This window comes from Streptomyces sp. NBC_00016 (genome assembly GCF_045040885.1).
GTDB classification, from domain to species: Bacteria; Actinomycetota; Actinomycetes; order Streptomycetales; family Streptomycetaceae; genus Streptomyces; species Streptomyces coriariae.
Map to the genome: position 1 here is coordinate 1,026,292 of NZ_CP108304.1, position 57,671 is coordinate 1,083,962.

45 protein-coding genes and 4 pseudogenes are annotated in these 57,671 nt (G+C 69.9%); 28 read left to right on the forward strand and 21 right to left on the reverse strand.

The window, feature by feature from the left end:
* Positions 1-18 precede the first annotated feature (18 nt).
* Positions 19-461, reverse strand: a pseudogene (locus OG933_RS04620) (DUF72 domain-containing protein); the annotation flags it as partial.
* Positions 462-586: 125 nt separating this feature from the next.
* On the opposite strand from OG933_RS04620, the gene OG933_RS04625 reads away from it, so the two are divergent.
* The 4 genes from OG933_RS04625 to OG933_RS04640 all read left to right on the forward strand — a co-directional run bounded on the left by OG933_RS04625 (position 587) and on the right by OG933_RS04640 (position 8,537).
* A complete protein-coding gene (locus OG933_RS04625; protein WP_362522060.1) occupies positions 587-3,193 on the forward strand; it encodes a SpoIIE family protein phosphatase in 2,607 nt (868 codons plus the stop codon).
* Between the two features lie 51 nt (positions 3,194-3,244).
* Positions 3,245-5,941: a SpoIIE family protein phosphatase gene (locus OG933_RS04630; RefSeq protein ID WP_362522062.1), complete on the forward strand. Its 2,697-nt coding sequence runs from the start codon at positions 3,245-3,247 to the stop codon at positions 5,939-5,941.
* 132 nt (positions 5,942-6,073) lie between these two features.
* A complete protein-coding gene (locus tag OG933_RS04635; RefSeq protein WP_020129625.1) occupies positions 6,074-7,438 on the forward strand; it encodes an FAD-dependent oxidoreductase in 1,365 nt (454 codons plus the stop codon).
* 133 nt (positions 7,439-7,571) lie between these two features.
* A complete protein-coding gene (locus OG933_RS04640) occupies positions 7,572-8,537 on the forward strand; it encodes a DUF1152 domain-containing protein (RefSeq protein WP_362522065.1) in 966 nt (321 codons plus the stop codon).
* Positions 8,538-8,734: 197 nt separating this feature from the next.
* Here the strand turns inward: OG933_RS04640 and OG933_RS04645 are convergent, their stop codons facing one another.
* The gene (locus tag OG933_RS04645; RefSeq protein WP_405633236.1) at positions 8,735-9,103 is read right to left on the reverse strand and encodes a PadR family transcriptional regulator; all 369 of its coding nucleotides are present in this window, start codon (positions 9,101-9,103) and stop codon (positions 8,735-8,737) included.
* Between the two features lie 110 nt (positions 9,104-9,213).
* On the opposite strand from OG933_RS04645, the gene OG933_RS04650 reads away from it, so the two are divergent.
* Positions 9,214-10,833, forward strand: a complete 1,620-nt coding sequence (locus OG933_RS04650) for a serine hydrolase (protein ID WP_405625512.1) — start codon at positions 9,214-9,216, stop codon at positions 10,831-10,833.
* Between the two features lie 29 nt (positions 10,834-10,862).
* Here the strand turns inward: OG933_RS04650 and OG933_RS04655 are convergent, their stop codons facing one another.
* A complete protein-coding gene (locus tag OG933_RS04655) occupies positions 10,863-12,506 on the reverse strand; it encodes a protein kinase domain-containing protein (protein WP_405625513.1) in 1,644 nt (547 codons plus the stop codon).
* Between the two features lie 242 nt (positions 12,507-12,748).
* Between OG933_RS04655 and OG933_RS04660 the strand changes: the two genes are divergently transcribed.
* On the forward strand, positions 12,749-13,309 hold the full coding sequence (locus OG933_RS04660; protein WP_362522070.1) for a hypothetical protein: 561 nt from the start codon (positions 12,749-12,751) through the stop codon (positions 13,307-13,309).
* Between the two features lie 69 nt (positions 13,310-13,378).
* Here OG933_RS04660 and OG933_RS04665 read toward each other — a convergent pair whose 3' ends face one another.
* From OG933_RS04665 to OG933_RS04680, 4 genes are all read right to left on the reverse strand, one after another.
* Positions 13,379-13,864, reverse strand: a complete 486-nt coding sequence (locus tag OG933_RS04665; protein WP_405625514.1) for a roadblock/LC7 domain-containing protein — start codon at positions 13,862-13,864, stop codon at positions 13,379-13,381.
* Positions 13,865-14,145: 281 nt separating this feature from the next.
* Positions 14,146-14,676 (reverse strand): cupin domain-containing protein, encoded by a 531-nt coding sequence (locus tag OG933_RS04670; protein ID WP_405625516.1) that lies wholly within the window; start codon positions 14,674-14,676, stop codon positions 14,146-14,148.
* 49 nt (positions 14,677-14,725) lie between these two features.
* Positions 14,726-15,805 (reverse strand): phosphotransferase family protein, encoded by a 1,080-nt coding sequence (locus OG933_RS04675; protein WP_405625518.1) that lies wholly within the window; start codon positions 15,803-15,805, stop codon positions 14,726-14,728.
* Positions 15,802-16,806, reverse strand: coding sequence for a C-terminal binding protein (locus tag OG933_RS04680; RefSeq protein ID WP_405625519.1), 1,005 nt, complete (start codon positions 16,804-16,806; stop codon positions 15,802-15,804). The genes OG933_RS04675 and OG933_RS04680 overlap by 4 nt, the downstream gene beginning before the upstream one ends.
* A 738-nt stretch (positions 16,807-17,544) precedes the next feature.
* Between OG933_RS04680 and OG933_RS04685 the strand changes: the two genes are divergently transcribed.
* Positions 17,545-18,813, forward strand: coding sequence for an MFS transporter (locus OG933_RS04685; RefSeq protein ID WP_405625521.1), 1,269 nt, complete (start codon positions 17,545-17,547; stop codon positions 18,811-18,813).
* 97 nt (positions 18,814-18,910) lie between these two features.
* Here OG933_RS04685 and OG933_RS04690 read toward each other — a convergent pair whose 3' ends face one another.
* Positions 18,911-19,690 carry a fumarylacetoacetate hydrolase family protein gene (locus OG933_RS04690; protein WP_362522080.1) on the reverse strand — a complete coding sequence of 260 codons (780 nt, stop codon included), beginning with the start codon at positions 19,688-19,690 and terminating at the stop codon, positions 18,911-18,913.
* A gap of 182 nt (positions 19,691-19,872) precedes the next feature.
* On the opposite strand from OG933_RS04690, the gene OG933_RS04695 reads away from it, so the two are divergent.
* The 7 genes from OG933_RS04695 to OG933_RS04725 all read left to right on the forward strand — a co-directional run bounded on the left by OG933_RS04695 (position 19,873) and on the right by OG933_RS04725 (position 27,842).
* Positions 19,873-20,904: a LacI family DNA-binding transcriptional regulator gene (locus OG933_RS04695; protein ID WP_405625523.1), complete on the forward strand. Its 1,032-nt coding sequence runs from the start codon at positions 19,873-19,875 to the stop codon at positions 20,902-20,904.
* A gap of 705 nt (positions 20,905-21,609) precedes the next feature.
* Positions 21,610-22,920 (forward strand): phosphopyruvate hydratase, encoded by a 1,311-nt coding sequence (gene eno / locus OG933_RS04700; RefSeq protein ID WP_405625525.1) that lies wholly within the window; start codon positions 21,610-21,612, stop codon positions 22,918-22,920.
* Positions 22,921-22,981: 61 nt separating this feature from the next.
* Positions 22,982-23,986: a VOC family protein gene (locus tag OG933_RS04705; protein ID WP_405625526.1), complete on the forward strand. Its 1,005-nt coding sequence runs from the start codon at positions 22,982-22,984 to the stop codon at positions 23,984-23,986.
* A gap of 24 nt (positions 23,987-24,010) precedes the next feature.
* On the forward strand, positions 24,011-24,562 hold the full coding sequence (locus OG933_RS04710) for a carboxymuconolactone decarboxylase family protein (RefSeq protein ID WP_405625528.1): 552 nt from the start codon (positions 24,011-24,013) through the stop codon (positions 24,560-24,562).
* 69 nt (positions 24,563-24,631) lie between these two features.
* Positions 24,632-25,729, forward strand: coding sequence for an alcohol dehydrogenase catalytic domain-containing protein (locus OG933_RS04715; protein ID WP_362522089.1), 1,098 nt, complete (start codon positions 24,632-24,634; stop codon positions 25,727-25,729).
* A 108-nt stretch (positions 25,730-25,837) separates the two neighbouring features.
* Positions 25,838-26,746, forward strand: coding sequence for a LysR substrate-binding domain-containing protein (locus OG933_RS04720; protein WP_362522090.1), 909 nt, complete (start codon positions 25,838-25,840; stop codon positions 26,744-26,746).
* A gap of 229 nt (positions 26,747-26,975) precedes the next feature.
* The gene (locus OG933_RS04725; RefSeq protein WP_405625530.1) at positions 26,976-27,842 is read left to right on the forward strand and encodes a 3-hydroxybutyryl-CoA dehydrogenase; all 867 of its coding nucleotides are present in this window, start codon (positions 26,976-26,978) and stop codon (positions 27,840-27,842) included.
* 98 nt (positions 27,843-27,940) lie between these two features.
* Here the strand turns inward: OG933_RS04725 and OG933_RS04730 are convergent.
* From OG933_RS04730 to OG933_RS04750, 5 genes and pseudogenes are all read right to left on the reverse strand, one after another.
* Positions 27,941-28,917: pseudogene (locus OG933_RS04730) on the reverse strand (hypothetical protein); the annotation flags it as partial.
* Between the two features lie 158 nt (positions 28,918-29,075).
* Positions 29,076-30,254 carry an acyl-CoA dehydrogenase family protein gene (locus OG933_RS04735; protein WP_362522093.1) on the reverse strand — a complete coding sequence of 393 codons (1,179 nt, stop codon included), beginning with the start codon at positions 30,252-30,254 and terminating at the stop codon, positions 29,076-29,078.
* Between the two features lie 55 nt (positions 30,255-30,309).
* Entirely contained in the window at positions 30,310-31,551 is a 1,242-nt protein-coding gene (locus tag OG933_RS04740) for a CoA transferase (RefSeq protein ID WP_362522095.1), read from the reverse strand.
* A 59-nt stretch (positions 31,552-31,610) separates the two neighbouring features.
* Positions 31,611-32,069, reverse strand: coding sequence for a zinc ribbon domain-containing protein (locus OG933_RS04745; RefSeq protein WP_362522096.1), 459 nt, complete (start codon positions 32,067-32,069; stop codon positions 31,611-31,613).
* A 200-nt stretch (positions 32,070-32,269) separates the two neighbouring features.
* Positions 32,270-33,751: an MFS transporter gene (locus tag OG933_RS04750; protein ID WP_405625534.1), complete on the reverse strand. Its 1,482-nt coding sequence runs from the start codon at positions 33,749-33,751 to the stop codon at positions 32,270-32,272.
* A 96-nt stretch (positions 33,752-33,847) separates the two neighbouring features.
* On the opposite strand from OG933_RS04750, the gene OG933_RS04755 reads away from it, so the two are divergent.
* Positions 33,848-34,366, forward strand: coding sequence for a MarR family winged helix-turn-helix transcriptional regulator (locus OG933_RS04755; RefSeq protein WP_405625535.1), 519 nt, complete (start codon positions 33,848-33,850; stop codon positions 34,364-34,366).
* Positions 34,367-34,545: 179 nt separating this feature from the next.
* Here the strand turns inward: OG933_RS04755 and OG933_RS04760 are convergent.
* Positions 34,546-34,704, reverse strand: a pseudogene (locus tag OG933_RS04760) (acetyltransferase); the annotation flags it as partial.
* 134 nt (positions 34,705-34,838) lie between these two features.
* Between OG933_RS04760 and OG933_RS04765 the strand changes: the two are divergent.
* From OG933_RS04765 to OG933_RS04785, 5 genes are all read left to right on the forward strand, one after another.
* Positions 34,839-35,855 carry a DNA-directed RNA polymerase subunit alpha gene (locus OG933_RS04765; protein WP_362522101.1) on the forward strand — a complete coding sequence of 339 codons (1,017 nt, stop codon included), beginning with the start codon at positions 34,839-34,841 and terminating at the stop codon, positions 35,853-35,855.
* A gap of 940 nt (positions 35,856-36,795) precedes the next feature.
* Positions 36,796-38,298 carry an MFS transporter gene (locus OG933_RS04770; protein ID WP_405625537.1) on the forward strand — a complete coding sequence of 501 codons (1,503 nt, stop codon included), beginning with the start codon at positions 36,796-36,798 and terminating at the stop codon, positions 38,296-38,298.
* Positions 38,295-40,283 (forward strand): alpha/beta hydrolase family protein, encoded by a 1,989-nt coding sequence (locus tag OG933_RS04775; RefSeq protein ID WP_405625538.1) that lies wholly within the window; start codon positions 38,295-38,297, stop codon positions 40,281-40,283. The genes OG933_RS04770 and OG933_RS04775 overlap by 4 nt, the downstream gene beginning before the upstream one ends.
* A gap of 282 nt (positions 40,284-40,565) precedes the next feature.
* Entirely contained in the window at positions 40,566-42,497 is a 1,932-nt protein-coding gene (locus OG933_RS04780; protein WP_405625539.1) for a RiPP maturation radical SAM C-methyltransferase, read from the forward strand.
* 106 nt (positions 42,498-42,603) lie between these two features.
* On the forward strand, positions 42,604-43,290 hold the full coding sequence (locus OG933_RS04785) for a DUF5825 family protein (protein ID WP_405625541.1): 687 nt from the start codon (positions 42,604-42,606) through the stop codon (positions 43,288-43,290).
* Positions 43,291-43,728: 438 nt separating this feature from the next.
* On the opposite strand, the pseudogene OG933_RS04790 reads toward OG933_RS04785, so the two are convergent.
* The 3 genes and pseudogenes from OG933_RS04790 to OG933_RS04800 all read right to left on the reverse strand — a co-directional run.
* Positions 43,729-44,247: pseudogene (locus tag OG933_RS04790) on the reverse strand (DNA polymerase beta superfamily protein); the annotation flags it as partial.
* Positions 44,248-44,435: 188 nt separating this feature from the next.
* Complete coding sequence (locus OG933_RS04795) at positions 44,436-44,813, reverse strand: DUF5958 family protein (RefSeq protein ID WP_405625544.1); 378 nt, start codon at positions 44,811-44,813, stop codon at positions 44,436-44,438.
* Positions 44,814-45,202: 389 nt separating this feature from the next.
* A complete protein-coding gene (locus tag OG933_RS04800; protein ID WP_405625546.1) occupies positions 45,203-45,802 on the reverse strand; it encodes a hypothetical protein in 600 nt (199 codons plus the stop codon).
* A 123-nt stretch (positions 45,803-45,925) separates the two neighbouring features.
* Between OG933_RS04800 and OG933_RS04805 the strand changes: the two genes are divergently transcribed.
* The 5 genes from OG933_RS04805 to OG933_RS04825 all read left to right on the forward strand — a co-directional run bounded on the left by OG933_RS04805 (position 45,926) and on the right by OG933_RS04825 (position 49,967).
* Entirely contained in the window at positions 45,926-46,183 is a 258-nt protein-coding gene (locus OG933_RS04805; RefSeq protein WP_405625548.1) for a hypothetical protein, read from the forward strand.
* A gap of 90 nt (positions 46,184-46,273) precedes the next feature.
* Positions 46,274-46,411, forward strand: a complete 138-nt coding sequence (locus OG933_RS04810) for a hypothetical protein (protein WP_405625549.1) — start codon at positions 46,274-46,276, stop codon at positions 46,409-46,411.
* 247 nt (positions 46,412-46,658) lie between these two features.
* Positions 46,659-46,898 (forward strand): hypothetical protein, encoded by a 240-nt coding sequence (locus tag OG933_RS04815; protein WP_405625550.1) that lies wholly within the window; start codon positions 46,659-46,661, stop codon positions 46,896-46,898.
* A 396-nt stretch (positions 46,899-47,294) separates the two neighbouring features.
* Positions 47,295-47,666, forward strand: a complete 372-nt coding sequence (locus tag OG933_RS04820) for a GIY-YIG nuclease family protein (RefSeq protein WP_405625552.1) — start codon at positions 47,295-47,297, stop codon at positions 47,664-47,666.
* A 393-nt stretch (positions 47,667-48,059) separates the two neighbouring features.
* On the forward strand, positions 48,060-49,967 hold the full coding sequence (locus tag OG933_RS04825) for a TerD family protein (protein ID WP_405625553.1): 1,908 nt from the start codon (positions 48,060-48,062) through the stop codon (positions 49,965-49,967).
* Between the two features lie 650 nt (positions 49,968-50,617).
* On the opposite strand, the gene OG933_RS04830 is transcribed toward OG933_RS04825, so the two are convergent.
* Entirely contained in the window at positions 50,618-51,124 is a 507-nt protein-coding gene (locus OG933_RS04830; RefSeq protein ID WP_405625554.1) for a hypothetical protein, read from the reverse strand.
* A 352-nt stretch (positions 51,125-51,476) separates the two neighbouring features.
* On the opposite strand from OG933_RS04830, the gene OG933_RS04835 reads away from it, so the two are divergent.
* Positions 51,477-51,602, forward strand: coding sequence for a hypothetical protein (locus tag OG933_RS04835; RefSeq protein ID WP_405625556.1), 126 nt, complete (start codon positions 51,477-51,479; stop codon positions 51,600-51,602).
* A 760-nt stretch (positions 51,603-52,362) separates the two neighbouring features.
* Here the strand turns inward: OG933_RS04835 and OG933_RS04840 are convergent.
* Entirely contained in the window at positions 52,363-53,487 is a 1,125-nt protein-coding gene (locus OG933_RS04840) for an endonuclease NucS domain-containing protein (protein ID WP_405625557.1), read from the reverse strand.
* Positions 53,488-53,906: 419 nt separating this feature from the next.
* On the opposite strand from OG933_RS04840, the gene OG933_RS04845 reads away from it, so the two are divergent.
* On the forward strand, positions 53,907-54,338 hold the full coding sequence (locus OG933_RS04845) for a hypothetical protein (RefSeq protein WP_362522118.1): 432 nt from the start codon (positions 53,907-53,909) through the stop codon (positions 54,336-54,338).
* Positions 54,339-54,491: 153 nt separating this feature from the next.
* Here the strand turns inward: OG933_RS04845 and OG933_RS04850 are convergent, their stop codons facing one another.
* The gene (locus OG933_RS04850; protein WP_405625559.1) at positions 54,492-55,250 is read right to left on the reverse strand and encodes a DUF6928 family protein; all 759 of its coding nucleotides are present in this window, start codon (positions 55,248-55,250) and stop codon (positions 54,492-54,494) included.
* Between the two features lie 511 nt (positions 55,251-55,761).
* On the reverse strand, positions 55,762-56,661 hold the full coding sequence (locus OG933_RS04855; RefSeq protein ID WP_405625560.1) for an alpha/beta fold hydrolase: 900 nt from the start codon (positions 56,659-56,661) through the stop codon (positions 55,762-55,764).
* A 57-nt stretch (positions 56,662-56,718) separates the two neighbouring features.
* Here OG933_RS04855 and OG933_RS04860 point away from each other — a divergent pair, with 57 nt between their 5' ends.
* Positions 56,719-57,327, forward strand: a complete 609-nt coding sequence (locus tag OG933_RS04860; RefSeq protein ID WP_405625561.1) for a TetR/AcrR family transcriptional regulator — start codon at positions 56,719-56,721, stop codon at positions 57,325-57,327.
* Positions 57,328-57,671: the final 344 nt, after the last annotated feature.

The following is a 57,671-nucleotide window of genomic DNA, read 5'->3' on the forward strand; positions in this document are numbered from 1 at the left end:
GGGCCGGGGGGTCGGTCGGGCCGGGCTGCGGCCGTGCAGGCGGACGACCGCCAGCCGCGCGCAGGTGACGGGCGTGACGGGCGGCACGGCGGACGGCAGGGACTGCTCCATGTCGACGGCGACGGTGGCGAAGCCGTACGACCGCAGCAGATCGGCCGTCGCGTGCTCCCGCCCGTCCCGCCACCAGTCCGGGTGCCGGAACTCGACACAGACCGGCCACCCGGCGGTGCGCTCGGCGCACTGGGCGAGGAACGCGTGGGCCCGTGCGCCGGGACGGAACCACGGCGGGAACTGGAAGAGGGCAGCGCCCAGTAGTAGGTCGCGTCGACCTCGACGACCGGGAAGCGTTCGGCGTAGTGGCGCAACCGTCCCTCCGCGTCGCGTCGCCCGGCCGGATACCAGCCGCTGGAGACCAGTGCCCGGTCCGTCCAGGAGCAGGCGCCCACCAGAATCTCGCTCATGGCGTGCCGGTTGCCCCGCCCGGAACCGTTCTCCCCGAGGTCGCGCAGCAGATGCACATCCGGCCAGGTGTGGCGCATTCTTACTGTGTCGCCCAAGCGGCGGCGCACGGACGAGGTAGGGCCGAATGACTGGGAGCGCCGGAAACGAGCGGAAGCCGTCCGGGCCACCGCCCGCGCTGCTGACCGGGGCCGTGGCGGACGCGCTGCGGGCGACGGGCGGCCACACCGGTGGCGTGTACCTGTGTTCGACCACCTCCCGGCTGCTGCGCCTCGCGGTCCTCGCGGGGCTGCCCGGTCCGCTGTTCCGCCCCTGGTGGCGGGTGCACATGGACCGGCCGTTCCCGGTGGCCGACGTGTACCGGACGGGCGTTCCGGTGGTGCTGGCCAACGCCACCGAGATGATGCGTCACTATGCGCAGCTCGCGGCGGGCCTGCCCTTCCAGTTCGGTTCGCTCTACGTGCCCGTCGTCGCGGACGGGCGGTCCTTCGGGGTGCTGGCCGTCCTGCGCCCGGCGGCGGCCGACGCGGCGGAGGTGCAGGCGGAGCGGGAGCGGCTGACGGCGGTGGCGGACGACCTGGGAGCGGCCCTGCTGCGGCTCGGGGCTGACGGCGGTGACGTCACCTGGGACGAGGAGCCGCTGTGCGTACGGCCGCCGGCCGCCGGACCGGCCCCGGGGCGCGTCGGGCGGTTCTCCTGGGACCCGGCGACCGACGTCGTCACACTCGACGAGCAGGCACGCACCCTGCTCGGTCTGCCCCCGGACGAGTTCCCGGGCACGCTGGAAGCCCTGGCCCGGGCCGTCGACCCGACGGACGCCCACCGGCTGCCGGGCCTGCTGCACCGGACGGCCCGGGGCCGGCCGCCGCCGCTGCCGCTCCAGGTGCGCACCACCGAGGGCGGACTGCGGCTCCTCGAACTGTGGGATGCGACGGGCGTGGCGACCGACCCGGGCGATGCCACCGCCGCGTCCTCCGCCCTGCCCCGCCCCATCGCCGGCGTCCTCCTCGATCCGGGCCCGGGCGCCCTGGCCGACGGAGCCGCCGACCTCCTCCCGGAGGGGGTGTTCTGTCTCGACCGGCTGGGGCTCGTCGTCTACGCCAACGCGCGGGCCGGGCACCTTTTGGGCGTGCCGCGGGACGGGCTGGTCGGCCGGTCGCTGTGGGAGGCCGTGCCGTGGCTGAACCAGCCCACGGTCGAGGAGCACCTGCGCGGCGCCCTGCTGTCGCCGGAGCCCGCGCACTTCCATGTGCGGCTTCCCGTCCCGACCGACCCCTCCTTCGTCCCGCGGCCGTACGAGGGGGACTGGCTGAGCATGTCCCTGTACCCGGGCGCGGATCTCGTCACCTGCAAGGCGGTCCCGGCGAACCGCGTGCCGAACGAGACGGCCCCCGAGCCCCCGGAGACGGACGCCCCCGCGTCCGGCACCGCCGCCTCGACCACCCCGCTCTACCGGCCCATCGTCCTGGCCATCGCGCTGACGGAGGCCGTGACCGCCCGCCAGGTGTCGGCGGTGGTGATGCAGGAGCTGCTGCCCGCGTTCGGCAGCCGTCGGCTGGCCATCTACCTGCTCCAGGAGAGGCATCTGTACCTGGCGTGGGAGTCCGGTTTCCCCGAAGGCTTCCTGGCCCCCTTCGAAGGGGTGGGCCTCGACACCCGGCTGCCCGGTGTGGAGACCCTCACCACGGGCCGGCCGCTCTTCTTCGACTCGATGCAGCAGCTGGCGGACGCCTATCCGGGCATCGACCTCGACGCGTCGGAGGGCGCGCGCGCCTTCCTCCCGCTGATCGCCTCGGGCCGCCCGGTCGGCTCGTGCATCCTCGGCTTCGACCGCTCACGCAGTTTCAGCTCCGAGGAACGCACGGTGCTGACCGCGCTCGCCGGGCTGATCGCCCACGCGATGGAGAAGGCGCAGCGCTACGACACCGAGGCCGCCCTCGCCCGAGGGCTCCAGCAGGCCCTGCTCCCCCGGCGGCTGTCGCAGCACGCGCGCGTGGAGACCGCGGGACGCTATCTGCCGGGTACCGAGGGCATGGACGTGGGCGGCGACTGGTACGACGTCGTGGAGGCCGGGGACGGGCTGGCCCTGGTCATCGGGGACGTGCAGGGGCACGGCGTGCAGGCGGCGGCCACCATGGGACAGCTGCGCAGCGCGGTGCGGGCGTTCGCGCTGGGCGACCGGCCGCCCGAGGAGGTCATGGGCGGCACGAACCACCTCCTCATCGACCTGGACCCCGGCCAGTTCGCCAGTTGCTGCTACGTCCGGCTCGACCCGGCCACCGGTCTGGCCCGGGCGGTCCGCGCCGGGCACCTGCCGCCGCTGCTGCGCCACCCCGACGGCCGAACCGAGGTCGTGGAACTGCCCGGCGGCGTGGTGCTCGGGGTGGACCCGCGCGCCCATTACCCGGTGACGGAGCTGCGACTGGAGCCGGGCGCGATCCTCGCCCTCTACACGGACGGGCTGGTCGAGCGGCCGGGCCACGACATCGACGACGGCATCACGGATCTGCGCCGGGCCCTGGCCGGGGCGGGGTCCAGGCGCCCTCCGGCCGAGACCGGCGCCGCCGGACCCGCGGCCGAGGCTCGTACCGGCCGTTCCCTCGCGGACGTCGCCGACCTGCTCACCGCGACGGCCCGGCAGGCCGCGGACAGGGCGGACGACATCGCGCTGCTGCTGGCCACCCGGCGGGCGGCCGAAGTCACTCACGGCAAGCGTGCGGGACACGGTCCGTGACCGTGCGTGACGACTCTCGCCTCGCGCGGCCCGGCAGTGTAGACATGGCACATGGTCCGACTCCTGGGGCGCTCGGATGCCCGGCCGGCCCGTCGTCCCCGGGGCCCACGGGTCCGGCGTACGCCTGAGTCCGCACTGGGCGGGCGCAGTCTCGCCGCGCAGGTGTTCGTCCTCCAAGTGGTCATCGTGCTGCTGCTGGTCGTGGCCGCCGTGGTGGCGCTGCTGCTCCAGGTGCGTCACGACACCACCCAGGAGGCCCGCAACCGCTCCGTCGCGGTCGCGCAGACCTTCGCCAACTCGCCGGGCATCGTCGAGGCGTTGAACGCCCCCGACCCGACGGCCGTGCTCCAGCCCAAGGCCGAGGCCGCCCGCGAGGCGTCCGACATGGACTTCCTCGTCGTCATGAACACCGAGGGCATCCGCTACACGCATCCCAAGCCGGACCGCATCGGCAAGAAGTTCGTCGGGAACATCCAGCCGGCGCTGGACGGCGGGATCGTGGTCGAGGAGGTCAACGGGACCATCGGCCGGCTGGTCCAGGCGGTGGTACCGGTGAAGACGGCCGACGGGACCGTGGTCGGGCTGGTGTCGTCCGGGATCACCACCGCGCACGTCGGCGGCAACGCCGACCGGCAGCTGCCGCTCGTCCTCGGCAGCGCCGCGGTCGCCCTCGCGCTGGCCACGGCGAGCACGGCGCTGGTCAGCCGCCGTCTGCTGCGCCAGACCCACGGCCTGGGACCGCGCGAGATGACCCGGATGTACGAGCACCACGACGCCGTCCTGCACTCCGTACGGGAAGGGGTGATCATCGTCGGCGGCGAGGGCGACCTGCTGCTCGCCAACGACGAGGCGCAACGCCTGCTCGACCTGCCCCCGGACGCCGAACGGCGCCAGGTCCTCGATCTGGGACTCGACCGGGACACCGCCGAACTGCTGGCCTCCGGACGGATGGTCACCGACGAGGTGCACCTGGTCGGGGAGCGGCTGCTGGCGATCAACCAGCGGCCCACCGACCTGGCGGGCGGACCGGCGGGCAGCGTCGCCACCCTGCGCGACTCCACGGAGCTGCGCGCCCTGTCGGGCCGGGCGGAGGCGACCCGCGAGCGCCTGGACATGCTGTACGCGGCCGGCGTGGCCATCGGGACCAGCCTGGACGTCACCAGGACCGCCGAGGAGCTGACGGAGCTGGCCGTGCCGCGGTTCGCGGACTTCGCGTCCGTGGATCTGTTCGACGCCGTCCTTCAGGGCGAGGAGCCGGGGGCCCGGGGCACGCTGCGCCGCACGGCGGTCAGCGCGATCCGCAAGGGCGCGCCGCTGTACGCGGTGGGCGAGCGGATCCGGTTCGTGGACTCCGCCCCGCAGGCCCACAGTCTCGGCGAGGCGCGGGCGGTCCTGGAGGCCCGTCTCGCCGAGGCGCCGGGCTGGCGCGCCCAGGACCTCGAACGGACCGAGCAGGTCGTGGAGTTCGGCATCCACTCACTGATCACCGTGCCCGTGCGGGCGGGGTCCCTGATTCTGGGCGTGGTCAGTTTCTGGCGTTCGGAACGGCCGGATCCGTTCGACCCGGACGAGGTGGTGCTCGCGGAGGAGCTGGTGGCGCGGGCCGCGATCTCCATCGACAACGCGCGCCGGTTCACCCGCGAGCACGGCATGGCGGTCACCCTCCAGCGCAGCCTGCTGCCGCGCACCCTGCCGGAACAGAACGCCCTGGACATCGCCTACCGCTATCTGCCGGCGCAGGCGGGTGTGGGCGGCGACTGGTTCGACGTGCTGCCCCTGTCCGGGGCCCGGGTCGCCCTCGTCGTCGGTGACGTGGTGGGCCACGGGCTGCACGCGGCGGCCACCATGGGCCGGCTGCGGACCGCGGTGCACAACTTCTCCGCCCTGGATCTGGCCCCGGAGGAACTCCTCGGTCTGCTGGACGAGCTGGTGGCCCGTATCGACCAGGACGAGGCGGACGACGGCACCGACGCGGCCGTCTCCGGGGCGACCTGTCTGTACGCCATCTACGACCCGGTCTCCCGGCGCTGCACGATCGCCCGGGCCGGCCATCCGCCGCCGGCGCTGGTGCACCCCGACGGCCGGGTCGAGTACCTCGAGGTGCCCGCCGGACTGCCGCTCGGACTGGGCGGGCTGCCGTTCGAGACGGTCGAGCTGGAGCTGGCCGAGGGCAGCTCGCTGGTGCTGTACACCGACGGGCTGGTGGAGGACCGGGAACGGGACATCGACACCGGTCTGGAGCTGCTGCGCACCGCCCTGGAGCGGGGCTCCGACGGTCCGCCCGAGGGGACCTGCCAGGCCGTCCTGGACGCCCTTCTGCCGCCCCGCCCCAACGACGACATCGCGCTGATCGTCGCGCGTACCCGGGCGCTGGGTGCCGACCGGGTCGCGGAGTGGGACGTGCCGGTGGACCCGGCGGCGGTCGGCGAGGTGCGGGCGGCCGTGGTGCGGCAGCTGGCGCGCTGGGACCTGGAGGACCTGTCCTTCACGACGGAACTGATCCTGAGCGAACTGGTCACCAACGCGATCCGCTACGGCAGCGCCCCGGTGCGCGTCCGGCTGCTGCGCGACCGCACCCTGATCTGCGAGGTCGCCGACAGCAGCAGCACCTCACCGCATCTGCGGTACGCGGCCATGACCGACGAGGGGGGCCGCGGGCTGTTCCTCGTGGCGCAGCTGACCGACCGCTGGGGCACCCGTTACACCGCCAAGGGCAAGGTCATCTGGGCCGAACAGCCGCTGCCGTGAGGCGAGTCGGCCGCCGCTCCACTCATAAATGATGCTTATGAGTCCATAGACCGGACCCGCGTACCGGGTAAGGTTTGCCTTAGTTTAGGCTTCCCCCGAGTCGATCTGTCGCCACTCGAAGGGAACCTGATCATGCCCCGCCCCCTGCGGGTAGCCATTGTCGGAGCCGGCCCCGCCGGGATCTACGCCGCCGACGCGCTGCTCAAGTCCGATGTGGCCGCCGACCCGGGTGTCTCCATCGACCTCTTCGAGCGCATGCCGGCCCCGTTCGGCCTGATCCGCTACGGCGTCGCCCCGGACCACCCCCGCATCAAGGGCATCGTCAACGCCCTGCACCAGGTCCTCGACAAGCCGCAGATCCGCCTCTTCGGCAACGTCGACTACCCCACCGACATCAGCCTGGACGACCTGCGCGCCTTCTACGACGCGGTGGTCTTCTCGACCGGCGCGACGGCCGACCGCGACATGTCGATCCCCGGCATCGAGCTCGACGGCTCCTACGGCGCCGCGGACTTCGTCTCCTGGTACGACGGCCACCCGGACGTGCCGCGCACCTGGCCCCTGGAGGCCGAGAAGGTCGCGGTCCTGGGAGTCGGCAACGTCGCCCTCGACGTGGCCCGCGTCCTGGCCAAGACGGCGGACGAGCTGCTGCCGACGGAGATCCCGGCCAACGTCTACGAGGGTCTGAAGGCCAACAAGGCACTGGAGATCCACGTCTTCGGCCGCCGTGGCCCGGCGCAGGCGAAGTTCTCCCCGATGGAGCTGCGCGAGCTCGACCACTCCCCCACCATCGAGGTCATCGTCGACCCCGAGGACATCGACTACGACGACGGCTCGATCGCCACGCGGCGCGGCAACAAGCAGGCCGACATGGTCGCCAAGACGCTGGAGAACTGGGCGATCCGCGACGTCGGCGACCGCCCGCACAAGCTGTTCCTGCACTTCTTCGAGTCGCCGGCCGAGATCCTCGGCGAGGACGGCAAGGTCGTCGGTCTGCGCACCGAGCGCACCGCCCTCGACGGCACCGGCAACGTCAAGGGCACCGGCGAGTTCAAGGACTGGGACGTCACGGCGATCTACCGCGCCGTCGGCTACCTCTCCGACAAGCTCCCCAAGCTGCCCTGGGACCTCGACTCGGGCACGGTCCCGGACGAGGGCGGCCGCGTCATAGAGGAGTCCGGCGAGCACCTGCAGTCGACGTACGTCACCGGCTGGATCCGCCGCGGCCCGGTCGGCCTCATCGGCCACACCAAGGGCGACGCCAACGAGACGGTGTCGAACCTGCTGGACGACCACGCGAACGGCCGTCTGCACACGCCCGCCTCGCCCGAGCCGGAGGCCGTGGAGACGTTCCTCGCCGAGCGCGACGTCCGCTTCACCACCTGGGAGGGCTGGTACAAGCTGGACGCCGCCGAGAAGGCGCTGGGCGAGCCGCAGGGCCGCGAGCGCGTGAAGATCGTCGAGCGTGAGGACATGCTGCGGGAGAGCGGCGCGTAGTCCCGGACGCGGGGTTCGGTCGCCGTGTCGGGCCACTCCGGCCACGGTCGGCCGAACCCCAACTCACCGACGGTGCAAGGTGGTTGACGTAATCCTGTTGGGCCGCGCGATCGACGCCTGTTAGCGTCCCGGGGTGTTCACCCTCCATGAGCCTCCCCTCTTCACCCGGCTGCGCGACGCGCGCCGGGTGCTGATCGCCGGTGCGGGCGGCGGTTTCGACGTGTACGCGGGCCTTCCGCTGGCGCTCGCCCTGCGCTCGGCGGGCAAGGAGGTCCATCTGGCCAACCTCTCCTTCGCCGACCTGTACGGGCTGCCCTCCGAGGTCTGGCTCCAGCCCGACGTCGCGGCCATCCGCCCCGACATCCCCACCCGCGGCGACTACTTCCCCGAGCGCACCCTGGCCCGCTGGCTCGACCGGAACGACCTCCCCGCCACGGTGTACGCCTTCCCGCGCACCGGAGTGGAACCCCTGCGAGCCGCCTACCGGGCGCTCCTCGACCACCTGGGCGGGGTGGACGCCGTCGTCCTGGTGGACGGCGGGACCGACATCCTGATGCGCGGCGACGAGCACGGACTGGGCACGCCCGAGGAGGACATGGCCAGCCTCGCCGCCGTACAGAGCCTCGACGACGTCCCCCACCGGCTGGTGGCCTGTCTCGGCTTCGGCGTGGACGCCCACCACGGGGTGAACCACTCCCTCGTCCTGGAGAACCTGGCCGCGCTGGACCGCGAGGGTGCCTACCTCGGCGCGTTCTCCCTGTCGCACCAGAGCCCCGAGGGGGCCCTCTACCTGGACGCCGTGGCCGACGCCCAGGCCCACACCCCGGGCCACCCGAGCATCGTCAACGGCTCCGTCGCCGCCGCCGTGCGCGGCGCCTTCGGCAACGTGCGGTTCACCGAGCGGACCAAGGACAGCGAACTGTTCGTCAATCCGCTCATGGCGCTGTACTTCTGCGTCGACGCGCCCGGCCTGGCCCGTCACAACCTCTACCTCGACCGCCTCGCCGACACCGTCCTGATGCGGCAGATCAGCTCCCGCATCGAGGAGTTCCGCGACGAACTCCCCCTCCTGCGCCAGCCGCGCGCCTTCCCGCACTGAGGCACGGCCGCGCGGGGGGGGCGGCGATGCTCGCCAGCGCGCGATGGTCGGTGTCCCACAGGTGGAGTGCTCTCCCGGCTGAAGCGGGGAGATTCCTGCCTACTTTGCGGCATCGGGCCACCACGCGGGCAGCAGGCGCAGGGCGGTGCGGTAGCGCCCTGCGAGCAGGGTGGGCGTGCCGGGCGTCATACCGGTCGTCATGCCAGACCTCCGTCGAGTCCGGGCCCGGGGGCGGGCGGGGTGACGGTTCCGGGGGCGCGGCGGCCCTCGGCGATGCGGCGCCTGGCCGCCTCGGCTCCGGCCGCCATGCGGTCGGCCTCCGCGACGAGGGCATCGACCCCCTCGTCGGTGACGCGGTAGTAGCGCCTGAGCCGGCCCTGCTGGACCTCCTCGCGGTCTAGCGCGATGAGCCCGTCGGCGCTGAGCCGGTCGAGCACGCCGTACAGCGTGCCGACCCTCAACCGCACCTCGCCGTCGGAGAGTTCCTCTATCTCGCGCAGGATGCCGTAGCCGTGCCGGGGCTGGTCTGCGAGGGCCGTCAGCACGAAGAAGGCGGCCTGGGTCATGCTCCTCGATGCCATAGGACTGAATATATCGGCTTCCGATATATTCAGCACGGCGATACACCGAGTCGTGCACGCACCTCGGCAGGACACCGTTCCTGGCGAGGCGTTCAATGGTCTGCATGGGTGTTCGGCAGACGACAACACGCCACCGGGCGAAGGCCCCGGCCGCCCTGGCGGTGGCCGCACTCCTGCTCGTCCCCGGTGTCCTCGCCGCCGCTCCCCCGCCCCAGCCGCCTGCGCAGCTGACGGCGGCGGAGGTGAACGCGGCCGTGGGGAAGCTCGACGGGATCGTGCGGGACGGAATGGAGCGGACGGGCGTGCCCGGGGTCGCGGTCGCCGTCGTGTACAAGGACCGGGTCGTGTACCTGAAGGGCTTCGGCGTCCGCCACGAAGGCCGGTCCGCCCGGATCGACCCCGACACGGTGTTCGAGCTGGCGTCACTGTCCAAGCCGCTGGCGTCGACCGTCGTCGCCGGAGCGGTGGGCGAGGGCGAAGGCGAGGGCGAGGGCGAGGGCGACGAGAAGATCGGCTGGGACGACCCCGTGGCCGCCCATCTGCCCGGCTTCGCCCTCAAGGACCCGTGGGTGACGCGGAACGTCACGGTGGCCGATCTGTTCGCCCACCGCAGCGGCCTGCCCGACCACTCGGGCGATCTGCTGGAGGACCTCGGCTACGACCGCGACTACATCCTCAGCCACCTCCGGTACGAGCCCCTGGCCCCGTTCCGCGCCTCCTACGCCTACACCAACTACGGCCCGACGGCGGCCGGTCAGGCGGTCGCGGACGCCGAGGGCACGACCTGGGAGAAGCTCTCCGAGGACACCCTGTACAAGCCCGCCGGGATGGACTCCACCAGCTCCCTCTTCGCCGACTACGAGGCCGCGAAGAACCGGGCCGACCTGCATGTGAAGGCCCCCGACGGCACCTGGCGGGCCCAGTTCGTGCGCGACGCCGACGCCCAGTCCCCGGCGGGCGGCGCCAGTTCCTCCGCCCGTGACATGTCCCGCTGGCTGCGCCTCCAGCTGGCGAACGGCAAGCTCGACGGCGAGCAGATCATCCCGGCCGCGCAGCTCGAGCGCACCCACCTCCCCGCGATCGTCTCCAACCCCCCGCAGACGCCGGCCGGCCGCACGGGCTTCTACGGCCTCGGCTGGAACGTCAGCTACGACGACCTGGGCCGCCTGCGTCTGAGCCACTCGGGCGCCTTCGCCCTCGGCGCGAACACCAACGTCACCATGCTTCCCGCGGAGCGACTGGGCATCGTGGTCCTCACCAACGGCAAGCCGATCGGGCTTCCCGACGCCATCGCGGAGAGCTTCTTCGACACCGCCCAGCACGGGAAGACCACGGCAGACTGGCTCGACCTGATCGGGAAGGTCTACGCACAGCAGGAACAGGCGGAGGTCTCGCCCACCGACTACTCCACCCGGCCCGCCGACGCGGCCGCCGCCCGCCCCGACGCGGCCTACACCGGGACGTACGCCAACAGCTTCTACGGTCCGCTGACCGTCGCCTCGTCCGGCGGCGAACTGACCATGCGGCTGGGCCCGAAGCCGACGACGTTCCGGCTGACCCACTACGACGGCGACACGTTCAGCTTCCGGACGGTCGGCGAGAACGCCGTCGGACTGTCCGGCGTCACCTTCCACGGCGACCGCGACGGCAAGGCGACCCGGGTGACCGTGGAGGCGTTCGACGAGACCGGCCTGGGCACCTTCACCCGCGAATAGCGCGGACAGCGCAAGCCGGCGGCCGGGAGTCAGCCGTCGTCGCGCGGGTGGGTCTCGATCACCCGGGCCCGCACATCGGCCCTGAGGTAGGCGCTGCCGTAGTCGTCGGACAGATAGACGCTCATCGTCGGCCCGGTGTCGAAGATGGTGGAGCCCGGGTTGATCACCAGGTACCGGCTCGTCGGCTCGGCGACGCCCAGGACCTCGGTGGCCCTGGCGAGCAACGCGGGCACGGCGTCCCAGTCGTAGACGTGCAGGTCGACGGGGATCGCGCCGGTCATGACGGTGCCGCCCGGCCCGTCCTTCACCGCCACGTCGCCGCCCCGGTACATGTACCGGTCGTAGAGCTTCGGGTGACCGGCGACGGGGGCGTCGGCGATGGCGTACTCCCCGTACACCACAAGGCTGGTGACCTTCGTCCCGCCCATGACGGCGGTCAGCTTCGCCACGGCCGTCCTGAGGCCCTTCTCGCTGAGCAGGTCGACCTTCTCCGCGGCGGCGACCCCGCCGGACGAGCCGCCCGAGGACCCGCCCGAGGGCCCGCCGGAGGACGTCTGCCGGGCGCTCTGCGACACGGACGGCTTCGGCGTGGCCGCACCGCCGGTGCCGCCGTCGTCGGTGTTCGGGAGCAGCGTCCACACCAGCACGCCCGTCAGGGCCGTGCCGAGGACGGCTCCGGTGACGGCCTTGCCACGGGTCCGGCGTCCTCGGGTCGGGGCGGTGGTGTGCGGCGGGGCGGGGGTGACGCCTGCGGCGGCGGGCGGGGCGAGCGGGTAGGAGGTCGGCGGGGCGTGCGGCACCGATGCCGGCGCCGGCTGCGACGGGCCGGGCGCGTCCCCGGTCACGGCCGCGAGCATCCGGTCGACCTCCGCCGCGTCGGGGCGGGCCTGCGGGTCGCGCACGAGCAGCGCCTTGAGGACACCGGTCAGCGGCCCGGCCCGGCGCGGTTCGGGCACGTCCTCGCCGAGCACGGCGGCCAGCGTGGCGAGCGTGCTCGCCCTGCGCAGCGGATGGTGGCCCTCCACGGCGACGTACAGCAGCATCCCCAGCGACCAGAGGTCGGCGGCGGGACCGCCCTCCTTGCCGCTGACCCGTTCCGGCGCCATGAAGTCGGGTGAGCCGATGACGGCGCCGGTGGCGGTGAGACTGGCGGACTCGCGGACGGCGGCGATACCGAAGTCGGTGAGCACGGGCCGCCCGTCGGGGCGGAGCAGGACGTTGGCGGGCTTCACATCGCGGTGCTCGATGCCGACGGCGTGCGCGGCGCGCAGCGCGGACAGCACCTCGCGGCCCAGGCGCGCGGCCTCGGCCGGCGTCATCACGCCCCGGTCGAGCCGGTCCTGGAGGGAACCGCCCTCGACCAGTTCCATCACGATCCACGGATACGTGTTCTCGCCGCCGTCGACGATGTGGTGGATCGTCACAACGTTGGGGTGGTGGACGCGGGCCAGCGCGCGGGCCTCGCGCAGGACGCGCTCACGCAGCGTCCGGGCGCCCTCGGGGTCGTACTCGGCGAGATCCGGGTCCGGGGGCCGCACCTCCTTCACGGCCACGTCCCGACGCAGCGCCAGGTCGTGGGCCCGCCACACCAGGCCCATGCCTCCGCCGCCGAGTCGCCCGACCAGCTCGAAACGGCCGTCGACGACGCGTCTGTGGGGTTCCGCTGTGCTCATGGAGGGAGCTTAGGGGTACGGACCGACAGGCGGTGCGTCGGCCGGAAGGGCACAGCGTGAATGGTCCGCGGGGGCCCCGGGCATGCTGTGAGCGAGGTCACTTCCGCCGGGCCGTGCGGGACCACTCCCGGACCGCTCCCCCACTCGCTCATCGCCCTCCCCCACGAAGGACATGTGCTTTGGCTCTTATGTACCCTGACGCCCCATCGGCCCGCCGTCCGGGCCGCTGCTGGACGATCCGTGTGGTCGGGCACCGGGACCGCACCGCGTCGGTCACCTGCTCCTCGCCGTGCGTGATGCCGCCGCGCTCCCGGGACATCGCGGCCCTGCGCCGCTTCGCGGTGGCCCACGCGGCCGCGCACGCCAGAGCGGCGGCGGTGCACCACGACGCCGCCTGCTGGTGCCGTCGCCAGCGGTGCGCGCTGCACGAGGGCACCCGGGTCGCCTGCGCGGGCTCCGTCGTCCTCGTCCTGCGGCACGACCCGGCGGTCGGCCAGGTGTGGACCCTCAGCGAAGTCTGCGCCGCCTGCGCCCCGTTGCTGCCCCACGCGCGCGTACTGACCCGTGCGGCGCCACCACCGCCCCGCGTTCCGGACCCGGACCCGGCACCGGGCACGGAGGCGGGCCGGGGAGCGGGCACGGGTCCGGCACCCTCCGGGCCGGCGACGCCGACCGTGGGGCCACCGCGTCTCGTACCCGGCGGGTTCAGCGCTCCCTCGTCGGGAGCGGGGGCGGGCCCGGAACGGAGTGGCGGCCGACGACGCGGGGTCGCCGGACGCCGCGGCCGGGCCACCGGGTCGTAGGCGCTCCCGACGGAGTCCGCCACAGTCCGCCGGAGTCCTGCGCAGCCCTCCGGAGCCCTCCGGAGTCCGTCAGGGCTCGTATCGGGACTGCGGCGGGATGCGTATGGGCAGAGCGCCGAGGATCCGGCCGCGGAACTGCGGAGCCGGTGGCTCGCCGCCATGGACGACGGGCCCGTCGTCCATGGACCGCGCCGCCAGCAGCTCGGCGATGCGCGCGCCGCCGCGCCGCCCCTCCAGGTGCAGACGGCCGACGTTGGCCCGGTCGTCGGCGAGCAGCGTCAGGACGGCCGACGGCCCGGCCGCGTAGGTCGCGAGGTAGCCCCCGGCGCCGCGCACCAGCAGTTCGCGGAACTCGCCGCGGTCGGCGAGATCGACCATCCGGCGCCCCACGCCGAGCGCCGCCGCGGTGAGCGCGGCCAGGCCCTCCGGCTGCACGTCCGGCATGTCCTCGGCGAGGACGAGACCGTCGGCACCGGCCGCCAACGCCCCCGTCAGGTCCGGTATCCGGGTTCGCAGCCGGTGCAGTTCGTTCAGAACCTCGGTCTCGACGGCCATGACCGTTGCCCCTTCGGCGCGTTGTCGGCTGACGCGGATCAAGTGCGGTGCGGCGCGCGGTGGTTCAGATACTCCTGAGGCTACGGAAAGGAACGACCGGAAGCGATGGCTCCGGCATTTTCCTTTGGAATGTGCCGTGGAACGGGAGGTACCGCCGAACCCGGGCGTTCTACCGGCGTTCTTGCAGTTCAAGCGCCGTTCTTCGCGACCCCGGCTCGCCGGACACGACGGTCCCGGCAGGAGCCCGAAGCCGATGTGTGACGACGGAGCCCTGCGCAGCGTCAGCCGTCGCCTTCCACGCCGACCAGAACGAAGGCCATCGTGACCGGCTGGTCGCTGCGGTTGCGCCAGCCGTGCCGGGTGCCGTTCTGGATCACGAGGTCTCCTGCCGAGAGCTCCGTACAGCGGCCGTCGTCGAGTTCGAGGACGATCTCGCCCTGGAGCACGATGCCGTAGTCCACCGTCGGCGTCGTGTGCATGCCGTCGGGCTCCATGAGGTCCGCGATGCCCGGTGAATCGGCCCGCTGCTCGCGGTCGAAGGCGACGGGGTCGAACGCCGGGTCGGCCATCGCGCTGTCCGGCGGGAAGGTCAAGATCACGAACCGGGTGCCGCCGGGCGCCGGAAGCAGGCTGGTGACCTTCGAAGTGGGGTCCTCTCCGCTCCGGGTGACGGGCTCACCGGGTTCGGTGGCCCAGGGCAGTCGGGACACCCAGCCCGGCAGACTGGTGAACTCCCGGCTGCGTGGGACGGGGCCGTCGCTGACGACGACCGACCGGCCGCACTCGTCGTGGCCGGTGACGACTCTGCGCATGTTCGTCTCTCCTCGGTCGTCGGTCCGTGCGACCGGCCCGGTCGGGCGGTCAGTCGACGGGTCGGTGGGTCGGTGAGTCAGCCGGGTCGGTCGCGGCCGCCCCGGTCGGGGCTCCGAGTGCCGTCGCCCAGGTGTCCAGGACATCCGCGACCGCGCACGCGGGCGCGCGGAGCAGGGCCGATGCCACGGTGCGCACGAACAGTCGGTGCCGTTCGTCCCCGAGGTACTCGACCGGGGACTTGCCGTCCACGCGCGCGAGCAGGAGCGCCGGCAGCAGTGACGCGGCCCGCGACTCCAGGGCCGGCCGGGGCTCCCAGTCGACGCACCGGCCGTATTCCTCCGCCAGCACCCGGGCGGACCGCAGGAGTTCCTCCCGGCGCTCCGGCACCACCAGGCTCTTGAGCAGCAGATGGTTGACGCAGAAGGACAGGTCGAAGGCCGGGTCCCCGTACCAGGCGCACTCGGCGTCCAGCAGTACGGGCCCGGACGGGCCGACGAGGATGTTCTTGGGGCTGACGTCGCCGTGCACCAGAGCGAGGTGCGTGTCCGCCGTACGGTCGGCGAGGGCCTGGAGAATGTCGCGCAGGTCGGGGTGCGCGGCAGCGGTCGCGAGCAGGTAGGGCTCGATACGCAGGGCGTGGAAGTTGTCGTCGGTGGCGAACTCCGCGGCGAGGGCCGCTTCTCCCGCGCTCGCCGCGTGGAGACGGCCGAGCAGTTCTCCGACGGCGGCCGCGGTCGCCACCCGCACCTCGCCGCGCAGCAGTTGTGCCTTCCACATCGGGTACCGCTCGGGGGGCAGGAACGCCATCGCGAAGAGGCCGGCACCGGGATCGTGCGCCAGCAGCTCGGGCACGCTGTCCGGGCGGTGCCGGGACGCGAAGCGCATCCACGCCCATTCGTAGGCGTTGCGCGACACCGGCGCCTGCCAGTCGGCGGCGACCTTCAGCTTGGCCAGGGCGCGTTTGACGCAGAGGGAGCGGCCCGGCAGGTCCACTCGCCACAGGTCGGACGAGACGCCGCCGGTCAGTGGCGTCCAGTGTGCTGCCTCGTCGGCTCGGGCGAGCCGGTGCGCGATGAGGAAGTCGGTCAGCGCGGGTTCCGGGTTCGCCTCCGCGGGGGTCCGATTCATCGCGAGACCCCCGGCCCGGTGTGCAGACGGTGCGGAGTGTTGCAGGCGTGGGCCGGAGGCTCGTCCGACAGGATCCGCACGACCTCCTCGGCGGCGCGGCGGCGCAGTTCGGTGACCGAGGCGTCGGAGGAGAAGGCGATGTGCGGGGTGAGCAGCGCGCCCGGCTGCCGAAGCAGTCCGGCGGGGACGTGCGGCTCGGATTCCAGTACGTCGAAGGCCGCTCCGTCCAGGTGCCCCGTCTCCAGCGCCTCGACGACCGCGTCGGTGTCCACCAGGCCGCCCCGGCTGACGTTGACCAGCAGCCCGCCGGGCCGCATGGACGCCAGCTCGCCGGCGTCGATGAGGTGATGCGTGGCGGGGGTGAGCGGCACATGGAGGATCACCGCGTCGCTGCGGCGCAGCAGTTCCTGCAGGCCCACCATCTCGACCTCCCGGGCGTCCTTCGGCGGGTACGGGTCATGGGCCAGGACCCGGCAGCCGAACGCGCCGAGCTTGCGGACGGTGGCGCGTCCGATGCGCCCGTACCCGACGACCCCGCAGGTCAGCGCGGACAGCCGGCGCAGGCGGGCCCCGGCGGGGTTCCAACGGCCGGCGCGGACCTCCCGGTCGGCCACGGCCAGACCGCGTGTCCAGGCCAGGACCATCGCGACGGCGTGGTCGGAGACCTCGTCGACACAGTAGTCCGGCACGTTGGTGACCCACACGCCGCGCTCGGTGGCGGTGTCGACGGCGATGTTGTCGAGTCCCACGCCGAGCCTGGCCACGATCCGCAGGTCCGGCGAGCTGCCGATCGCGGTGGCGGAGACGGGGGCCCAGCAGGTGAGGATGCCGGCGGGCCGGTGCTCGGCCACCAGTTCGTCGATCTCCTCGGCGGGGGCGGGATCGGCAGGTCCGGTGACAAGGGTGTGGCCGGCCTCTTCGATGACCGATCGCTCGACGGAGTCGTCGGGCCAGGCGTGGTCGGTGAGCAGCACGGTGCCGGGGCGGCTCGGTGGTTTCATGGCAGGTCGTCCTCGCTGAATCGTGCGGCCGCCGCGGACGGCCGGGCATCGAGCCCGATCACGCCCGGCGAACCGGTGCGGTCGCTGCCCGGACGGGAGGCCGTAGGGGTCTCCGGTCGGGCCGTCGGCCGTGCTGGGCGGGGCGGAAAGGTCGCTGGTCTCGGGTCGGGTCTCGCAGGCGCTCGCGACTTGTGGTCGGTGCGGGCGCCGCGGTGGGTCCGGGGAACGGGTCACGAGATGCCGGGAACGTCGAATCACTCTGTCACAGCCACGTGATGCTAACGATAGCATTCACGGCCTTCGGCACGTCAAGAGCGCGGCGCACTCCGCTCACCAGCGGTCCCCGACAAGGGGCGATCGCCCCCCTTCCCCACTCGGCCGGTCACAAAATGGGAGGTACACCGAAGAAATACGGTGTTCGGTCTTGACGCGTCGAATACTTCGCCCTCATGGTTTCTGCCAGCGCCGACCGCGTGACCGACAAGTGTCCACACGGTGTCCGGCTGTCGAAGACGTCATAGCCACGGACGTCCCCCGACGGGCGATATACGGCTGAATTCCGCATGCGGCATCCGACCGCGCGGCAGCACGTCGTCCTCATTCCGCCAATCGCCGACGGCGTCGCCGTCGCGTCTCGAGTCCGTGTTCAGCTCACCGCGACTCGTCATCGCCCGTACGCCTCGTACGGCGACGGATCCGCCGCGGCCTGCCGCGACACTTTCCTCCTCAGGAGCCGCCATGACTCACGCAGCGCAAGTCGACACCGGTGCGGCGCCCGCCGCAGAAACCCAGGAAGCCGGCAGAGCCCCCCTTTCCCGCGTGATGACCGGGGTGGGCTTTCTGCTGGTGGTCCTCTCGTACATGGTCAACGCGATGGACCGGCAGGTCTTCCCGCCCCTGCTGCCGAACATCCGTGCCGAGTACGGCTTCTCCCTGGAGCAGGGCGGACTGCTCGCGACGAACTTCACGCTCGGCATGGCCCTGGCCGGCCTGCCCGCGGGCTATCTCCTGGACCGCTTCCGCCGTAAGACCGTGCTGCTGGTCAGCATCGTGATCTACTCCCTCGGCACGGCAGCCACGCCACTGGCGACCGGCTTCGCCGACATGACGGTGTACCGGGTCGTCTCCGGTTTCGGCGAGGGCATGCAGTCCGCCGCCATCTTCGCGGCGATCGGCGCGTTCTTCGCCCACCGGCGCGGCCTCGCCTTCGGCGTCATCGGCGTGGGCTACTCGATCGGCGTGTTCATCGCCCCGCTCATCGGCGTCCGGCTCATGAGCACGCACGGCACCTGGCACTCGCCCTTCTACCTGTTCGGCACCGCCGGGCTGCTGATCGCCACCGCCGCCCTCTTCCTCGTGAAGACCGGCCTGACCGAGCACTCCGCCGACAAGACCGTCTCGACCAGGACCCACGAGTACATGCCGGTATCCGCCTATCACCGCAACACCATCGCGCTGGCCGTCCACTCCGTCGTCAGCGGTGTGGCCATCTACGGGTTCCTCGGCCTCTACCCGACGTACCTCATCACCTCGCTGCACTACACCGCCGGGCAGGCCGCTCTGGCCATGAGCCTGCTCGGCTTCGGCGGCATGACGGCCGTGTTCGGCGGCTGGCTCGGCGACCGCTTCGACCAGCGCAATCTGCTGATCGTGAGCCTGCTGGCCGTCTCCGCCATCAGCGTGTGCATCTACGAGACGTACGCCGGAGTCGCCGCGCAGTGCGCGTTCGCCTTCCTCATGGGCGCCTTCGGGTTGGGCTTCGTCTACCCCAACACCAACAGCGCGATGCAGCGGGCCGTCCGCCCCGGACAGATCGGACGGGCCTCCGGCCTCTTCGTCACGAGCTACTACGGACCCGCCGCGTTCTCGGGACTGCTGTTCGCCGCCCTGGTGGACGCCTTCGGCTGGAGCCGGGCCGGACTGCTCCAGGTCACGCTCCTGCCGCTGCTGGGCGTCGCTGCCCTGACCTTCGTCCGCACCTCGCAGTTCAACAACGCGGCCCGCTAGACGGACCCACCCGCCGCGCAGCGCCCGCATCAAGGGGCCTGCCCACCGCCGAGCGGTGGGCAGGCCCCTTGGAACGCCGCCCGGCGGGCGCTCGGAGTCAGCGGCTCTCGGCCACGACCGGATTGCGCAGCACGCCGATGCCCTCGATCTCCACCTCGACCTCGTCGCCGGGCCGGATCGGCCCGACGCCGGCCGGCGTGCCGGTCATGATCGCGTCTCCGGGCAGCAGCGTCAGATAGCGGCTGAGGTAGCTGACGAGGTCGGGAACGGCCAGCAGCAGGTCGGCGGTGCTCGCGGACTGCGCGACAACTCCGTTCACACGGGTCGTCAACTCCAGGTCCGAGGGGTCGAGTCCGGTCGCGATGACCGGCCCGAGGGGCGCGAACGTGTCCTGCCCCTTGCCGATCAGCAGCGTTCCGAACGCGCTCTCCTTGCGCTGCACAATGCGATCGCTGACATCGTTTCCGCACGTGTATCCGAGGATGTACTCATGGGCCTCCGAGGGTTCCACATGACGGGCTTCCTTTCCGATGACGACGACCAACTCGCCTTCGAAATGGATCAGTTCACCGTCCGCCGGATAGACGATGGCATCGCCCGGTCCGATCACCGCGGTGCTCGGCTTCATGAAGCACACGGGAACCTCCGGAACATCGCGGTCGGTCTCCTCGACGTGCGCGGCATAGTTGTAGGCGAACCCGAAAATCCGTGGCGATTCCAGCGGCGGGAGAATGACCGCGCCGCCCAGTTCGTCGATACACCCCGCAGGGGACAGTCCGGTGAAGGGATCGCCCTCGAATCTCGCGATCCCGGCACCGTCCGCTTCGAATTCTCCGTAGTAACGCTCGCAGCCGACGGCATATCTGACGATCCGCACGGACACCTCCGCAACCAGGCAGCCACGAGCGGCTGCACAGCCCATCCAGTAGTGCTAACGTTAGCATAAAGCCGATGATCGATTTGGCGCACCCGCTCCTCCGACCACGGAGCGCAACGAGAATGCTATCGTTGGCACACGGACGGTGACGGCGCGGGCCGGTCAGCTCAAGGGGGACTTACGTGATCACGACCAGGGACATCGCCGAGCGCCTGGGAATCTCGGTCTCCACCGTCGGCCGGGCGCTCTCCGACGACCCCCGGATCAGCGAGGAGACCAAGTTCCGGGTCCGCCAGGCCGCTTCCGACATGGGATACGTCGGCAATCGCGCGGCCCGGATGATGCGGGGCGCCTCCAGCAACGTGATCGCACTGGTGATCCCGGACATCCGCAACAGCTTCTACTCGACCATCGCGCACGAGTTGTCCAAGAACATGGAGGCCGAGGGCTTCCAGCTGATGCTCTCGGAGACCGACGACGACCGGATGGTGGAGCTGCGCCATCTGCGCGAGCTGTCCGCCAACCGCGTCGCCGGCGTGATCATCGTGCCCACGGCCCGCCCGCACAACGACTCGGTCAAGCTCCTGCGCGGCCTCCCGCACCTTCAGCTGTTGCGCCGCCACCCCTCTCTCGGCGCCCAGTGGTTCGGCGTGGACGACCACGAGGCACTGCGCGAGGCCACGGCGCATCTTGTCGCCCAGGGTCACACCCGCCTCGCGTATGTCGGCGGACCCGAGGAACTGCCCACGGGTGCCGAGCGACTGCGCGGCTTCCACAGCGCCCTGCGCGACGGCGGACTGCCCGACGACGCCGGGCGCACGGAGCTCGGCCCGCCGTCCTCCGTGGACCACGGCCGCCAGGCGGTACGTCGGCTGCTGAGCGGTCCCGACGCGCCCAGCGCTCTCGTACTGGGATCGATCCAGCTCACCCTGGGCGTTCTGGAAGAGCTGTCCCGGCAGGGCGTGAAGGTGCCCGAGGACCTGTCGGTGGTCGGGTTCGGGGAAGAGCCGGGATTCTCCTGGTGGGGTCCCGGACTCACCACGATCGGACTGCCGATCCAGGAGATGGCCACCGGTTGCGCGCTCTGGCTGCTGCGCAGACTCAAGACGAAACCGGGCGACGACAGCCCCTACACGTCACTCTCCCCCGGTTCGCTGGTGGTGCGCGGCAGCACGGCACCTCCGCAGGGAAGGGCTCGGTCCGGGTCCGCCTGAGACCCGGAGCGGCCCGCCGGGCAGGCCCGGCCCCACCTGCGCATGTGACAGCGCCCGGAGACATCTCTCCGGGCGCTGTCACATGCGGGACCGACAGCGGGCCTGCGAGCCGGGGCAGGTCAGTGCGCTTTGCTGCGCCGCTCTGCACGTCTCGGCACCCACCCGTCCCGGACGCGCGCCGGCCAAGAAGGCCGTGCGGAACAGTGGCGCCGCAAGAGGGCTGAAGCGTCATGTCGGGCCGGCCGGCCCTCCCGTCGGCCCGAGTCCGGCCCGGCGGACCCGCGCCGCCTGTGCTGTCCGTCCGTCCAGGAGGGCGCGGGTCCGCCGGAGTTCTTGGGTCCCATCGAGTTCTGTGCGAACGATAGCATTGACGACTCGAAGAGCCAAGAAAGCGTGATGAGCAGCAAATTCATGCACGCAGAGCGGTCGCACCCCTTGACAGAGGCGTCGCCTCTTTACACGATTGCGCTATCGTTAGCACGGTAGCGAGCAGGGCGGTGAGCAGCCCTTGTCTCAAGCCGGCAGCTCGCGGCCGGAGCAGCCGCCGGGACGGCACCCGCCTCCCCTCAAGGACCGGGCCCAGGCATCTCCCCCCGCCTCGATCACCGATACCCGATACCCGATCTCCGACCTCAGGCTTCAGGCCCGAATCCCGGACCCCAAACCCCGAACCCTTGACGCTCAACTCCGAAAGGTTGCACCGCCATGACAGACGCGCGGATCGCCAGGCTCCACGGCCGCAGGGTGTGGGACTCACGCGGCCGGCCGACCGTGGAGGTCGAGGTCCATCTCGCGGACGGCGCGGTCGGGCGGGCCATCGCACCGGCCGGTGCCTCCACGGGCCGGGGCGAGGCCCTCGACCTGCGCGACGGAGGCACCCGCTTCGGCGGACTCGATGTGCGCCGCGCGGTGGGGTCGGTGAACGCCGAGATCGCGCCCGCTCTCGTGGACCTCGACACGACCGACCAGGAAACCGTCGACCGACTGCTGGTGGACCTCGACGGAACCCCCGACCGCAGCCGTCTGGGCGGCAACGCGATCGTGGCCACGTCCATGGCGGTCCTGCACGCCACCGCAGCGTCGGCGCGCGTGCCTCTGTGGCAGCACCTGGCGGGCGGGCGGCCGGTACGCATCCCGCTGCCGGAGATCCAGATCTTCGGCGGTGGCGCCCACGCGGACCGCCGTGTCGACGTCCAGGACTTCATGGTCGTCTGCCCCGCGGCACGGAGCTTCTCCGAGGCCCTGGACTGGACGGCGGAGATCTACCGGGCCGCCGGAGCCCTGATGAGGAAGGCGGGCAAGGCCCAGGGCGTGGCCGACGAGGGCGGCTTCTGGCCGGCGTTCGACTCCAACGAGGAGGCCCTGGAGACGCTGGCTCTGGCCATCGAGAGCGCGGGCTTCGCGCCCTCGACACAGGTCGGCATCTGCCTGGACGTCGCGGCCTCACAGTTCGGCAGCGGCGGAAGGTACACACTGGCCCTGGACAACCGCACCATGGACACCACCGCGCTGGTCGACATGCTGGGCGACTGGATCGAGCAGTATCCGATCCTGTCCGTCGAGGACCCGGTGGGCGAGGACGACCACGAGGGCATGCAGGAGTTCACCCGGCGCTACGGCCATCGCTGTCAGGTGATCGGCGACGACTACCTGGTCACGAACGCCAAGCGCGTCGAGGCCGCGGCGACCAGCGGAGCGGCGAACGCGGTCCTCGTCAAGCCGAACCAGGCCGGGACGGTCACAGAGGCGTTCCAGGCACTGCGGGCCGGAAAGGACGCCGGCTTCGGCACCATCGTCTCGGCGCGATCCGGAGAGACCGAGGACGTCACCATCGCCCACCTGAGCGTCGGATGGGACGCGGGCCAGCTGAAGGTGGGCTCGTTCACCCGTTCCGAGCGCATGGCCAAGTGGAACGAGGTTCTGCGCATCGAGGAGTCCCTCGGTGAATCCGCAGAATTCAGTGGATGGTCCGCCTTTGCATTCGCCGCGGTCAAATCCCCGACGGCCAAACCGTAAAACCGCGTATCGGTATTACAGTCATCGCAATCCAGAGCCCGATCGGAGCACGGAGAACAGCATGCTGCCACCCGTAAATATGCGCCCGAGTTTCAATATCACCCGCTCCAGCCATGTGCGTCTGTCCGTCGTCGATCTGGCCGAGAGCCGGAACTTCTACGTGAACGTGCTGGGACTCGTCGTCAGCGACGAGGACGAACGCACCTGCTACCTGCGCGGCCTGGCCGAGGCCTGCCACCACAGCCTCGTCCTGGAGCTGGACGAGGAAGGCGGCGGCACCTGCCGCAGGGTCGGCTACCGGGTCTTCTTCGACGAGGACCTCGACCTCGCGTACGCCTGGTTCCGTGAGCGCGGACTGTCCGCCGAGTGGGTCGACCTCCCGTATCAGGGCAGGACCCTGCACGTCAGCGACCCCATCGGTACGCCACTCGAACTCTGTGCGCACATGGAGACCCGGCCGAGGCTGCACATCGACTTCGCGTCCTACCGGGGCGCCCACGCGCAGCGTCTGGACCACTACCAGATCTTCGCTCCCGACACCTACGAGCTGTGCGCGTTCTACAGCGAGCTCGGATTCCGGAACTCGGAGTACCTCGAGCACGGCGACAAGCTGCTGGGTGCGTTCATGTACCGCAAGGGCACCTGCCTGGACCTGGCGATCGTCGAGAACGCCGGGCCCGCCCTGCACCACTTCGCCTACACCGTCTCCGAGAGCCGGGACATCTTCACCGCATGCGACTGGGCGGGGATCCAGGGCTACGGCGACGGCGTGGAGCGGGGGCCGGGGCGGCACGGTCCGGGCGGAATGCTGTTCACCTACCTGCGTGACCCCGACGGGCACCGGGTGGAGGTCTTCAACAGCCACTACCAGACCATCGACACCGAGGTCGAGCCGGTCCGCTGGGACGCGGCGGCGCTGAGCACGAACGCCCGTTGGGGCCTGCCGGCCCTGGAGAAGTGGTACTTCGAGGCCTCGCCCTTCGTGGGGGTCGAACAGATCCCGCCGACCGAGCCGCCGAAGCCGATGACGCTCGAGCGGTACCTGCTCGGACAGTCCGCCCACTGATATTTCCGTCCCCGAGGAGACACCATGGCCCGAGTCCCGTACCTGCACCGCGAGGACGCGGACGCGTCGCGGAACAACCTGTACGACCGGCTGGAAGCCGAGCGCAAGGTGCCGACGGCGAACATTTTCCTCGCCCTGGCGAACGCGCCGACCCAGCTGGACGGCTTCCTGACCTACGCCAACTCGCTACGGGCCGCCGACCTCAGTCCCAAGCTGCGGGAACTGGCGATCCTGACCGTGGGGTACGCGACCCGGTCGGCGTACGAGGTGGCGCATCACCGGTCGCACGGGCTGGGGGCCGGGCTCACCGAGGAACAGCTCGCCGCGGTGGCCGACTTCGAGACGTCCGACCTGTTCGACTCGAAGGAGAAGGCGGTGATGCGCCTCGCCAAGGAGTCCACGCTCCTGGTGGACGTATCGGAGGAGACGTGGCGGGCCGCGGCCGACCTGCTGACGGACAAACAGATGGTCGAACTCTCCTTGTCGATCGCCTGGTACAACTCCGGCGTCCGCATCATGGGGCTGCTGGGAATCGACCTCGAGGACAATTACCCGAACCCCTTCCCGAATTCGTAGGAATCGGCGCCGCCAGGCACGTCGACACGCGAGACGTGACAAGTATCTTGGAGTATTTCAATGGCGAAAATGCTCGCTGCACGACTGCACGCGCTCGGTGAGCCGATGTCGGTCGACACGATCGACGTACCCACCCCGCGCCCGACCGACGTGCTGGTGCGCGTCAAGGCATGCGGGATCGTGCCGAACATGGCCAACGTCATCAACAACTGGCCGACCTGGTTCCCGCACCAGCCGCTGCCGAAGTTGCCCGCCATCTTCGGCCTGGACGCAGCCGGCGTGGTCGAGTCGGTCGGTGAGGCCGTACTGCACACCAAGCCGGGCGACCGCGTGTACGTCAACCCCCTTCGTTCCTGCGGTAGTTGTCAGGTGTGCCGAGGCGGTGAGCTGAGCCGCTGCCGCTACTTCACGTTGAACGGCTACTTCAGCACCTCCCGTGACGGCCAGCGGATCTTCGACCTCTACCCCTACGGCGGCTTCGCGGAGTACATGACCGCTCCGCAGTACTCGATCGTCAACATTCCGGACACCATGACGTTCGAACAGGCCGGCAAGCTGGGCTACATCGGCACGGCCTACGGCGCCCTGAAGAACGCGGCGGCCGGTCCCGGCCAGGTCGCGCTCGTCGACGGGATCACGGGCACCCTCGGCGTCGCGTCGACCGTGCTCGCGCTGGCCTCCGGCGCCTCCCGGGTCCTCGGGACCGGCCGCAACGAGGAACTGCTCAAGCGCGTGAAGGAGTTGGCCCCGGAGAGGGTCGAGGTCTTCCGGCTGGGTGACGGCTCCACCGGTGAGTGGGCGAAGTCCCTGACCGGAGGCGAGGGCGCGGACTACGTGATCAGCGCCCTGGGCGCCAAGGCGCCGGTGGAGACGATGCTCGACTCCATGCAGGGCGTCCGGCGGGGCGGCAGGGTGGTCAACGTCGGGGGCGTGGCCGACCGGCTGCCCGTGGACGTGAAGTGGCTGATGGACGAGCAGGTCCAGCTGATCGGCTCCAACTGGTTCAGCACCGCCCAGGGGCAGGAACTCGCCGACATGGTGGCCACGGGCGCCCTGGACCTGTCCTATCTCCAGGCCAAACCCTTCCCGCTGGCCCGGGTCAACGAGGCGATCTCGGGACTCGAGGACCGGGACGGCGGCTTCAGCAACTATGTCGTCGTCCCCTGACATCTCGTACTCACCCCGCGGCGGCCCTGTCCTGCCCCGACACCTCCGCGGGGTGTCCATCCCACCGGCCGAACCGCGCCCGGTGCGCCCGGCAGGACGGAGGAGCCGATGGAACTGCGCTGGCTGGAGTCATTCGTCATCGTCGCGGAGGAACTGCATTTCGCGCGTGCGGCGGACCGTCTGCATTTGGCTCCTTCAGCACTCAGCGCCCAGGTCAAGGCGCTGGAGTCTCACTTGGGAGTCCGCCTGATCGACCGCGGGCGACGCACCCGCCCGGCGCTCACCGGTGCCGGGCGGCTGTTCCTCGAAGAAGCACGGCTGACCCTTGCGCAGGCCGCGCGGGCGGAGGCGGTGGGCCGGCAGGCCGGTCGCGGTGAACTGGGGCACGCCGAGATCGCCTATGTGGCCTCCGCCGCCTTCTCCGGTGTGCTGACCGACGTCCTCACCCGGTGCGCGGCCCTCGACACCCATCTCACCGTGCAGGTAAGGGAGTTGGAAACACCGGCCCAGTTGGAGGCCCTGTCCTGCGGGGACATCGACGTCGGCTTCCTGCGCTGGCGGCCGGAGTACCCGGCCGGGATCGCGACCACCCGCCTCTTGACCGAAGGGGTGGTGCTGGCGTTGCCGGACGGAGCGCCGCTGGCGGCGTACGAGGCGGTACCGGCGGCGGAGCTGCGCCACGAGGTGTTCGTGGCCCCGCACTTCGACGAGGAGTACGGCTGCCGCGACCAGATCCTGGAGGTGGCCGGGCAAGGTGGCTTCGGGCCGCGGTGCGCGCCTCCGGTACGGGACTTCATCGCCGCCCTCACTCTGGTGGGCGGCGGTCTCGCCGTGGCACTGGTGCCGGACTCGCTGCGCCGCGTACGGATACCGGGGGTCGCCTACCGTCCTTTGGCGGACGTGCCGTTGACCACTCGGCTCGTGGGTGCCTACCGCAGAGGCGAGACCTCGCCCGCGGTGCGCGGCGTGATCCGCCGTCTCCGGGAGGCGGCGGCCGCCCCGTCCGCCGCCGACTGACGCCCCGGCAACGGCGGTGGGGTGGCAGGTGGCCGGGTGACGGGGCGGCCGGTTCCCGGGGTGGCGAAGATCGATGGCGCGGTCGACGTCGCACGACGCAGATTTGTGCGCGGACGACGCACCGTCGGGGCAGGTCAGAGCGATATTTCCCGCCTACGCTCGTCTCGGCACCACAGACCGTTGCAGCGTCGCTCGACCGCGACAGGGCGGGGCGACAGTGGAGGAACGTATGACATCGATCAAGCACGTGGGAGTGGTCGGCGCAGGGCAGATGGGCCAGGGCATCACCGAGGTCTGCGCACGGGCCGGGCTGCACGTCACGCTGTGCGACACGACCGAGGACCGGGCCCGCGCGGGTCTGGGGGGCGTGGCGGACTCCCTGCTCAGAGCGGAGAAGCGCGGAACCATCACCCCGGATGACCGTGCCCACGCCCTGGCCGGTATCTCGGCCACCGCCGATCTCTCCCGACTGTCCGGTGCGGACCTGGTCATCGAGGCCGCCGTCGAGGACGAACGGGCCAAGACCGCGCTGTTCCGGCGACTGGACGAGGTGGTCGCGGATCCGAACGCCGTACTGGCCAGCAACACCTCCTCGATCCCCATCGCGCGGCTCGCGGCCGCGACCGGGCGGCCGCACGCGGTGGTCGGACTGCACTTCTTCAACCCGGTCCCCGTCATGCCACTGGTCGAGGTGATCCCCGCACTCCAGACCTCGAAAGCCACCGAACTTCGGGTGCGTGCCTTCGCCGGCGAACTCCTGGGCAAGAAGACGGTCCTGGCACAGGACCGCGCGGGCTTCGTCGTCAACTCCCTCCTGATCCCCTACCTGTTGGCAGCCGTACGCATGGTCGGCTCCGGCACGGCGACCGCGGAGGACATCGACACGGGCATGACGGAGGGCTGCGCCCACCCGATGGGCCCGCTGCGCCTCGCCGACCTGATCGGCCTGGACACCGTGGCGGCGATCGGCGAGGCCCTCTACGAGGAGCACCGAGAGCCGCTGTACGCCCCTCCCCCGCTGCTGCGCCGCATGGTCGAATCGGGTCTGCTGGGGCGCAAATCGGGAGAGGGGTTCTTCCGCTACCGGGCCGCCTGATGCCATGGGCCCGCGTCACTGCATCCGTGGTCTCCGGTCCGAGAACCGCGCGGCGGGGTCCAGCTGTGATGCAGGGGAGTCGAGTGCGGACAGTGCGCTCACCGGCGAGACACCAGAGCGGACATCACGGCAGGCGGCAGGGACGGGTTGGCTGCGGCCGCTTCGCCTACCCGCCGGTCCGCGTCGGCGAGCAGCCCGGCGATGACCGGTGGCGGGAGTGCCGGGTGGCCGGCGGCTACGGGTCTCGCCCGTTCGTCCGCCAGACAGGCGAGCAGCGCCGAGGCGCTCGCCCGGCGATGTCGGGCAACCTCCCGGAACACCTTCCGCACCGTCGGTTCGCGCCGGAGGACCACGTCCTCCAGCAGCGCCGGGGCCGCGTCCGGGTCGGTCGCTGCCTTGGCCAGGACACGGCTGCCGTGTCGGTCGACCATGGCACACAACTGCGCTTCGCTGAGGCCTGGGTGGGGAGCCAGGGACCCGACCTCGGCGGCGGAGCGGGCGGTGATACGAGGGAGGAGCGTAGCGCCGATCCTCGCGGTCCGGGCCAGGTCGGTGAGCACGTCGAGGGGTACACGGGGACGGTGTGTGCGAGCCTGCGGCGTACGTCGGGGTCCTGGTCGCCGGCCAGCACACGGATCAGGGCGTCGTCGATCGCGGGATTTTCGGCAAGGTCGGCGCGGACACCCGGGACGGGGTCCGAGGCGAGCCGGGCGCAGGCATGCCGGGGCAGGTCCTGGCGGGCGGCGAGCGCCCAGCGCAACAGCATCGACGGGTGGTCCACGAAGTCGACGACGGCTTCGACGAGCGTGGCAGGGTTACGGAGTGCCGCCTGCCACATCTCGTGGACGGTGGACTCGTGGGAGCCGTCACAGGAGGCTCCCGGTGGCAGATCGCAGTCGAGCCGCCGGCAGTGCGGGTCGTGAACGAAGGGGGTCTCCTCGCGGTCACAGACCAGGCAGCGTTGCGCCGCCGGCAGCCCCTCCCCGGTCACCCATGCTGCCAGTACAGCAGGGGGAGCCGACTCGTCGCCCGCCACAGCACGGCGGACCTCGGCGTGCGGATGCGCCGCCACACGGCCCGGTCGTGACCGAGTGGCAGGCCTGTGTCATCGCCTCGCTGGTGACGCGCCGCGGGTCGGCAGCTCGACCGCGAACGGGTGCGTTCGGCACGGGAGTCCGGGACCGGGTCGACCGGTACGGCGTTGTTCACCGGTGCTCCCCCGGCGTTCGGTGATCAGCGGAACGCCGGCCGGCCGGTGACCGCCTGGCCGACGACCAGGGTGTGCATCTCGCTCGTGCCTTCGTACGTGAGGACGGACTCCAGGTTGTTGGCGTGGCGCAGCGGGGAGTACTCCAGGGAGATGCCGTTGGCGCCCAGGACGGTGCGGCACTCCCGTGCGATGGCGAGCGCCTCCCGGACGTTGTTGAGCTTGCCGACGCTGATCTGCTCGGGCCTGATGCGGCGTTGGTCCTTGAGCCGGCCCAGGTGCAGGGCGAGGAGGGCGGCGTTGCCCAGGGAGACGGTCATGTCGGTGAGCTTCTTCTGGGTGAGCTGGAAGGCACTGATCGGCTTGTCGAACTGCACCCGGGAGTCGGCGTACTCGATGGCTGCCTGGAGCGAGTCGCGGCCCGCGCCGACCACGCCGAACAGGATGCCGAAGCGGGCTTCGTTCAGGCAGGACAGCGGCCCGCGCAGGCCCTCCGCGAAGGGCAGCCGCGCCGAGTCGGGCAGCCGTACGTCGTCGAAGGACAGTTCAGACGTGACGGACGCGCGCAGCGACATCTTCTGCTTGATGTCCTGCGTGGTGAAGCCGGGTGTGCCGCGCGGCACGAGGAAGCCTCGGATGCCGGCCTCGGTCTGCGCCCAGACGGTGGCCACGTCGGCGATGCCGCCGTTGGTGATCCACATCTTGGAGCCGTTGAGGATCCAGTCTCCGCCGTCGCGGACGGCCCGGGTGCGCATACCGGAGGGGTCGCTGCCGAAGTCGGGCTCGGTCAGGCCGAAGCAGCCGATCGCCTCGCCGGCGGCGAGCCGGGGCAGCCACTCCTGCTTCTGCTCCTCGGAGCCCCACTTCCAGATGGAGAACATCGACAACGAGCCCTGCACCGAGACGAAGCTGCGGAAGCCCGAGTCGGCGGCCTCCAGCTCCAGGCAGGCAAGTCCGTAGCTGACCGCGTTCGTGCCGGCACATCCGTAGCCGTCGAGGTGCATGCCGAGCACACCCAACTTTCCCAGCTCCGGGGCGAGTTCGCGGGCGAAGTGGGCGTTCTCGAACCACTCGGCGAGGTGCGGGCGTACCCGGTCGGCGAGGAACTTGGCGACGGTGGCCTGGATCTCGCGTTCCTCGTCGCTGAGGGTGGAGGAGAGGTCGAGCAGGTCGAGGGGGTCCTTCATGGGCTTGGCGCCGCTCATCGTGGGCTCCTGACATGTGGGCTGGTGGGTTCGGTGGTGTCTGCGCCGCGAGCGATCAGGTGACCGCTCCGTCCGGCGCGGGGGTGCGGTCGGAAAGTCGGTGCAGGATCTCTGCCGTGTGCCGGCCCAGGCGCGGCGGCGGCAGACGGTACTGCGCGGGTGTGCCGCTCAGCACGATGGGGCTCGCGACCTGGCGCGACGGCCGGCCGTCTGTTCCGTCGGCGCCGGCGTCGGGGATGTCGACGATGCCGGGGAGGCCGAGCTTCCGGGCGAAGGCGAATGCCTCGTCGAGGGTGTTGACCGGTCCGGCCGGCACTCCGGCGGCCAGCAGGACGGCCGACCAGTGGTCCGCGCCGGCCGTGCCGAGCCGTGTGGTCAGGATGTCCCGCAGTACGGCGCGGTGGGCGACGCGGTCGCCGTTGGTACGGAAGCGGTCGTCGAGAGCGAGGGCGGGCTCCCCGACGATGTCGGCGAGCGCCGCGAACTGACGGTCGTTGCCGACCGCGAGCGCGATCGGACGATCGGCCGTGGGGAGTGTCTCGTACGGGGCGATGCTGGGGTGGGCGTTGCCCATGCGGCCCGGGACCACTTCGGCGACGGCGTACGCGGACGCCTGGTTGACCATGGCCGACAGCAGCGACCCGAGCAGGTTCACCTCCACCAGCTGGCCCTCTCCCGTGGCGTCCCGGTGACGGAGCGCGGCAAGGATGCCGAGCGAGGCGTGCAGGCCGGTGATCACGTCGACCAGGGCCACACCCGCCTTCACCGGCTCCCCGGCGGCGTCTCCGGTCACGCTCATCAGACCGCCGACGGCCTGTACGAGGAGGTCGTATCCGGGGATCGCCGCGCCCGCACCGCTGCCGAAGCCACTGATCGAGCAGTAGATCAACTCCGGGTTTCGGGAGCGGAGTTCGCGATGGCCGAGGCCGAGCCGCTCCATCGTGCCGGGGCGGAAGTTCTCCACCAGCACATCGGACTCGGCGACCAGCGCGCGGGCCTGTTCGCGGCCGGCACCGGTCGTGAGGTCCAGGACGACGGACCTCTTGTTCCGGTTGACGCTCAGGAAGTAGGTGGAGGTGCCCTCGTGATCCGCCGGAGGGCACCACGCCCGGGTGTCGTCGCCGCTGCCCGGCCGCTCGATCTTCACCACCTCGGCGCCGAGGTCGGCAAGGAGCATGGTGGCGTAGGGGCCCGCGAGGACCCGGGAGAAGTCGGCGATGCGCAGACCTTCCAGCGCGCCCCGTCCCGCTCCGTCGTCGATGCCCGCCGGCTCGTCCGCGTAGTCCTGGGTGCTCACGCACCCTCCTCTCTGATCCTCCCGCGAGTGCGAGGCGGATGTGTCCTGGCCGTTTCCCGTCACCACCAGCGCACCAGAGGCGGCGCCGGGTGGGTGAGTTCGACCAGGGGCAGGCCTTGCCCGTGGGGAGCGAAGGTCCGTACGACACTCACCCGTGCTCCCACCGAGACGGCGACCGGCGCCGACCCGGTGACCTGGCAGAGCAGGTGGAAGCCCTCGTCCATCGCGACGAACCATGTGTTGAGCGGGACGTGGCCGTTGCGGCGCACGACGACCCCGGAGCCCTTGCTGCGCTCCCGCTCGAAGGCCGTCGACCCACAGGCACGGCAGAACGAACGGCGGTGGGCCGCGGTGCCGCACCACAGGCAGCGCTGGAAGAAGAATTCTCCGCGGACCACCGCTTCGTCCGGCGGGGCAGCCGGGTCGGTGGCCGCGTCGGTGGCCGCGTCGGTGGCCGCGGTAGCGGCCTCGTGGTCGTCCGCGGGCTCGGTGTGTTCACGGGTGTCCGTCTGGAGCATCACGGCCTCCTGCACGCAGTTCGGTGACCGGAATCGGCTGGTCGGGATCCGTTGTGGCTCCTCCACCCTGGCCCTGCGGCAGATCGCCGGTCAACGACGCAGTGGCGCATCTTTGTGCGCGGAACGCGTTCCGTTCACCGAGGTCAGAGCCGCTCTAACGGCCCGAGTGCGGCGCGGGGGCCCGGCCCGCGGACGACGGCTCAGGCGTCGACGGCCAAAGGGGCGGCCGACGCGGCCCGGGAGAAGCGCGGCAGGGCGGCGCAACCGACAGCGAGCAGGGCGACGATGACCATCTGCACGTACTCCACGCCGGCGAAGGCCTGCGAGACGCCGTGTGGCGCCAGGGACAGGTACAGGGTGCCGAGGGTGGCCACACCGAGGGCGAGTCCGCTCTGCTGGAGGGTGATCAGTACGCCGCCGCCGACGCCGCCGAGGTGGGTGGGGACGTCGGCGAGGACGCTGCGGAACAGCCCCGCGAACAGCATCGACTGGCCGGCTCCGACCAGGGCCAGCGGCCCGGCCATGTCCCACAGGCCGACCTGCGGCCACGCGACCGACAGGACCGTCACCAGCGCGGCCAGTCCCGCGAGTTGGACCACCGCGCCGGCCGTCAGCGCCGCCCTGCCGAACCGGGTGATGACGCGGGGCGCCAGGAGCGAGCCGGCGAAGAACAGCAGGGCCATCGGCAGGATCGCCAGGCCGCCGTGCAGGGCGTCGGCATGCAGCCCGTTCTGGACGGTGAGGGCGAAGACGAACATGAAAGCGCCGAAGCCGACGCTGAAGGCGAAGACCATGACCAGACCCCTGGACATGGAAGGCAGGCGCAGCAGGGACGGCGGCAGCAGCGGGACTTCGCCGCGCCGCTCGGCGCGTGTCTCCACGACGTGGGTGACGGCACCGAGGACGACCGCGACGGCGATCAGCAGCCATGTCCACCAGGGCCAGCCCAGCGAGTGCCCCTCGGTCAGCGGAACCAGCAGGGCGGTCAGAGTCGCGGCGAACAGGACGGTGCCCGGCAGGTCGATGCCGACCGGGTGGTGCGAGCGGGTGTCGGGCACGATGCGGGCCGCCACCAGCAGCACCATCACACCGATGGGCACGTTGACCCAGAAGACCGGCCGCCAGGTCGTGCCGGCGATGTCCGCGCCGACCAGCAGGCCGCCCACCAGCTGTCCCACGACCGCGGCGATGCCTGAGGTCGCTCCGTACAGGGCCACGGCGCGGGCCTTGCGCTCCCCGTCGAGGACATGATGGAAGGTCGCCAGCACCTGCGGGACGAGCAGGGCCGCGGTGGCACCTTGGACGATGCGGGCCCCGATCAGCGCGCCTACCGTCGGTGCCGTGCCGCAGGCCAGGGAAGCCAGGACGAAACCCATGAGCGCGCCGAGGAAGACTCGGCGGCGGCCGTAGCGATCACCCAGTCGGCCGCCGAGGACCAGCAGGGCGGCGTACGCGACGCCGTACCCGGCGATGACCAGCTCCATCGATGACGCCGAGGCACGCAGGGAGGCGTCGATGCTGGGCAGGGCGACGTTGGTGATGAAGAAGTCCATGATCGGCAGGAAGGCGCCCGCGAGGAGGACGAACACCCCGAGCGGATGCAGGCCGCCCGCACGGGCTGTGGCGCGAGGCGAGGACGCGGTCGCGCCGGCATGCCGGGAAGAGGAGGTGGTTGTGGTCATGGCAGCTCCACGAGTGTTCATTATGAGCCTATAACTATAGGGCCATAATGAGTATGGGCCCATAACCACCTGGTGGCAAACCCGTACCCTGGGGCCGTGACGGAGGACCAGAAGCACCAGACGGATCCGACGGGCCCGATGGCATCGGACGACGAGCGGCGATGGGCCGAGCTGGCCGACCTCATGCTGATCGTCGGCCGGGAGATCCAGTTCCGCGGCTACAGCGACGAGCGGGCCATCCCCCTGTCACCGTCGGAGGGCATGGTGATGCGCCACCTCCAGCACGACCACGCCGCCCCGCCCAGCCGCATCGCCGCCGCCACCGGCCTCCAGCGCACCAACCTCTCCACCGTCCTGCGCGGCCTGGAACAGAAGGGCCTCGTCGAGCGGCGCGCCGATCCGGGCGACGGCCGTGGGGTGACCGTCCACACCACCGAACTGGGGCGCGCCAACTACGCCCTCGTCCGGCGGGAATGGGCCACGGCCGTCGCCACGGCCGCGGGCCACGACACCACGCACCTCGACGCGGCCCTCACCCTGCTCACCGCCATGGAAAGCGGCCTGACCAGGTCACGACCCCAGAACCGCACCAAACGCCAGGCGACACAACACTGACCTCCTCAGCGGCCCGGGAAGGTCGGCTTCACGAGCGTTCCGAGCGAAGAAGTGGCGGAAGCTGTACATCCGACAGCTTTCGCTTGTTTGTCAGGATTCGTACCGACCGGTAGCCGAGACCGAAGCGGACGCGCCGTACCGCAGCGGACGGATCGGCAGCCGCCGTCGCCCGATGGTCACGGCGCCGCGGAAGCCATCATCCCGTCGAGTGAGACCAGGAGCAGCACCTGTTCCCGTCGGCCGATCGCGTCCCGGATCGCGTCCACGGTGAGGTGGCGCGGGTCGATCGGGACGCCGATCCGTCCGGCGTCCGTCCGCGACTCGCGCTGCAGCAGGGCCCCACGAGCAGTGCACACTGGGTTGAAGTCGGGCGGGTCGGCCTCCGCGGCGGCTGTATCGCTCGTATCGCACGTACCCTTCATGGTGACCACGGTGTCCATGATGGGCGCCAAACCCTTGGAGGCAACACCACGTGCTGATCGCTCAGCGTCCGTCCCTGACCGAAGAGGTCGTCGACGAGTTCCGTTCCCGGTTCGTGATCGAGCCGCTGGAGCCGGGCTTCGGTTACACCCTCGGAAACTCCCTGCGCCGGACGCTCCTGTCCTCGATCCCGGGTGCGGCGGTCACGTCCATCCGTATCGACGGCGTGCTGCACGAGTTCACCACCGTGCCGGGCGTCAAGGAGGACGTCACCGACCTGATCCTCAACATCAAGCAGCTGGTCGTGAGCAGCGAGCAGGACGAGCCGGTCGTGATGTACCTGCGCAAGCAGGGCCCCGGTCTGGTCACCGCCGCCGACATCGCACCCCCGGCCGGTGTCGAGGTGCACAACCCCGACCTCGTCCTCGCCACGCTCAACGGCAAGGGCAAGCTGGAGATGGAGCTGACCGTCGAGCGCGGTCGCGGTTACGTCTCCGCCGTGCAGAACAAGCAGCTCGGTCAGGAGATCGGGCGCGTCCCGGTCGACTCGATCTACTCGCCGGTTCTCAAGGTCACGTACAAGGTCGAGGCCACGCGTGTCGAGCAGCGCACCGACTTCGACAAGCTGATCGTCGACGTCGAGACCAAGCAGGCGATGCGTCCCCGTGACGCCATGGCCTCCGCCGGTAAGACGCTGGTCGAGCTGTTCGGTCTCGCCCGCGAGCTGAACATCGACGCCGAGGGCATCGACATGGGCCCGTCCCCGGTGGACGCCGCTCTCGCCGCCGACCTGGTCATGCCGATCGAGGAGCTCGAGCTCACCGTCCGGTCGTACAACTGCCTCAAGCGTGAGGGCGTCCACTCCGTGGGTGAGCTCGTCGCCCGCTCCGAGGCCGACCTGCTGGACATCCGCAACTTCGGTGCGAAGTCCATCGACGAGGTCAAGGCGAAGCTCGCCGGCATGGGCCTGGGCCTCAAGGACAGCCCGCCCGGATTCGACCCGACCGCCGCCGCCATCGGTGCGGACGACGACGCCGACGCGGGATTCGTGGAGACCGAGCAGTACTGAACGCTGCGCTGCGCCGGTCATGGACACCCTTCGCGGCCGGCGAAGGCAGTCGGCGACGCCACTGCGCAGCCGAGGCCCGCACCGTGAACGGAGCACAACCCGCCGCCGACATCACAGCGGCCGGTGCGGGCCTGCCGGCTTCGACAGGGCAGGCCACGGCGTCGTGAAGACGATCTCGGTTTTCCCTTCCCGCCTGGCTCTTTCTCGCTTGGCTCTCGTACGATTCCGGCCAATAACCTGAGCCCGTCGTCGTCGGTCCGGCGATATCCGGGGAGTTGGATTCCGGATATCGCACCGGCCCACGCACTTCCGTCGGGATCTTCTCCTCCGGCGGGGTGCGCGGCGTAAGACGCGTCGGCGGCGGGAGTCGCGTTCGCCACCGGGAAGGCCGCCCATGCCGTCGGCGGCGGGCGTGGCGGGCGTGTCCGGCGTTCATGGCGAGGCGTCGTGGCACGTGGTGTCGCCGACGCCGGTCGACGACGTCCCGTCCCGTTCCCCCCGCAGTTCAGCTGCCGTTCCCCACACGGAGCGGCGAATTCCGGCTCATGCCCGGGCGTGGTGGCCGACGATCCACAAGGGGCTCCACCCGCCCGGAAGATTCATTCGGCGCCGCGAATGCCAAAGCGAAGCGGGAATCCCGGGCGCCATGCCGTCGCCGCCCGAATTCGCTACCCCGACGCGGTGATCGCGGACGTCGGGCGCGCCGAGAAACGCGCGTCCCGATGCTGCCGCACGGGGCCCCGGCGCGTCCCGCGCCGCTCGCGTGAAATCGAACCAGCCCTCGTTCGGGCGTCCTTGTCCTTCACATCGGCTCCTGGTTAAGCTCCCGAGCGTTTCAATTCCTGCACCTTTTCTGCACACCTTTGTCAACTGTGGCGCTATTTCACATGTGATCTCACATGTGACTTCGAGAGTGACGGCAGAACGGGGAGGGCTGCGCATGGGATCTTCCGTTCCCGAAACAGGTGCCTCGCGCGTCCAGGCCGTTTCGGCTCCGGCGGCCCCGATCGGCGACACCGAGCCCGCCAAGGACACCGAGCCACCCACCCGCGACGTCCGGCTCTTCTGGTGCGCGAACGCCGCCGACTCCCTGGGCAGCCAGGCGTCCGGGGTCGTCCTGCCGCTGCTGCTCCTCGGGCTCGGCTACTCGCCGACGGTGGTGGGGCTGGTCGCGGGGGTGTCGACGGCGACCGGGCTGATGCTCGGCCCGCTCGTCGCCGTACCCGCCGACCGGGGCGCGCGTAAGCGGGTGATGTTCTGGTCGGCGGTGGTTGCGGCGCTCGCGATGGGCTCCGTGGCGGTGGCCCTGGCCGTCGCGGAAGGACGGCCTTCGCTGGTCCATCTGCTCGCCGCCGTACTCGTGGAACGTACCGCCACCGCCTGCTACGAGGCGGCGGCCCGCGGCACGGTAGCCCTGATCTCCACGCCCGGGAACCTCCCGCGCGTGGTGGCCGGGCTGGAGGCCGGTGACCGGGGCGCCCTGGTCGCGGGACCCGCTCTGGGCGGCATGCTGTACCAGGTCTCGCGCGCGCTGCCCTTCGTGCTGGACGCGGTCTCGTACGCCGTCACGGCCGTGTGTGTCCGGGCCATGCGCTCGCACCTGCGGGCCGACCGGACCGGCAGCGCGGACGCGGTGGACATGACGAACCGGGCCGACGCGGCGAACCGGGCCGACGCGGCGGACCGGGCCGACGGCGCGTCGGAGTCGGCCGGGAGCGCGGCCCAGGACGGTTCCCTTCCGCGGCCCGTGTCACGCCCCGTGCCTCGCTCCGCACGCGGCACATGGTCCGCCCTGGCCGCCGAGGCGAGCGCCGGAGTCCGGCTCGTCCGCACGACGCCCCTGCTGCGGCTGGTACTGGTGTGGACCACCACCGTCAACGGCGTACTGGCCGCGCTGTACTACGACGCCGTCTTCACCTTGCAGGAGAGCGGCCACGGCGGGACGCCCATGGGACTGGTCCTGGCGCTGTCCGGCGCCGCCGGACTCGCCGGTTCGCTCGCCGCGCCCCGACTGGTGCGCGGACTGAGCCCCGTGCGGGCGGTGGTGACGGTGTCCTGGCTCATGATCCCGCTCGCCGCCGCGCTCGCGACGGCCGGGGGACCGTGGGCGTACGGGGCGCTGTTCGGCGCGTTGTGCCTGATCATGCCGCTGGCCACCGTGATCCTCCAGGCCCGGGCCATTCAGGGGACGCCGCCCGAACTCCAGGCCCGCGCGGGCTCCGTCCTCGCCACCGCCGCCGGCGGAGCCGCAGCCGTGGCGCCCGCGCTCGCCGGGTTCCTGACGGCTCACGCGGGGACCGCCGTGCCCGCGCTCGTCTCCGCCGGGGTGCTGGTCCTGCTCGCTCTGCACACGACCCTGCGCGCGGGACGCACCCTGGCGTCGGGCCTACCGCCGAAGGGCACACCGGCGGAAGACGTTCGGGCGAGGGGGCGAGACGTATGACCGGCTCCCGCTACCAGGTCTACCTCGCCGCCCTGCCCGAGGTCTGCGCCGCCGATCCGGCGCTGATGGCGTTCACCGCGGACGCGAACGGCCGGTGCGAGGTGTTCGCCTGGAACGCCGAAACCGGGCGTGCCCGCCAGGTCACCAACCGACCGCGGGGCACTCTGCACGGAACGATCGACCGGGACGCGAACGTGTGGTGGTTCGACGAGGACGCGCACGGCGAGGGTCACTGGCGGTTCCAGCCCTTCCGCGGCGGCCCCGACCTCCCCGGGCTGACCGGCGTGCCCCCGGGCACCCCGCGCGGCCTGGCCGTGAGTGACGACGGGATCGTCGCCATGGGTCTGGGGGACGACCGGACGACCACCGTCCACCTGGGCCGGCGCGGCGCTTCGGCCCGCGAGGTGACGCGCGTCGACCGGCACGCCACGCTCTCCGGGATCACCGCCGCGGCGGACCTGCTCGCGATCAGCGGCCCCGCCGGCTCCGCGCACGCCGTGACCGTCCTGACCGCGGACGGCACACCGCGCGCCGTGCTCTCCGGCTCCGGGGAACACGGCAGACTCTGGTCGCTCGGCTTCGCGCCCACCGCCGAACGCGACGAACTGCTGCTGGTGCGCGAGGACGACGACCGCTATCTGCTGGCCAGTTGGCGCCCGGACACGGGGATCCGTACGTACACGTGGTGCGCGTTCGACAGTGAGATCACCGCCCGCTGGTACCCGGACGAGAACGAGGGGCGTACCGTCCTGATCCGCGAGGACCGCCACGGCCGCAGCACCCTGCACCGGGCCCGCCTGGACTCCGGCACCCTCACGCGCGTGCCGACGCCGCCCGGGAGTCTGCTGGACGCCGCGCCGCGGGCCGGTGGCGATGTGCACTACCTGTGGACGGACACGGCCCATCCGCCGCGCATGTACTCCACGGCCGGTACCGCGCTGCCTGCCCTCGGCACCGTGCCGGGGCGCGTACCCGGCGACCACCGCGACCTGTGGACGCCGACCCCGGACGGCCCCGTGCACTCATGGCTCAGCCTTCCCGAAGGCCACGGCCTGCCCCAGGGCCCCGAACCCCCGCAGGGCGAAACCTCCGAGAACGAAACCTCCGAGGGCCGGGCGACCAGGGAGCGGGGCGAGCCGCCGCCCGTCGTCTTCCTCGTACACGGCGGTCCCGCCGACCACGACCGCGATGCCTACGACGGTGTCGTGCACTCGCTCGTGGCATCGGGCTTCGCCGTGGCACGCGTCAACTACCGCGGCTCCACCGGCTACGGCCCCCGCTGGCGCCGGGCCTTCGACGCGGGCGTGGGGCTCACGCAGGTCGAGGACCTGGTGGCGGTGCGCGCCGATCTGATCGGGCGCGGGCTGGTGCGGCCGGACGCCGTCGGGCTGTGGGGCACATCGTGGGGCGGCTACCTCACGCTGCTGGCCCTCGGCACCCGTCCCGGGCTGTGGCAGGCGGGCGTCGCCGTCAAGCCCGTCGCCGACGGCGTCGCCGCCTACCGCACCACCACGTCCGCGCTGCGCACCCTGGACGAGCGCCTGTACGGAGGCACACCCGACGACGTGCCCGAGGCGTACGCCCGCAGCTCGCCGATCCGGTACGCCTCGCGCGTGCGGGCACCGCTGCTGGTCGTGGCCGCCACCCGGGACGCCAAGTGCCCGCCCGGCCAGGTGCGCGGCTACCTCGCCGCGCTGCGCGCCGCCGGAGCCCGCCACGAGTCGATGTGGCTCGACAGCGGGCACGACGGCTACGAGGGCGGCGACCACGTCGCCGTACTGCGCCGCGCCGTGGTCTTCCTCGACCGCGAGCTGCGCGGCACGCACGGCCCGCACCACGCCCCCAAGACGCCCCCCGCCATCCGGAGGGGGGATTCCGGCCGCGTCGGTACCGCGGCGGCGGCCGGGACGGACAGCGCCGAACACACCGAGAGGAGAACCGCCCATGCAGAAGGACATCATCCACAACGACCCGCTCGAGGGTGACGAGGAGAACCGTAAGCCGAGCGTCGGCGTCACGGTGACCATCCCGTTCCGCAACGCGGAGGACGCGGAAGAGGACTGATCCTCGCCGGCCGGCCCGGCGGCCACCATGCCGGGCCGGCCGGTCGGCCCGGCACCCAGGGGCGCGCGGCAAAGGGGCTGTCCGTCCCGACGGGGTCGGGTGCGTCCCGCCACGGCCCCGGTCGGTTGCCCGAAGTGCCCCGCCTCCCCTGTCTGCCGTCTTCCCCGTTCCCCGTCTCCCGGCCGTCCCACGAGGAGCTGACATTGCGCGTACTGCTGGTCAACATGCCCTGGTCTCCCATCGACCTTCCGTCTCTGGCCCTGGGAATCCTCAAGCGGAGTGTGGACGAGCACGTGCCGGACGGCAGTGCCGAAGTCCTGCACGCCAACCTCGAGTTCACCGACTGGATCACCCGGCGTATGGAGTTCACCGCCGAGGACTACGAGTACTACGCGCTGGCCTCCTACTTCATGGGCTGCGGCGACTGGGTCTTCTCCTCCGCGCTCTACGACGACCCCGACTGGCGGGACGACGAGTTCGCCGCCGCGATGAAGGGGAAGCTCGGCGCGTCCCGGATGCGGATGACCCGCGAACTGCACCGGCTGGTACCGGAGTTCGTGGCGGACATCGCCCGGCGGATCGTCGACGAGGCACCCGACGTCGTGGGCTTCACCTCCACCTTCCAGCAGAACACCGCCGCACTCGCGGCCGCCCGCCAGGTCAAGCGGCTCGCGCCGCACATCGTGACCGTCATCGGCGGCGCCAACTGCGACGGCGAGCAGGGCGCGACGGTCCACCGCAACTTCCCGTTCGCGGACTACGTGATCCGGGGCGAGGGCGAAGCCGCGTTTCCGCAGCTCCTGTCCGCGCTCGGTGAGGAACACCCGGACCTCTCCACCCTAGCCGGGCTGTGCCATCGCGGTCCGGACGGGGTGAGCGCCGCCAACCCGATGGCCACCAGCCCGCTGCCGCCCGCCACCATCCTGCCGCCCGACTACAGCGGCTACTTCGAACGCCTCGGCGCCTCCGTGGCCCGCAACTGGGTCGAGCCCAAGCTCGTCGTCGAGGGCGCCAGAGGCTGCTGGTGGGGTGAGAAGCACCACTGCACGTTCTGCGGACTCAACGGTTCCTTCATGCAGTTCCGCAGCAAGAGCCCGGACACCTTCTACGACGAGATCATGGATCTCGCCCGCCGGCACCGTGTGCTGGACATGTACGTGGTCGACAACATCCTGGACATGGGCTACCTCTCCACGGTCCTGCCCCGGATCATCGAGAGCGGCTACGACCTGCGGCTGCACATCGAGATCAAGGCCAATATGCGCCGCGCCCACCTCCGTACGCTCTCCGACGCGGGGCTGATCTACGTGCAGCCGGGCATCGAGAGCCTGAACAGCCGCGTACTGGACCTGATGGACAAGGGCGTCAGCGGCTGCCAGAACGTACGCATGCTCCGCGACGGCGCCGAGACCGGCCTGTCGGTGTCCTGGAACTATCTGCACGGCTTCCCTGGAGAGAGCGCGGAGGACTACGACCCGGTCATCGCGCAGATACCGGCGCTGGAACACCTCAACCCGCCGGTCGACCTCTCGGCCCGTATCGCCATCGAACGGTTCAGCCCCTACTTCAACCGGCCCGAGCTGGGCTTCTCCGGCTTGCGCCCGGAGGCGCACTACCGCTTCACCTACGACCTGCCGGAGGAGGAGCTCTACGGACTCGCCTATGTCTTCGAGGCGCCGGAGCGGGGCATCGGCAAACCCACCGTCACCGCGCTCAACGCCGCGCTCGGCGCCTGGCGCAAGCACCACGCCGACGCGCGTCTCACGCAGGCCGACCTGGGGGACCGCATCGTCCTGGTGAGCAGGCGCCGGGCCTTCGAGTGGCGGGCGATGGAGCTGACCGACCCGTACGAGATCGCCGCGTTCCGGCTGCTGGACCAGCCGCACACGCCGTCGGCCCTCACCCGCAAGGCCGCGGGCCGGGTGCCGGGCGGGGCGCTCCAGGAGGACGAGGTGCAGGAGCTGCTCGACCGCTGGGTGGGGCTCGGGCTGGTCTTCACCGACAACGGGCAGTACGTGCATGTCGCGCCCTCGGCGGTGAACGAGGACCTGCTGCGGCTGGACTTCATGCGGCACCGGCACGCGGCGCCCGTACCGGCCACCACGCCGGCCGAGCCGCACATGAGCGGAGTCTGACCTGTCCTTTCTCTTCCCTCCCTCTTTCCTCCCTCTTTCCTCCCTCTTTCCTCAGCCCTCGCCCGAGCGTCGTCCGACCGTTCAGGCGCACCTGGAGGCCAGTCCGATGAGTCCCAGCTCCACCCTCACCCCGTCCGCCGCCGTCTGGCGTGACTACGACCCCGTCGCCTGTGCGCTGCCGGGGATGTTCCTGGGCGACATCGCGCTGACCGGTCCCGTCGCCGAGGAGTGCGACCGGCTGTGGGAACTGGGCGCGCGCCGCGTCCGGCTGTCCGACGTCGTGGATCTCGCGGACACGGGAACGCCGGACGCGGCGGCCCGTGCCGTACGGACCCTCAGCATGGTCAGGGACCTGACAGCCCGCGCGGTGCTCGTCGAGTGGGACCTGCGGCCGGATCCGGACGGGGGCGCGACGGCCACCGAGGACGTCAGCCGCCTCCTGAGCCACCTCCAGCCACCGCAGCGGATCGAGGGGGTGGACCCGGCAAGGTCGGAAGACGCGCTGCGGACCTGGCGCAACGGCCATTACCTGGGCAAGTGCCTCTGGCGGCAGGGGCCGGGCTTCGTCCAGATCCGCGACCGCCGCTGGGGAGATCTCCGCCGCTTCACGGTGGACGAGCCGCACTACCAGGAAGCGATCGAACGCCTGGCGTACGGTGCTCCCGAGTCGGCGGTGCCGCCGGACGCGCTCGCCGACCTCCGCGAGGAGCGACTCGTGCTCGCGGTCGGCGGCGTCCAGTGGTGGCTGCCGTACCGCGTCAACCGCTGGATACAGGAGGCGATGACGATCTGAGGCGGGGGCGTTCCCACGCGACCCTTGCCCGCCAGAGCGCCCCGGCGGTCGGCCCCGCACTCGCGGAGCCTTCGGGCTGACGGGGCGACCCCCGGGCCACATCTCGGGTCGGCCCCGGGAGCGCGCCGAGGGAGCGGAGAAGCTGCGCTTCGTCGAACACGGCCACGCCCTGCAGATGGTCCCGGTCCTGGACGACGGCGTAGCGGTGGACACCCCGGAGGATCTTGCACGAGCCGAGAGCCTCCTCGCCCAGGACCCCGGTAAGGATCCAAATAAGCAAGTGAATGTCCTCGACCCTTTCCGAACAAGTCGTGGCTTGACAAGCAGTGTCGAGTTCAGAGTGGCCCGCTGAAGACTGAGCACGGACTGAGACCAACTGTTCAACTGCGTGACAACGCCAGCGAACAACGGCGAACGACCAGGAACGCCAGCGGACCATCAGCACAGGTGAGAGCCACACCATCCCAAGGCAGCGCCCCCGCCCAAGTTACTTGCACCCAAGCGCGCCCGCACGACGAACACATGCGGGGCGGCATGCGCTCGTGGTTCGGCGGGCAGTTCCGTCCGGAGCCGCGCCTCCTCCAATGCGCACTCAGCGACCTCTTCGAGCAGAGTCGGCAGGTGCGCCTGCACCTCGCCGCAGCGCATCAGGTGAATTCCCGTCAGCACGGCACGGAACGCGTAGAGCAGCGGCTTCAGTTCGTCGGTCTTCTCGAGCAATCGCCATTGCGTGGCCGTGAATCCCCGGTAGTGATGAGCATGGTGCAAGGTGAGCACTCCGGGAGCCAGGTCGCGCAGTTCCACGTGCTCGGGCGTCGTCTGCACCACGAGCGGGGAAAGCAACTGCTCCAGCACATAGCCGTTGCGCCGCAGCATGAGCCGCACAAACTCGCGCAGGTCGTGCGTGACGAGATCCAGCTCAACACCATGGTGGTCCCATAACCGGCTGCGTGTCTCCAGGCTCAGCGCATCCAGCATGAACCCATGATCCCCGCAGGCCAGGACTTCCCATGGCCGGGCCGCGTCTGGGCCGTTCGAGGCCGATCGACAGTGACCAACGATGACCACTCGGCCGCTCATGGATACCGCTTGACCAGCAAACCCAGCTCACCAAGATCCCCGGCAGGACCCAGGGCAAGAACATCTCAGGTTGCGTCCTGTGGAAGATCCCGCAGGTTGTGCCACGCGTGACCACAACCCCCGGCGCAGTACAGCGTCCGCCTGCGGGTGTCGGCGATGCTGAAGAGAGCGACGAGCAGGCGAAAGGACTTGGTGAGTTCGTAGGCCGGAAGTGCTTCCATTCCGAAGCGCCACTTCGTGAGCATCACCGCTGGCGTGTGAGTGGGGCGGATACCGGAACGCGCGATGCTCTCCGGCACGTCCTCCTCGCAGGCACGGGCCTGCCCGCAGAACAGCACCAGGGCGTGCACGACCTTGCGTTGGTCATCCTCTGAGAGGCCCTCGAACCACTCGACGCCCTCGGCCACCGGCCTGAGCCCCTGCGCGAGTTCGTTGAGGATCACCTCGTGTGCGTACAACACAGACGTCCACCCCCATGGTTCAGACCCACGGTACGCGGACGGGCCACCAGTGAGCAGCACGGTTTCTCGTGCCTTGATGGCACAGCCATCTGACGCGAACAGCAAGCTCCCCGTCGAATCCTCGCAGCGCCTTCCAATTGGTGCGCGTCCCGAGTGAGTGTCCAACTGCGTGACAACGCAGGCGAACAGCGGCGGACGAACGCGAACGTCTGCGGATCATCAGCGCGGGTGAGGACCACGCCAGCCCAAGGCAGCGCCGCCATCCAAGTTGCTCCGGGACGAAGAGGTCGTGGGTTCAAATGCCGCCACCCGACAGTGAAAACCAGGTCAGCGGGCGGCCCGGTCGCCGATCAGCAGATGGATCTTGCTGGTCAGCGTGCCGGTGTCCGCTCCCCCTCGGAACCGGCCTCGAGGGACACGCGCAGGTCCTCGGTGGCCGCCTCCACCAAGTCGTTCGTAGCGCCGTACAGCAGGCGGATTCGCTGTGACAGGCCGTCGCTTGCTGTTCCGTCGTCAGACCTCTTCTTGGCGGCGTCGACGCTCTGACTCAGCAGGCCCGCAGTCCGCCGCGCGGTACGACGCAGTGTGTGCGCCGCCATGATGACGGCCTCGCCCCCTACTAGCTGAACGTCCGCCACCTGGGCGTGGATCGCGTCTTGTAGCTCGTCGAGGCGGGTCCACAGTTCGAGCGCGCCCTTGGGGTCTTTTCGGTCGTGCAGCCTGGACGCCGCCTCCGTGAGGGTGGCCGCAATCTGGAAGCCGAGGTGCACCAGCGCCGCGTAGACCTGACGTCGCTCTTGGCGAAGCCACTTCCAGCGTTCCTCGGTGACCCGGTCCCGCTCGCGCTGCCGCTCCTCGCGGGACCGCCGTTGCTCTCGGTACTCCGCGAACGCCGCAGTGATCAGGACGCCTGCGAGCGTCGCAGACGCGGTGATCAGGTACGGCGCGATGCTCGTTCCCCCAGCTGCCATGGCGAGGATGTTGCCACAGGTCGGCCAGGCGTGCCGCCTGGCGGATTGGCTGGTGTCCCTGGAGTGAGAGAAGTTAGGTCGGCCACGGCGAGCCATCCCGATCCCTCTTCGTATGCTGCCTGAGTGACGTCGGCAGAGTGGGGAGAGCGCTCGCGCGACTCCGACGCGTGGGTGATGCTCGTCGACGAGGCCTTCAGCCTCGCCGAGTTGCGGCCGGCGGGCAGACCGCTGGGTGCCTGGCTTGGCCGGTTGATGAGCCAAACGGTGTGGGCGGCGTCGCAGCGGCCGGTGAACCTGCCGCGGTCTAGCCGTCCTGAGTTCCGCTTCGTTGGCGTCGACGTAAACGACGAGCGCGGCGACGCAGACGATGACCCGGGCTGAGCGCGGCGAGGCTCACCCGAAGCCCTGGTCGAGGAGCTCGGACGGGAGCAGGGACGGCGTCGGGCTCGCCTCAAGCAGAGTTTGCCTCGCATGATCCAGGTGAAGGCCTTCAATAGCTCGGCGCGCATTGAACCGCTGCCACTGGAACACCTGCAGGTGGGGGCCGCCAATGCGAACCCCGAGCACTACTACCTCTACGTGGTCGACAAGGCGGAGCGGTTGCCGTAAGTACTGAGTACAGCAGCGAGGTACAGCAACCACCGCACCCGTAGCCGACCATCAGAAACCTTCCAGGGCTGGCTGAACAGCCCACCAGCCCTCAATGACCTCTCAGCCGAGAGTTCGGGACGAAGAGGTCATCATGCATGTCTCGCGGTATCGTTCTCGCCGCCGCGGCCGGCCCGGGGTACGCGATGCTTGGAGTATGGCCCCTGAACCAAGCGCTGCTCCGTCGATGACCACTCACCTAAGTGCGGTGACCGATGGAACCACCAGAGTTTTCACGTGGGAGGAAGGCGCGCGCATCGAGGTCCGCAACTTGGGCGGCGAGATCGTCATTGAGGCCAACGCCGCCGGGTTGAAGACCCTGGCCAGCCACCTCCTCACCCTCGCCCAGGACGGCACACCGGACGGTGCCCATCTTCACTTGGAGGAGAACAACGGGCTCGAAGAAGGCTCCGTAAGCCTGGTCCTGGAGCGGTGCGACGACGAATGACTCGTGCCAGACGCGTCCCAGGTCGTGCACCACGGGGAACAGCGGGGAACCAATCGACCATCCACCGCGCGTCCGTGTCCCGCCGCCGCAGGTCAGGCCTGGAGCAAGTCCCAGAGGCCCTGAGCTTCCCATGTTGATGTCACGAGCCACACAGGCCAGGGACGTTCAGTCGGCGTCGACCAGTAACCTGCGACGATCAGTCGTGGAACGTCTGGAGGCTTCGTGGAAGCTACTGCTCTCGTCAGTCCCGATCGATTGTGGTCGGCGCAAGAGATCCTGGTGCGTCCGAGCCCTGTCCCGGCGGCGGCAGGGGTCTACGGGTGGCACTTCAAGCAGCCGCCCCACCCGGACCTGGACGCTGGGCGCCTGCTCTACGTCGGGATAGCCCCGCGGTACATGGCGAATCGGACCAGCACGCAGAACCTGCGTAAGCGGGTGCGCTACCACTACCGGGGCAACGCAGCCGGCTCGACGCTGCGGCTCACCCTCGGATGTCTGCTCGGACTCGATCTGCGCCGCGTGGGCAGCGGCAAGCGGATGACCTTTGGCAAGGTCGGCGAAGCAAAGCTCAGCCAGTGGATGGCGGACAACGCGCGGGTGTCTTGGATCGAGCAGAGCGAACCGTGGGACCTGGAGTCGCAGCTCATCTCCCAACTCGACCTCCCGCTGAATCTCGACCAGAACCGCCACAACACGTTTCACAGTCGCTTGAAGGAGCTACGGGCCCAAGCACGCCAGCGAGCGCGGGAGTTGCCCATCAGCTCGTAGGCCCTCAGATGGGCAACGGGCCGCTGTCTGGGCCGTCCCTGGGCCGTCCGAGGTCGCTCGACAGTGGCCAATGACGACCACCAGGCGCAGGGGCACGACGTTCCTGACCAGCAAAAACCCAGCTCACCAAGATCCCCGGCAAGACCCAGGGCAAGAAGAAGCAAGCAAGCCAGTCGGCACGGGGTGAAGCCGACGTAGGCCGGATCGGTATGAGGGGCTCGCGGGTTAACAGGTAGACCCGCTTCAGAGATTAGCGTTGAAGGCCAGCGGCACTTGCGAGGCCCGCTGGTCCTGTCGTCGCCCTAACGTGACCGCCTTGTCGCGGCCTTCAGGACGAGGGAAAAACGCCATGTAGGTTGAAGGAGGGGCGCATATCGGATCATCCTTGGCGTCATGAGTCTCGCCTCCCCCTTCTTGGACGTGCCCTCCATGGGCGATTACGCCTACGACTGGGCCCTGGTGGATGTGGAGACCTCGGGACTCATGGCCCGGCGAGACCGGGTGCTGTCCGTTGCGGTAATCACGATCGGTCCGGACGGTGAGCAGACCGGGGAGTTCTCGACACTGCTCAATCCGGGGTGCGATCCGGGGCCGGTGGATGTGCACGGGCTCACCATCGAGCGGCTGCAGGGTGCACCGACCTTCGACCAAGTGGCTGGGCGGATCGGAGCAATGCTCCAGGACCGGGTCCTGGTAGCTCACAATGCCCAGTTCGACTACGACTTCCTGGCCTACGAGTTCGCCCGTGCGCGGATGTGGCTGCCGGTGTCGCAAAGGCTGTGCACCCTGGCTCTGAGCCGCCAAGTGGATCCACCCACGAACGACATGAAGCTCGGCACCCTCGCCGCCCACTACGACATCCCCCAACAGCGTGCTCACGATGCGCTGGACGACACCCGGGTACTTGCCGGGGTTCTGCGGGCGTCGCTGCGCGAGGCAGCTCGGCTCGATCTGCCCCTGCCACTGGTGACCTGCCCACCGAGGGCAGAATCCCAATTCACGCCGAAGCCGCCGAAGACTCCCTGTGCCTACCGCAATCCGGGACGTCTGACTCCCGGCGGGCCTCTCCAGCAGGGGATGAAGGTCGCGATCACCGGTGAGACCGCCCACGCCCGGGCGGAGCTGGTCGGGCGGGCGGTTGCCGCCGGGCTGAACATGATGACCTCCGTCAGTCGGCACACCAGCGTGCTGGTCACCAACGAACCGACAGCCGATTCAGCAAAAGCCCGACGCGCACTCGCCGAAGGAGTGCCGGTCATCGACGAGCAGGCCTTCCTGCAGCTGCTGGCCGACGTACGGCCGGGGACAACGCATGAGGCGGCTGCCGTCAGGATCGCCCCGGCGACTGAGCCGGACGCAGAACAGGTCGGCTCCATGGAGCCGGTGCCCACCACGACCCCTGCCGTACCCATCCCGGAAGCAGCGGCTCTCCCCCCGGCCTCCCCCTGCGTGTCAGTCCCCGCACCGCGCCAATCCGAGCTCTCCGCCAGCATCTTGGCCAAGCCCCTGGTGAGACGTCGGGTATTGGTGCTCGGTGGTGTCCACGTCGATGCCGCGGCAGCTCGTACGCGCGTCGTCGAGCTGGGCGGATCCGCGGCGATCAACTTGTCCGCAAGCGTCACCGACGTCGTGCTCCTGCCGGGAGGAGAAGGCGACCGACGTATGAAGCGCATCACCGCTCTTGAACTCCCCGTGCACGACCTGCACTGGCTTGCCTCTCCGACCACAACCGACCAAATCGCGGTGGCTCTCCGGCCTCAAGAGCCGCACGTGATGCCGAGGGGCGGCGTCATTAACCTGCCTACGCCGCACGGCGGACCCGCGCCAGAGTGGTACGTCACCGCTGGCTGGACCCCGCGGTCCGACGGCGAGATCGACGTGGTCGCCTTCCTCCTCGACGAGGACGAACAGGTCAGCTCCGACGATGACTTCATCTTCTACGGAGCCCCGGAGAGCCCCGCCGGGACGGCGCGCCTGCTGACCGGTGGCCCTGCCGAACAGACCATCGCCGTCGACCTGGCATCCCTGCCACCCGCGACGCGAAAGATCGTCGTCGCTGCAGCCATCGACGGCGTCGCCACCTTCGGGAGTGTCGGCGCGATCCAGATCGGTGCGGCCCTCGGCAGCAGCGGAGCACCTCTGGCCCGGGCCACCCTGGACGCCGCCACCACCGAACGCACCATGCTGCTCGTGGAGATCTACCGCAGGGGTCCGCTCTGGCGTCTACGTGCCGTCGGCCAGGGCTACGACCACGGCCTCGACGCCCTCGCACGCAGATACGGGGTCGACATCGCCGACTGAACGACGGTGCCAATTCGGAAGCCCCGCATCCCTTGCATCAGACCCGGCGGCGCGGTGCGGGTGAGAATCAGGCGAAAGCGAGGTCGCCTGACATCCACGGCTGACATCAACGGCACTGGACTCCAGCGACTTCGGGCGGCCAAAAGCGTCAGCTCAAGCCCCGCACCAGCCGACCGCTGAAGGCGTGGGATCGAACTCCTAAAGCGGGTGTCGAAGGCTCCATGGGACTATTGTGAGTCATCGAGTATGCGCAGTCGACAAGGCCGAGGGGCACGGATGCCGCTCGGCCTTGTCGACTGTATGGCAGAGCGCGCCAGGGCGATCGCAGACTAGCTCGATGAGTGCTCGTCATTCGGCTGCGAAGAGGTACTTGAGCACGCCCAGACCGAGCGTGAGCGAGGCAGCAAAGGCCGCACTCACCGCAGTTTACGCAGGCAATCGGCTCAGTACTCACGCTCGTCATCAGGATCCCCAGCAACTCCCAGGGCGGGAAGGCATATGGAACGCACGAGCCAGGCCGAAAGTATCGACCTGCCCCGGTTGAAGACCCTCATCGGGATCCTCTATTTCGTTGGTCATGGCGGCATGGTGGCACGCAGCCACCCGGCTCATCGAACTTCCTCAATCCGGAACGTATCCGCAGCTTGCGGTCATGACTCTTTCTTCCGGCGCCCTGCTCTTTCTATCTGCTTCAGTGCCCAAGCTGTTTCCGCTTTTTCCAGAGTCAGTCGCATTTCCTTCTTGTGGCGCTCAGAGGTCTCTGGGTTGTCGAGGAGTGTGACAAGGTTCTTGCGAGCCTCAGAGTAGTACTTGTTCTCCAGTCGCTCGCCCCACCGCTCCAATGCATAATTGCACGCAGGTGGGATCATCATGGCCACAGTCGGAGACATCCAGACCATGACATTTCCGACAGTGTGATGTGCACTCAGGTTCTGCCCGATCGTGGCCAAAAGGGTAGCTACCGCCGCCCCGAACGCTTTGGTTGACCACCCCTGTTCAGCCGCTCTCTGAATTTGCCTGTGCGGAACAGGCTCGGGCGGAATCTCTTGCACAGCCGGAGAGGCTTCAGTCACGCTCGCCTCCCTCAGCTTGAGAGTTTCCATCTCCGGCTTGACGTATATCGCCACCGTGAGCATCGATATCCGCTCCGCTGACATTTATGAGATTCCTTTGAGCGGATGCGATGACGCTGCCACTCACTTTCCCTCTGGCGCTTACGTGAATTCGCTCCGTCGCATTGCGCAACGCTCGACCGCGCAAAAAGATGGCGGCGTAAAAACCAAGAGCCGACGTCGCTGCACCTACTACTGAAGCCGTTATGGCCACCCAGAAGGTCCCGGAGCCCCAAAAACTACCCATGCCGACCATGTTAGCCACAGCAAGCCCATATCGACAGCAGACGGCCATCACCACAAACGGAATTTGATCTTCCGTATCTGCTGGTCAGAGTAACTACCTCGGCTGGCCCCTTTCGGCCAGCGCCCTTTCCGCGCCCCCAAGGAGGGCATCATGAGCGGCACAGCAGAACTAATTCACGCAGCGAAGGCCGAAGTCAGCCACAAGGAAATATTTTCGAACGGCCACTGGGACAACACCGAGAAGTTCGCCGGGCAGGTTCCGGCATGGCGTGGGTGAGCGCCGGCCATTACCCGTGGTGCGCTCTCTTCGCCACCTGGGCGCCCCTGAGTCCGGGAACAACGATCTCTTCCCGCGTACCGCGTCCTGCGCCTACGCGCTCGACTGGTTCCGGAAGAAGGGCCGGCTCAGTGAGTGCCGGCGATCGGCGCTCAGATTCGGTTCGGACCGAACGGCGGGACTCACACCGGCATCGTCTGCGCCCATGACGCGACCTATCTCCACACCGTGGAAGGCAACACCAACACGAGCGGTTCCCCGGTGGGTAACGGGGGGACCTCCGCATGCGTGCCCGTCGTGATGCCTACACCTACGGCTACGGGCTGCCGGAGTTGCCCGAGGGTGTGACCAACTCGGACCCTGCTGTTTAAGAGCAAGTCCGGCTTCCGCTACGCCGCTACGGCGGACGGTCCTGTGACTCCCAAGCCGAAGTGCAAGGCTCCGAAGACGGGCGTGAAGAAGGTCGTCGTGAGGGCCGGTATGACGCTCTCCTCGATCGGGGTGGCCGCAGGGGTAACCCTCGCGAAATCGAGGCTCACGGTGACCACGCGCGGGGCTCCGCCGGCCGTGGCCTATTCGTGGACTCGTCCCATCCGATCTGCCACGTACAGGGCCGTGACCTGCTGCGTTGCCCAAGTGCCAAGGGGCCTCCGGAGCCGTGCGCAAGAGGCACTCTCCCAACACGCAGTTACGTCTGCCGCCGTCGTGTGTGCGGCTGAACCGCAGGCTGATGGAGTCGGAGCTATGACGCTACTTCCTGTCAGGCGTCAGCGATGCCTTGATCTATGCCGAAGTGGCGGGAGACCTCTTCGATCGTGAAGCGGGCACGGAGTTTACAGGCGGAGTTCTGGTTGGCGAAGAAGCCTGTACGCCACAGTGCCTCTTCGCGCGACACGGCCCGCTCCCAGGTAACTGGGACGACCCACTCACGAGGATCCTCCCCATCCGCTACTGCCTCCCCAGTGCGTCGGTAGGTGCCCACCAGTGGGAGATCGGCCAGCCGCTGTCTCTCACCCTCAACACTGAAGGCCGCGTCCTCGAATGGTTGCGGTTCGCCGGAGACCGTACCGACGCCCACATAGCCCACCTTGGGGATGTGCGTGAACACCCGCGCTCCAAGTGGCAGGGACCGAATCGTCCGTGAGAACCACTCTCCACCGCCGGCCGAAACGAATCCGTAGTTGAGGGCGTCGCCCCAGTTCCGGCCGCCGGGCTCATCGCCGAAGGACACGTACCAATCCGTCCCGTTCCACGGCTCCTGCTTCCCGCGTCCCTTCGACCCAGTCGACGGTGCCACTGCCTCGACCTCGTCGATCAACCAGGTGCGTGCCAGGTAGGAGCGCCCCTCGTCCTCAAAGTAGCGAAAGAAGAGCACGTTGACCGGAACCTGGAACCCTGAGGCCAAGTAGGTGACGATCCGCTCCGTCGCCGCATCGATCTCACTCGCGACAATGGTCAGAGCATGAGTCGAGTTGAGGGCTTCCGGCGGAGTGCCGCCGAACCGCAGCGCGAACGCTTCATCCAACTCCTCAGCCAGCCCCCTACTGCGGGCATAAGACGCGTAGATGTCGCGTATCTGGTCGTTGGTGAGCTCCTGGACCCAGGACCCGTAGTCGAGAACCTGAGCCACCACCTCACGAGGCGTGCGGTCCCGCTTGAGCTCCAGAACGTGCAGGCTTCCCTCAGCATCCATGCCCAGCAGGTCGACGACCTTGCCATGCTGCGTGAGCACCTGCCGGCCGATCAGCAGCAGCGGATGCCCCAGGATGCCGGGATCGGCCTCGATGAGTTCCTCGAGCCGAGACTCCAAGGGCATCGGTCGCGTAGCAACTCGCACTGGCTTGTCGTCTACCCTCCACAGTCCGAACTCCAGCGGCATCGCCATCCCCCCTCCGCTCAAACCACAGTGCCCAGCTAACTAGGCATGGCGACAGAGAGTATGACGCCGGGGCACCGATGACCAGTGAACGACCTGTGGACCAGTTCTACTTGATGGCCGTTGCGGTACAGCAGTGAAGTACAGCAACCACCCTGACCTCAGCCGACCGCCAACAACCGTCGATGACCGACTGACCAGCCCACCAGACTTCAATAGCCCCCCCAGCCGAGAGTTCGGGACGAAGCGGTCGTGCCAGATTCAGTTGGGGAACCACGAGGAACAGCGGAGTATCAGGCGGCGGTCCATCAGAACACCAGCGCTCGTCACAGGTCGCCAGGAAGGCCGAGGCCAGGGGGCATGAGCTTTCCAAGCTGAGTGTGCTTGGTCGGCACCGCAGGCCGGACGTGCTGGGTAGGGTTTGCAGGATGCGCTACCTGACAGAGGCTTTCGTTGTGGGGGCTCTCAAGCGAGGCCGACCGGTGGAACAGTTCCTCGGTCCGGTCGGTGCTCCGGATCGGCTCGGGGTCAGCTACGTCGAGGTCCGCCCAACGAAGGCGTCATATGAGGTCTACGTCCATACCGTTGAGGACGTCGGTCATGAGGGGTTCTCCGACCTGGTGGAGTTTCCACCATTCGACGCCGACCAGGACGAAGAGGAGTTCGGCCGACTCGTTGCCACGGCCGAGGAGCCATCTACCGCACTGGCGGCTGCCGAGGAGGCCACGGGCGCAGTGCGCGGGAGTTGGGTCAACCAGAGCATGGTCCAGGACGAATATGGTGACTTCGTTCGAGCGGGCCGGCCTGCGGACCAATCTCCCGATGGACGGCCCTGGCCAAGTCGCAGAGCACGCAGCTGACCTGCCGCAGCAATGAGTGTCTAACTGCGTGACAACGCCGACGAACAGCGACGAACAAGCACGGACGCCAACGGACGAGCCGCGCAGGTGAGAGCCCCATAACCCCAAGGCAGCGCCCCCGCCCAAGTTGCTTCGGGACGAAGAGATCGTGAGCTAAACGCCGTCGCTCTCGACTAGCAAGCCGTCAGGCCCAAAGGTGTAGAAGCGCGGCGGTCCCATGGCTTCCCCAGCGCTTTGCAGTTCGGCTTCCTGCTTCGTGCGATCAGAGCCGTGTGGATCCCGTAGCCAGAAGCCGTGGAGTCGGATGTGGTCCGCGTCGACGTCGTCCGCCTCGGGGCGGCCCTCCTGGACGAAGCCGCAGAGAGCTCGCAGTGCGTCTTCTCCCAGTTCCAAGGGGTGGAAGGGCAGCGGATAGGGCTCTTCGTCCTCGTCCGGCCAGGGGATGACGTCGGCTGCGCGGTCTCCGGCCCAGTAGGGCAGTTCGAACGGGAACGGTTCGCCGATGTTCTCCATGACGCCGTCGTCCGGGGACAGGCTGAGGGAGCGGACGAGCCGGCCGTCTTCCCACACGGCGAACGCAAGCCAGTCGACGACGCTGTGCATGTTGTGCAGGACGAGCCGTCGGCCGACGCTTGCCGCCACGAGGTGCTCTGGGAGCTGTGAGGGAAGGTCGATCATCATCCCCCGATCACCGATGACCTCCACACCCGGCCAGCAGGCCGCATACACCGTCCCCTCCGGGGGGTACACGCCGTCCGAGAGGACTGAGCCCTCGCACTCCTCGACTCCCCTGCCCGGGTAGAGCCGCCGCATCATGGTGGCAGTCCGATCACGGTCCGCCGCTCCCACTCGTCGCAGCAGCTCCGGTACGTCGCCGTCGGCGTACACCAGCAGTCCTGTCTTGGCTCCCAAAGCCCCTCCCAGAGCGTTGCCCTTGATGGCAGACGCACCATAGCCACCCGCACTGACAACGAAGGCGCACCACAAGCGCACCAGATCGAGCGGGGAACAGCGGGAAGCCAGTCGACCGTCCACCAAGCTTCTGCGCCCCTCCATCGCAGGTCAGAGACGGAGCAAGCCGTATACGCTCTGAGCTTCCCAAGCTGCTTGTTCTTGCGGCCCTGCTCCACGGCTGCTGCCAGGCGTATCGACCTCTTCAACAGGCTCAACTGACTCTGGCTCCCCCTATCAAATCGATCACGTAGAGCTCGTAACAGGATCATGGGTGGGCCTTCTTGAGGCGCCGCCGGCAAATGAGGCTGCATGCCAGGGAGATGAAGGCGTCGTGGAGTTCGAGGCGTCGTTCCCGTCGGATGGCGAGGCGTTTGAACTGGTGGTGGAGGGCGAAGGCCTGCTCGACGACGTAGCGGAGTTTGTGAAGCTCCGCCCGTCGTTCGCGAAGTTCAGCCGTGTGGCGTGCCTGCTACCGGTTGGCCGCGAGGAAGTCCTTCAGGATCTCGACGAACCGCGTCGGCTGCTCCTCGGCCGGGTAGTGGCCGCAGTCGTCGAGGACGACCCCTGTGACGTCGTCGGCCGCCAGCCGCATCGTCTGGGCGGCACTCGCGCCGCTCCACAGCGCGCCGCCGACGGCGAGCACCGGCAGCGTCAGCCGGGTCTTGCCGCGCTGCTCGTTCTGCGCGATCGTCTCGTCCAGCGCCCGGTAGTACGCGAAGCTCGCCCGCAGCGCGCGAGGATCCGCGGTGATCGCGTCGACGTAGACGTCGACGGCGTACGCGGGGATCGCGGTCGGTGTGGCGGCCTTGGTGGCGAACTGCCAGCCGAAGAAGAGCCGTTCCCGTCCCCGGACCAGTTCCTCGTTGAGGTCGGTGAGCCGGTTGAAGCCGAACTGCCAGAGCCTCAGGTTGGCCGCGGCCGGGCCGAAGAACGGCGGCGACGGCGTGAGACCGGGGATCACCGCTTCGGCGATGGCGAGGCGGCCCACCCGCTCGGGGTGATCGGCGGCGAGGGCGTATCCGGTCCACGTACCGATGTCGTGGCCGACCACGTCGAACCGGTCGTGCCCGAGCGCGGCCATCAACGCGACCAGATCGGCGGCCAGCGTGCCGGCGTCGTACCCGTCGTCGGGCTTGTCGGAGAGCCCGGCCCCGCGCGAGTCGACGGCGACGACGGTGTGCTCACGGGCGAGCGCGGGCATCACCTCCCGCCAGGCGTACCAGGTCTGGGGCCACCCGCCGATCAGCAGCAGCGCCGGGCCGTCCCCACCGGTGACCGCGTGCAGCCGCAGCCCGTTTACCTCCACGAGCCGGCTGGTGAATAAGTCGAGGAATCCGTCAGGCAGTCGCAGCGAACGCAAGCTTGTCATGCTGGCGACCATACCCATCTTTGAACGATCGGTACAAGATGTGTAGGCTGACGGACCATGGCAGGCCGCAAGCAATTCGACGTGGACGAGGCACTACGACGTGCGATGCACGTCTTCTGGCGCTGGGGTTATTCGGAGGCCTCGATCGATCGCCTGACCGAGGGCACGGGCCTGGGCCGGGGCTCGCTCTACGGCACCTTCGGCGACAAGAGCGCCCTCTTCCGCAAGAGCCTCCAACGGTACGCGCAGACCTACCACCCGCTGTACGAGCAGGCACTGTCCGGCCCTCACCCGAGCCCGAGCGCCGTTGTGGCCGCCTACCTGGAGGTCGCCCTGAACCGCATCGCCGACCCGACGGTTCCGGATGGCTGCCTGCTCACGGTGTCGGCAACGCAGTTCCCGGCCCTCGACGCGGAGGGCCGGGCGATGGTCCGCGCCATGATCGACGGTTTGCGGGCGAGGCTGGAGCAGGCGTTGCTGGCGGCGGGGGCCGGTGAGCAGGAGGCGGCAGAGATGGCGTTGTGCACGCTGGCGACGAACAAATCCCTGGCGGTGCTGAGCCGCGCCGGCTTCTCGGGCGAAGACCTGGCAATCGTCGCGGCAGCCGCCGCCAAGAATGCGAAGGCTCTGCCGAACCGGCCGGCCGAACCGTCGGGGCCGCGATAGGCGGGAACGGCTCCATCGCCAGAGGATCTGCAGAAGCCTTGGGGCAGCCGGCGACTCGGCAGGAAGGGACTCGGCACAGCCCTCATGGCGGCTGAGCCGACCCGGGCGACGAGATCGCCCCACCGGGGGGAAGAAGCTGACCTGAGCCGCCTCGGTCTTCGGACTCTTGGAGCTCGTAAAAGGGTCATGGGTGGGCTTTCTTGAGGCGTCGCCGGCAGATGAGGCTGCATGCCAGGGAGACGAACGCGTCGTGGAGTTCGAGGCGTCGTTCCCATCGGATGGCGAGGCGTTTGTACTGGTGGAGGAGGGCGAAGGCCTGCTCGACGACGTAGCGGAGTTTGCCC

What these genes read in the sequence shown, in the direction of transcription:
- OG933_RS04860 (WP_405625561.1), top strand. Translation starts at nt 56,719, where the DNA reads ATGGCAGGCCGCAAGCAATTCGACGTGGACGAGGCACTACGACGTGCG.
- OG933_RS04810 (WP_405625549.1), top strand. Translation starts at nt 46,274, where the DNA reads ATGATCCAGGTGAAGGCCTTCAATAGCTCGGCGCGCATTGAACCGCTG.
- OG933_RS04835 (WP_405625556.1), top strand. Translation starts at nt 51,477, where the DNA reads ATGAGCGGCACAGCAGAACTAATTCACGCAGCGAAGGCCGAAGTCAGC.
- OG933_RS04635 (WP_020129625.1), top strand. Translation starts at nt 6,074, where the DNA reads ATGCCCCGCCCCCTGCGGGTAGCCATTGTCGGAGCCGGCCCCGCCGGG.
- OG933_RS04680 (WP_405625519.1), bottom strand. Translation starts at nt 16,806, where the DNA reads ATGAAACCACCGAGCCGCCCCGGCACCGTGCTGCTCACCGACCACGCC.
- OG933_RS04625 (WP_362522060.1), top strand. Translation starts at nt 587, where the DNA reads ATGACTGGGAGCGCCGGAAACGAGCGGAAGCCGTCCGGGCCACCGCCC.
- OG933_RS04785 (WP_405625541.1), top strand. Translation starts at nt 42,604, where the DNA reads ATGAGTCCCAGCTCCACCCTCACCCCGTCCGCCGCCGTCTGGCGTGAC.
- OG933_RS04735 (WP_362522093.1), bottom strand. Translation starts at nt 30,254, where the DNA reads ATGAGCGGCGCCAAGCCCATGAAGGACCCCCTCGACCTGCTCGACCTC.
- OG933_RS04675 (WP_405625518.1), bottom strand. Translation starts at nt 15,805, where the DNA reads ATGAATCGGACCCCCGCGGAGGCGAACCCGGAACCCGCGCTGACCGAC.
- OG933_RS04670 (WP_405625516.1), bottom strand. Translation starts at nt 14,676, where the DNA reads ATGCGCAGAGTCGTCACCGGCCACGACGAGTGCGGCCGGTCGGTCGTC.
- OG933_RS04715 (WP_362522089.1), top strand. Translation starts at nt 24,632, where the DNA reads ATGCTCGCTGCACGACTGCACGCGCTCGGTGAGCCGATGTCGGTCGAC.
- eno (WP_405625525.1), top strand. Translation starts at nt 21,610, where the DNA reads ATGACAGACGCGCGGATCGCCAGGCTCCACGGCCGCAGGGTGTGGGAC.
- OG933_RS04655 (WP_405625513.1), bottom strand. Translation starts at nt 12,506, where the DNA reads ATGAGCACAGCGGAACCCCACAGACGCGTCGTCGACGGCCGTTTCGAG.
- OG933_RS04840 (WP_405625557.1), bottom strand. Translation starts at nt 53,487, where the DNA reads ATGGCGATGCCGCTGGAGTTCGGACTGTGGAGGGTAGACGACAAGCCA.
- OG933_RS04705 (WP_405625526.1), top strand. Translation starts at nt 22,982, where the DNA reads ATGCTGCCACCCGTAAATATGCGCCCGAGTTTCAATATCACCCGCTCC.
- OG933_RS04845 (WP_362522118.1), top strand. Translation starts at nt 53,907, where the DNA reads ATGCGCTACCTGACAGAGGCTTTCGTTGTGGGGGCTCTCAAGCGAGGC.
- OG933_RS04750 (WP_405625534.1), bottom strand. Translation starts at nt 33,751, where the DNA reads ATGACCACAACCACCTCCTCTTCCCGGCATGCCGGCGCGACCGCGTCC.
- OG933_RS04745 (WP_362522096.1), bottom strand. Translation starts at nt 32,069, where the DNA reads ATGCTCCAGACGGACACCCGTGAACACACCGAGCCCGCGGACGACCAC.
- OG933_RS04775 (WP_405625538.1), top strand. Translation starts at nt 38,295, where the DNA reads ATGACCGGCTCCCGCTACCAGGTCTACCTCGCCGCCCTGCCCGAGGTC.
- OG933_RS04650 (WP_405625512.1), top strand. Translation starts at nt 9,214, where the DNA reads ATGGTCTGCATGGGTGTTCGGCAGACGACAACACGCCACCGGGCGAAG.
- OG933_RS04685 (WP_405625521.1), top strand. Translation starts at nt 17,545, where the DNA reads ATGACTCACGCAGCGCAAGTCGACACCGGTGCGGCGCCCGCCGCAGAA.
- OG933_RS04800 (WP_405625546.1), bottom strand. Translation starts at nt 45,802, where the DNA reads ATGGCAGCTGGGGGAACGAGCATCGCGCCGTACCTGATCACCGCGTCT.
- OG933_RS04830 (WP_405625554.1), bottom strand. Translation starts at nt 51,124, where the DNA reads ATGTCAGCGGAGCGGATATCGATGCTCACGGTGGCGATATACGTCAAG.
- OG933_RS04645 (WP_405633236.1), bottom strand. Translation starts at nt 9,103, where the DNA reads ATGACCCAGGCCGCCTTCTTCGTGCTGACGGCCCTCGCAGACCAGCCC.
- OG933_RS04630 (WP_362522062.1), top strand. Translation starts at nt 3,245, where the DNA reads ATGGTCCGACTCCTGGGGCGCTCGGATGCCCGGCCGGCCCGTCGTCCC.
- OG933_RS04720 (WP_362522090.1), top strand. Translation starts at nt 25,838, where the DNA reads ATGGAACTGCGCTGGCTGGAGTCATTCGTCATCGTCGCGGAGGAACTG.
- OG933_RS04855 (WP_405625560.1), bottom strand. Translation starts at nt 56,661, where the DNA reads ATGACAAGCTTGCGTTCGCTGCGACTGCCTGACGGATTCCTCGACTTA.
- OG933_RS04725 (WP_405625530.1), top strand. Translation starts at nt 26,976, where the DNA reads ATGACATCGATCAAGCACGTGGGAGTGGTCGGCGCAGGGCAGATGGGC.
- OG933_RS04820 (WP_405625552.1), top strand. Translation starts at nt 47,295, where the DNA reads ATGGCGAATCGGACCAGCACGCAGAACCTGCGTAAGCGGGTGCGCTAC.
- OG933_RS04665 (WP_405625514.1), bottom strand. Translation starts at nt 13,864, where the DNA reads ATGGCCGTCGAGACCGAGGTTCTGAACGAACTGCACCGGCTGCGAACC.
- OG933_RS04710 (WP_405625528.1), top strand. Translation starts at nt 24,011, where the DNA reads ATGGCCCGAGTCCCGTACCTGCACCGCGAGGACGCGGACGCGTCGCGG.
- OG933_RS04770 (WP_405625537.1), top strand. Translation starts at nt 36,796, where the DNA reads ATGGGATCTTCCGTTCCCGAAACAGGTGCCTCGCGCGTCCAGGCCGTT.
- OG933_RS04825 (WP_405625553.1), top strand. Translation starts at nt 48,060, where the DNA reads ATGAGTCTCGCCTCCCCCTTCTTGGACGTGCCCTCCATGGGCGATTAC.